The organism is Moraxella sp. I5G (assembly GCF_055193055.1).
This window is the reverse complement of the sequence record NZ_JBUXLH010000001.1, coordinates 115,344-173,014: the sequence shown is the minus strand read 5'-3', so window position 1 is coordinate 173,014 and position 57,671 is coordinate 115,344. Positions and strand designations below refer to the sequence as shown.

Here is a 57,671-nt window from a genome sequence, read left to right as displayed (position 1 = left end):
TGCATTTGCTGCGCCACACCAAGAGTGGTTTGTGGGTCTATACCAAACACTTTCCATAAAATCAGAGCAATGACAATACTACCAATGCCAATCCCGCCTGCCTTTCTAGCGCCACCACGTCTGTCTTCGATATTATCGCTTTGTCTACGACCGCGCCACTGCATAATCTTTCCATTATTTTTGTAAATGAAGCTATTATATATTAAAAATTTAATAAAACTTAAAGGTTTTTACAAGCACATAACAAAAATTGTATAAAAAGCTAAGTGGTAATACTTAGCTTTTTGCAAGAAATACGGTTATTTATCGTTTTTATTTTTGTATTTTAGACTGATAATTAAGACGTTATTTTATCAAACCCATTTGGCGCTGCTGGATTTCCCAGGTAGGTGTATTTTGATTGACCTTTGGTGGAGCTTGTTCTTTAGGATTAATGCCAATGGCTAACTTTTTATACAAAGGAAATTCATCATAGGCTTTACGTTCATTGATTGCCGCTTGTTTCTTTTTATGCCAAGCGTTATTTTGAATAATGTAAACAGTTTTACTATCTTTAGCAACCGTTTTGGCATTTTTATCCATAACAATAGCACTAATGACATACTCGCCTGCCACCAAATCATCCGTTGCAATACTTCCTTGATTACCATCAATGACCACTTTGTCATTGAGCAAAACCGCCGTGGTATAGCCTTCTTGTAAATCAGGTCTAACTTTTGTTTGAACATCAATGGACTGAGTAAAACGATGATAAGCTCGAGATTTTTCAGGTTCGGTAATTTCAATGGTATATGCAGACACTTGACTAATAAACAAACAAGACAACAATAAACCAGATAATAAATTTTGCATTAAAATTTCTCACAAATAAAAGTTATTTTACCCAAAAAATCATAAAAAATCCGCTAAAAACAAACGGCACAAGCCAAAACTTATGCCGTCTGTCTGTTTGTCAAACTTACTGCTGAATTAACAACGATAATACATTTCAAATTCTAAAGGATGCACTGCTTCATTCATACGCTGCACTTCTTGCATTTTTAAAGCAATGTAATCATCAATCATTTCTTTACTAAAAACGTCACCTTTTAACAAAAAGGCATGATCTTCTTTTAACGCATTGAGTGCAACTTCCAGATTTTCAGCAACGGTTGGAATCATCGCTTCTTCTTCTGGAGGTAAATCGTATAAGTTTTTATCGGCTGCCTCGCCTGCTTCAATTTTATTTTCAATGCCATCAATGCCCGCCATCAATAAAGCAGCAAATGCCAAATAAGGGTTGGCTGATGGGTCAGGAAAACGCACTTCAATTCTCACCGCTTTTGGGCTTGAAACGTGAGGAATGCGAATGGATGCTGAGCGATTGGATGCTGAATAAGCCAGTTTAATTGGGGCTTCAAAATGTGGTACTAAACGCTTATAACTATTGGTTGTTGGATTGGTAATCGCATTTAATGCCCGAGCATGTTTGATAACTCCACCAATAAAATACAAAGCGGTTTTAGATAAACCTGCATACTCATCGCCTGAAAAGGTATTTACCCCATCTTTAGCAATGGATAAATGAACGTGCATACCGCTGCCATTATCCCCTACCAAAGGTTTTGGCATAAATGTCGCAGTTTTACCAAACTGATTGGCAACATTTTGCACAATGTATTTAAACTGCTGCACTTCATCTGCCTTTTTAGTTAAGGTGTTAAAAGATACACCAATCTCTAATTGTCCTGACGCGACCTCATGATGATGCACTTCCACACGACCTTCACCCATCACTTCTTCAATGCGTTCACACATCACCGCACGCATATCATGATAATGGTCAATTGGTGGTACGACCGCATAAGCCCCTTTTATGGTTGGACGTTGAGCAAGGTTTCCCCATGCATAGTCATTAGCGCTAGACCAAGCCGCAGCCTCACTAATAACTTCGCTTTTTACCCCTGACATCTCCACAGACCATTTGACTTCATCAAAGACAAAAAATTCAGGTTCAGGACCTACAAACACGGTATCGCCAATACCTGTGGATTTTAGATAGGTTTCGGCACGTCGAGCAATCGAACGCGGGTCTTTAGCATAGCCTTGCATGGTATTAGGTTCAATCACATCGCAAGTTACCACAATGGTTGGCAGTTCATAAAATGGATCAAGATACGCTGAATCTGGGTCAGGGCGTAAAATCATATCGGACGCTTCCACGCCTTTCCAGCCTGCCACACTTGAAGCATCAAACATTTTGCCATCTTCTAAAGTATCTTCATCAATGCTATGTGCAGGAAACGTCAAATGCATTTCCTTGCCGTGAGTGTCTGTATAGCGAAAATCCACCCATTTTGCTCCTGATGATTCAATCAGTTCAAATAATTTATTTGTCATAAAAATTCTCAAGCTAAAACCAAAAATCTTTAAGATTTTAACAGAAAATCACGCTTTTGGGGCAAAAAATGGCTATTTATCAGATAATCTTAACAATGAATTTGCTTTGTTGTTATTTTTGTGTCAAATTTATCAAAAAGTCTAAAGTTTTTTAATAACAGCTTTGTTATAATGTGATATCTTTTTAGCCATGGGTGCATTTTGTATGAAAAAGCAATTGTTATCTACTTTACTATTATCTTCCTTAAAATCGCGTGTAACTTCAAGTACGGTACTGGGATTAATTGGTGTTTTATTGTCGCAAAATTTGCAAGCGACTACGTCTGCAACCAACTACAATCAAATCAGCTTTAGCACTGAAGTGAAAGAAGTGGTAGCCAATGACCAGATTAAAATTGCTTTAACCAAAACTACTCAGTCCAGCGATGCCAAAACCGTTGCCCAAACTTTAACTCAAACCATCAATCAAGCTAACGCCATTGCTAAAAAATACCCCAGCGTAAAAGCCAAAACAGGTCACCAAAGCGCCTATCCACGTTATAGCAATAACGGCAAGATTTTGGGCTTTACAGGCTCAATATCGCTTGAGTTAACCAGTCAAGATTTTGAGCAAGCCGGCGATTTGGTTGCTGAACTACAATCTTTAATGGTGGTAGATGACATTGAATTTAAAGTCTCAGATACCACAAAACAACAAATTGAACAAAAACTCATGACTCAAGCGGCTAAACGCTTTCAAGATGAAGCTAAAACGGTCAGTTTGGCTTTTGGAGCAAAAGATTACAAAATCGTACAAGTTTCATTAGATAGTCAAAATCAAGGTTATTATCAGCCTATGGCTGCATCGCTATCTTTAAGAAAAAGCGCTGAAATTAGCCCTCAAGAATTTGTAGGTGGCGACAGTCAATTATCTTATAAAGCCACAGGAACGATTGAACTGATTAAATAATCAAACTGGCAAACCTTAAAAATAAAGCGTTTGCCATTTATTGCATTTTAACAGATAATACAAAATCCATTCACCCAAGGAATTTTTAATGAAAATTATGATAAAAAACGCCTTATTATTCACATCATTGGCATGGGCTGGCATCAGTTTTGCGCAAACTAACGCTAAAGTTGGCACAACAACTGACGCTGATGCTGATAAACAAAGCCAAAAAGCTGATGGTGATATCAGTTATGGTGATGTACAAATTCCCGATATTAAAACTGCTCAAGCAGGCGTGGATAATAGCGCCATCAACAGTATCGAAAAAGATGGTAAACGTTACACAACCTTAAGTTTATCCAATTACGCCAAGCAGGTAAACGAAGCGGTTTGGTCGCCAAACATGCGCACCAATACCGCCATGACGGTAAAAATTCAGGCGCTACTTGATTGGAATCACGCATCGCCTGGACCGATTGATGGCGGTTGGGGAATGAATAGTAAAAAAGCCCTACTTAATTTTCAAAAAATAAAAGGATTGCCCACCACAGGCAAGATGGACCAAGCTACTTGGAACGCTTTAACAGCCAACATTCCCAACGACCAACCCGTCATCGTCTCTTATACACTAACCAAAGATGATGTTAATGGCAAATATTCAGCTCTACCTGCAGGCGCTGAAGCTCGCTCAAAATTAAAAAGCTTGCATTATGAAAACATTCAAGAAATGCTTGGAGAGCGTTTTCATATGGATGTGGCTTATTTAAAATTATTAAATAAAAATGCCAAGTATCAGGCAGGCGAGACTATTACAGTGATTAATACAGGTAATAATCATAAAGGTCGAGTAACCAATGTTGTGGTTGATCGCAATGATAAGGTTTTGTATGCTTATAATGGCAATAAATTGGTTGCTGCCTACCCTACCACCATTGGTGGCAGCGCTACATCCACACCAGGTGGAAAATATAAAATTGTCAATAAAATTAAAATGCCCCATTACAAGGCGACTGTAAATCGCGACAATGAAGCCACCAAAAAATCTTATATCCTACCACCTGGCCCAAACAGTCCTGTAGGCGTTGTTTGGATGGGGTTAAGTCGCCCAAGTTACGGCATTCACGGTTCACCTGTACCTGAAGGCATTAGTCGTCAAGCGTCTTTGGGCTGCGTGCGTTTGACCAACTGGGATGTGCTTGAGCTTTATGCCAATATTGACAATAACGCTACAGTTGAAATTAAATAAATCACAAAATTGGAGTTTTTATGAATACGCTGACTGCTTTATCGCCTATTGATGGGCGTTATGCCGCCAAGGCAGATGTTTTGCGTCCCTTTTTATCAGAATTTGGTTTGATAAAATCACGCGTTACTGTAGAAATTCGCTGGTTGCAAGCACTGGCTAAGAATCCAGCCATTACTGAATTAAAACCATTTGATGCCAAAGCTCAAGAATTTTTAAATCGAATCGCTGAAAACTTTAGTGAATATGATGCTCAAAGCATTAAGGATATTGAGCGCACCACCAATCATGATGTAAAAGCGGTAGAATATTTTATTAAAAATCGTTTACGCGAACAACCTGATTTAGCTGATAGTTTAGAGTTTATTCATTTTGCGTGTACTTCTGAAGATATTAATAATTTATCCTATGCACTGATGTTAAAAAACAGTCGTGAAGTCATCGTTCGCCAAATGAACACCTTGGTTGAAAAAATTGCCAATCTTGCTGTTGAATATGCTAGCGTTCCCATGTTATCACGTACACATGGACAAACTGCCAGTCCAACAACATTAGGTAAAGAAATGGCAAACGTTGCCTATCGTTTAGCTCGTCAAGTTAAACAAATCCGTCAGGTAGAAATTTTAGGTAAAATCAATGGCGCGGTAGGTAATTATAATGCTCATTTAAGCGCTTATCCTGATGTAGACTGGCAAGCTCACAGCGAAAAATTCATCACTGAAGACTTGGGACTGACATTTAACCCATACACCACCCAAATTGAACCACATGATTACATTGCTGAACTGTTTTATGCAATTTGTCGCTTTAATACCATTTTGTTGGATTTTAACCGTGATATTTGGCAATACATTTCCTTGGGATTTTTTAAACAAAAACTCAAAGAAGGCGAGGTTGGCAGCTCAACCATGCCGCACAAAGTCAATCCAATTGATTTTGAAAATTCAGAAGGCAATTTAGGTGTTGCTAATGCGATACTTGCTCATTTGGCAGAAAAATTGCCTGTCTCACGCATGCAAAGGGATTTATCAGATTCTACCGTGCTGCGTAATATTGGCGTGGGTCTTGCTCAAAGTGTGATTGCTTATGATGCTTGTTTAAAAGGCATTGGTAAACTTCAGATAAATCCCAACCGTTTAGCAGAAGATTTAGACAATGCTCAAGAAGTACTTGCCGAGCCAATTCAAACAGTAATGAGACGTTATCGTGTTGAAAATCCTTATGAAAAATTAAAGGCTTTAACCCGCGGCAATGCCATGACTCGTCAAATGATGCTGGATTTTATTGACGGCGGCGAATTGGATGCGGTTGATGAAGAAGATAGACAGCGCCTTCGTCAGCTAACACCAGCAACTTATATTGGCAATGCTGACAAACAGGCACTGGCAATCTTTGACTGGATTAAAAAACTTGATGATAAATAATACAGTCAAACAAACTATATCCAAATCGACTATATCACAAAAAAAGCTAAGTTTAAACTTAGCTTTTTATATTAAAACAGAATTATTTAACAAACGTTTTACAATGTTGTCAAAATGTGTTTTAATTTTTCAGTTGGATTGTTAGCACCCGTAATTGAGCGACCAATTACCAAAAAATCTGAACCATTCTGCAAAGCTTGTTTTGGCGTGCAAATGCGTTTTTGGTCATCCGCCGAATCCTCTGGCAAACGAATACCGGGCGTAACCAGTTTAAAACCTTTCCCTAAAGCTGTTTTTAAACTGGTGGCTTCTTGGGCAGAGCAAACCACACCATCTAACCCTGAATTTCTTGCCAAAGTTGCTAAACGCGCAACTTGTTCATTTAAACTTCCAAAAACACCAATTTGTGGTAAAATCTCTTGGGTCATGGAAGTTAATACAGTGACTGCGATTAAAAGAGTGTTGTAGCCTTTTGATAATAAACTATTTTTACAAAGAGCCATTGCATCACTGCCAACACTTGCGTGTACATTAACCATCCAAACTCCCATATCCGCAGCTGCCAATACAGCTTGGGTGGTAGTATTGGGAATATCGTGGAATTTTAAATCCAAAAAAATCTCAAAGCCTCGATTTTGCAAGGATTTTACAACATTTGGACCACATGTTGTAAACAGTTCCTTACCAACTTTTAGACGACATAAGGTTGGATCTAAACTGTCCGCAAGCATCAAAGCCTCATCCAAATTATGTTTGTCAATAGCAACAATAATGGGTGACTTTTGGGCTGATGGTTGTTCAGTCATATACTGTTCTCGCTGTCATGGCTGACGTTAACATTGTGAGATGCAGCCGCATCCGATTGCGGCTGTTTTTGCAATTCCAACAGTGCTTGACGCTCGTTGTAAAGTTCAGCTTTGGCTTCGTCAAGTTTTTCTCCTAAGATAGCCACTTCTTTTTTTAGACGACGGATTTCCAATTTATTTTGAAAAACTTTAAATAACAATAAAGAAACCAATATCCCAATGATGACACCAAGCGCAATGGTCAATATCAACACCAAACCCAGATTGGTGCTAGGGACTTGGGCAAAGAGCAAATTGACTTCCACTTCTCTATTGTTGGCAAGCACTAAAATCAGTGAATATCCAAAAAATATTGCCAATAAAATAATTAATATCAAAGACATCGCAAATCTCTTATTACGCTTACAATGATGACGATTGTATCAGATTGTTGGGTAATTTACCATCTCGCGCAACGCTTTTCCAGGTTTAAAATGTGGCACAGCTTTGGCTTCCACCGAAACCACTTCGCCTGTTTTTGGGTTTCTGGCTTTTCGTGCTTCGCGATGATGCAAACAAAAACTACCAAACCCTCGCACTTCAATACGTCCATCTTTGTGCAACACATCACCCATTAGATTTAAAATTTCGCGAACCGCCTCATCAACTAACTTTTCTTCTATGTTTTGGCAAGAATAAGCAACGTTACTAATCAGGTCTGATTTTTTTAGCGTGGTTTTTTGCATGGCTGACATAATTTATCCTATGAGTAAGTAAACATAAAAAATTTAACAATGATATTTTGTATAGCGATTGCATTATATCATGTTTTAGAAACATTTTTTACAAAATACCATCATTTATTAATTATAAGTTACAGGATAATCATAGCGTACATCGTCAGGCTTAAGCAATAGTTTTTGTTAAAATTTCTAATTTTTATCAAAAAATCAATTAATTAAAATCAAATTAAATAAAAATAGAATAAAAATTAGTCAAAAAATTTATGTTACCAATTGAAAACAATGTTATTAATTGGTAAATTTTTTAGTTTTTATAAACAATATTAATTGTTTTGATAGACATCAAAACGAATGACGTCGTTACTAACTTGATGATTTGGTAGCATATTTGCTAATGGTCTGGCGTAAATTGGTCGTTTAATAACCAATTTACCTTGAGAGTGTAAACAGGTTTTGGCTTGATAAAACAGCATTTGCTCTTCTTTTTCATTAGGGGCGTCTGCTAAAAGATGTAGACTTTGCATCGTCTTACTAACTTTTGCTTGGTAGCTGCCCTTTGGAAACATTGGGTCTAAATACACTACATCCGCTATTTCTTGTTGTTTTTGCATTAAACTAAACTGAGTAATGTCATCAAAAATAATGTTTATCTTATCCAATAACTTTTGCCAATTTGTATTTTGACTCATGGTGTATTTTTCAAAAAACAGTAAAAGTGCGATGATTGGATTTTTTTCAATCAGTGTTATAGAACCACAAGCACTGGCTAAAATTAATCCATCATAACCAAAACCTGCGGTACCATCGATAACAACGGAATCTTTATCAACTTTACACGCCTGCAAAATTAGCTCTGATTTTCGTCCTGCCCTTACAATTCTTTGAGTTAAAGACTGCCAATTTAAAGCGGTTTTGGTAATGGTTTTTTCGTTATGATGAACAAGATGAGGCATACCCTTTTCTAAAAGCAAAATGGGCATATCCAAATGCTCTTTTACAATTGTCTGTAAAATTTTATCACGAGGCTTTGTAATTGGTTGATGCATTAATTCCAAGTTCAGCTTGTGTTTTTGATTTAATAAAATCAGCTTATCAAAATCTGTTTTGCCTTCTTGTTCTAAAACTAGCACTTGCATCTAAATCTATCCTTGCATTTGATAGCCAAACGCCCATGCACCAAGTACTAAAATTCCAGTAATAATTCGTAAATACGCAAAAATCATAAAATTTTTTTTGCTTACCCATGAAACCATAAAACGAATACACAGCAACGCTACAATAAATGAAACAACCGTGCCAGTACCTAAAACTGCCCAATCGTTACTATTTTGTAAAATGTCTTTTTTATCAAGTAAATCCAAAAGCGCCGCTCCAACAATGACAGGAATTCCCAAAAAGAATGAAAATTCAGTCGCCGCAGTTCGAGATGCGCCAAACCATAACGCGCCAACAATGGTAGAACCTGAGCGCGATGTGCCAGGAATCAGCGCCAAACACTGACACAGCCCAATTGCAAGTGCTGTTTTAAAATCAATGGATTCAGCAGTTTGGGCGCGTATTTGTCTGGGGTGTTTTTCTACATAAATAATCATACCCGCTCCAAGTATCAGCATAGTTGATACCACAAGCGGATGAAATAACACACCTGTAATAAAATCTTTAAATAAAACCCCAACAGTCATTACAGGAATGGTTGCAATAATAAGAGCGATGCCTAGACCTCTGGGATTTTGCAAATTATCAGCCCTACCTGTCAAAAGTCTGATAAAAGCAGTCCATAATCGCCCCCAATAATCGTAAATCACCGCTAAAATTGCTCCAAGCTGGATAAAAACAATAAACAAATCTCGTTTATCTTTATCCCAAAAACTCATCAAATCTGCTGATAAAATTAAATAGCCTGTGCTAGAAATAGGTAAAAATTCAGTAATACCTTCAACAACACCCATTACAAAGGCTTTTAGCAACAAGAAAATATCCATCATTTACTCTTAAAAATCATTACATTAATTTTATTTTCCCTGTTCAGCAAGGGTTTTCCAAGCATTATTGCGAACATATACTGGCAAAGCATCTTGAGCAGGCGTGGTTTTACCTTGCTGATACAAACAATAAGCCAACTTAGCAATGTCTGATGCTGATGGTTTTACAACAAAATCGGGTAAAAATCCATCTGCTTGATAAGTGCCATCACTGATTAATAAGTCTGTTTTGGGCAAAGGTTTATCATAATCAATAAGCAATTCGGGTTGCTGATTGATTAAAACTTCTCCATCTTGCACAACAAACTCGGCAAAGAATAATTGATTTTGCCGAGCATCCATGACTGACGCCAGTGTTTTTTTATCTGTAAAAGCAGATTGATTTTGCCGATAAGCTGTATCCGCCAAAGACCAAAGGCTTGATACGCCAATGCAGGGTGCTCCATTTGCCACTGATAACGCCTGAACAACTGCCGTATTGATGCGAATCCCGCTAAATGCTCCAGGTCCACGATTAAACACCCATGCTTTTACATAGCTAATGGGTGTGTTCAATATTTTTAAGGCTTCATCCAACATTGGCAAAATAATTTCTGTTTGCCCACGGCCACCAGCAACGGTTTTTTGGTATAGAATTTGACCATCTTGTAAAGACAATGCCGCTACTGAACATTGTTCAAAAATCGTATCAAATGCAATTAACACATTCATTTCTCTTTTATTTATCAATCAAAAAAACAGGCTATCATACCACAAAGCCAAAAAAAACGCTCTCATCTTATAAGATGAAAGCGTTGATTTTATTTAAAACCAATTAAGATTAAAAGCGCTTTTTGAATTTTCCTGACAAATCATTATTTGCATTTTGCAGCTCATTCATTTTTTGGCGAATCTCATCTTGATTCATACCAAGATTGATGGTGTTTGGGTCCATGCCCATGGCGTGAATGTCAGCGGTCATCTGCTCCATATCCTTTTTTGAACCAAATAAAGGACCGCCACCTCCTGACATGCCTTTGGTAAGTCCTTGTACTGCTTTCATCATTTTAGCAATACCATCAGGACGGCTAATCATTTTCATCATTTTCGCCATTTGTTTATGCTGCTTTAACAGCGCATTGACGTTTTGAATTTGTTTGCCTGAACCTGCTGCAATACGACGTTTACGGCTTGGGGTAATTTTGTCTGGATTTTGGCGCTCAAATGGCGTCATAGAATGGATAAGGGCTTCCATTTCTTTAACTTTTTCCTCAGGTTTGGCTTGAGCAACCGCATTTTGAATATCACTACCACTCATACCAGGCATTTTATCCAAAAACCCTGCCATACCGCCCATATTTTTCATTTGTTGAAATTGGGTTAATAAGTCTTCTAAATCAAATTCACCGCCTTTTTGAATTTTTTTCGCCATTTTTTCGGCTTTTTCACGGTCAATTTTATTTTCAACTTCTTCCACCAAACTCAAAACATCACCCATGCCCAAAATGCGTTGAGCAATACGTTCTGGATGGAAAAGCTCTAGCGCTTCAAGTTTTTCGCCACGCCCTAAAAATTTAATTGGTTTACCTGTGATGGCACGCACAGATAATGCCGCCCCGCCGCGTGCATCACCATCGGTTTTGGTTAAAATAACCCCTGTTAAAGGTAAAGCATCGTTAAAAGCTTTGGCGGTATTGGCAGCATCTTGACCTGTCATAGAATCCACAACAAACAACGTCTCAGTTGGATTAACTGCTTTAGTTAACTCCTTGATTTCATTCATCATGTCTTCATCAATTGCCAAACGTCCAGCAGTATCAATAATCAAGATATCGGCAAATTTAATTTTTGCTTGTTCGATAGCGCGCTTGGCAATGTCAATTGGGTTTTCATTAACATCAGATGGCACAAACATCGCACCAACTTGCGATGCAACAAACTCAAGCTGATGAATCGCCGCAGGACGATAAACGTCAGCAGATACCAGCATTACTTTTTTCTTTTGTTTTTCTTGTAAAAATTTTGCAAGTTTACCTGCTGTGGTGGTTTTTCCCGCTCCTTGCAATCCTGCCAATAAATAAACTACAGGCGGTTTTCCGGTCATCTCTAAAGATTGATTGGCGCTGCCCATCATCTCAGTCAATTCATCATAAACAATCTTTACAAACGCTTGACCAGGAGCAAGTTCTTTTAACACTTCTTGACCAAGCGCCTGCTCTTTAACGCGCGCCACAAAATCACGTGCTACAGGCAAAGCAACATCCGCTTCTAAAAGCGCCATACGCACTTCACGTAGCGTATCTTTGATATTGTCTTCAGTTAGTTGTCCTGTGCCAGAAATAGCGCGTAAACTTCCAGAAAGTCGTTCGGTTAAAGTGTCAAACATAAAAAACCCACTAAAATAATTAAAAAATAAATATAAAATGCGTCTATTTTATGATAAATCAGTTAATTATGCCATTTGTTTTTTTAAATGGTTAAAATGATTTAGTTTGATGCGCATGTTGCATTAATAATTTATCTAAAAATCTGCATAAATTATACCAAAGTTAATATTTTTTATTTTAATTACCTTTTACCTACAATGACTTTTTGCCAAATTTCTTTGACAAAACTTCTTAATTGTTGCCATTGGCTGTCTTCAACAATGATTTTTTTATCCAACAACGCAAGTTCGTGGGTTTTTTGGCGCAATGTTAGATAAGCATCGGTTAAATCTTGACAACATTTTTCTTGCCAAAGTCCTGTTTTGGCAACTTCTTCAAAAATACGTACGTTATCAGACCAGATTGCTAAATTTGGGTATTGGTAAGCATAAGCCAATACCATAAACTGCGCCAAAAACTCAATATCTACCAAACCTCCCATATCTTGTTTTAGATGGAATTGGTGATTTTTTTCATCCGTTCCTAAATGCGACTGCATTTTTTGACGCATGGACAGCACATCCATTTGTACCTGCTGTATTTGTCGTGTCTGCACTAAAACTTCTTGACGAATACGGTTAAATTCTGTTAAAACCACTTTATCGCCTGCCACACCACGGGCGCGCACTAAAGCTTGATGTTCCCAAGACCATGCTTTTTGTTTTTGATAGGTTTCAAATGCATGAAGTGAAACTACCATCACCCCAGCATTGCCAGAAGGACGAAGACGCATGTCCAGTTCATAAGCGCGCCCGTCTCGTGTTTGGGTGGTTAAATAATTGATGATTTTTTGCACCATGCGAGACGCAAACTTCATACCACTAACAGGTTTTTCACCTGTTGTATCAGCTTTTTCATCAATATTATGCAAAAATACCACATCCAAATCAGATGCATATGACATTTCAATTCCGCCAAGTTTACCATATCCAATAATAGCAAAACCCATATTTTTATGATTGGTCGCTTTGCCATCAAGCAGTTTTGGAAAACCATATTTTTGAGTAAGTTCATCAAATGCACGAAACAGCGCCGATTGTAAAACCACTTCAGCAATGAACGTTAGGCTATCAGAAACTTTCATAATATGACGCAGTCCCAAAATATCCGCGGTGGCAACTGACAATACTTGGGTTTTTTTAAATACTCGCACCGCCGCAAGATAACTTTCATCATCAAACGCTTCAATACGTAGTAGGCTTTGACGTAAAATATCGGTTAGTTCTTGTTTGTCTGGCAAATGAAGGTAGCGTTTTTGTAAAAAATCATCCAAAAGCATTGGGTAGAGTACAAGTTCTTTGGCAATCCAAGGGCTTGCTGATAAAATGGGAATCAGCCCAAGTGTTGCCTTTGGGTTTTCGGCTATCATGACTAAATAAACAGAGCGCCGACAAATCGCTTCTAACAGTTCAAGAAGACGTGGTACGGCAACCCCAGCTTTTTCCCCATCTTTTTTTGCATAAGATACAAGTGCATGAATTAATAATGGATAGGCATTTTTTAGGCGGCTTTTAGGCTCATTATCCAAACTTAACACCAGCTTGGACTGTAAAAAAGTGGTTAAGGGTTTGGCCATTTCTTGACCAATTAGTTCATCTAAAGTTTGCAAATCTTTTTCTAAATCAATTTCATTTTTATCCAACGTTTGACGTTTATTAATCATGCGTTCAAAAGGAATGCTAACGTTTTTTCGGTGATGATTTAAAATCTGGTAAAAATCATCTATGTTGGAAAAACCAAGCGTATTAGCAATGGCTAAACGTTCTGTGTCGTCTTTGGGCAATCTTTGACTTTGTTCATCATGACGAGCCTGAATGGCATGCTCTAAACGGCGCAAAAAACGATAAGCCTTTGATAAATTTTGATATTCTTTATCATTAAAATAATCAAAATGATGCAGTTGATACAAAAAATCCAAACACGCTCTATTTTGACCAATACTGGCATGATGACCACCATAAATAAGCGCAAATGCCTGCACAATAAATTCAATATCACGAATGCCACCCATGCCTAATTTAATATTATCCAAATCTTGGCGCTGGGCTTGCTGATTCATAATCAACGTTTTCATTTCACGTAAAGCACTAAAGGCGGTATAATCAACGTAATAACGATAAACAAAGGTTTTTCTAATTTGTGAAAACGTTTCATAAAATTCATCACCGACCCAATTCACCAGTCGTGCTTTTAGCCAAGCAAAACGTTCCCAAGTGCGTCCGTGCTGACTAAAATATTTTTGCAAAGCTGGCAGTGTCATCACCAAGGGGCTGCCATCACCCCAAGGACGTAAACGCATATCCACGCGAAAAACAAAGCCAAATTCACTTACTTCACTTAGTAAACGAATCATGCCACGCCCAAGATTTATCATAAATTTTTGATTATCAATAATTTTTTTGCCATTTGTTTCACCATCTGCTAAATGTAAAAAAATCAAATCAATATCACTGGATAAATTCAGCTCCATCGCTCCAAGTTTTCCCATGGCAACAACAGCAAATTCATCGTTTAAGGTTTTGCCATTTTTTTTGATGACAGGCTCGCCATATCGTTTGCATAATGTATGATAAGTATAATCTTTACAAAATTTAATACACGAATTGGCAAAAGCTGACAACTCAAAGGTCAGCTGTTCAAGACAAATCATCTCCAAAGCATCTTGCCAAATCCATTTCAACATAAAATAAGTTCTTTTTTGTCTTAGGTATTTGGCTATATCCGCTTCAGAATTGTCAAATAAATTTTCATGATCGGTTAAATTTTGACCTTGCCAAAGTATTGAATCAAAATCAGATTGACTCAGTGGTCTGGATAAGGAAAATTCGCTTAAAAAATCACAAGCAGCAGCTGGATTTTTATCAAAAATTGATTTGGCAAATGGACTGGCAAGGGCTAATTTTTCCAGCTGTTTGGGTGTGGCGGAAAATAAATTGGGCATACAGACCCCTAAAATGATGGATGGTTTTTAGCTTATTTTAAGCTATAATAGACCAATATTATAGGTTTTGTTTTGTTTATGAAAAAATATTTACTGCTTATCACAAAAAGCCCTCATCACCCAAATACTAAAAAAGCCTTAATATTTGCCAAACAACAATTAGCTCAAGGCACACCTGTTTTGGTATTTTTTTATGCTGATGGTGCGTATATTGCCAATCGCTTAATGTGGCAAACTGCGGATGTAGAAAACATCCAAACAGCGTGGATAGAGCTTGCCAAAAAATATGGTTTAAAACTGCCCGTTTGTGTTAGCACTGCTTTGGCTCGCGGCATTACGGATGCGCAAAACGCTCAAAGACATGGGCTTTTAGGGGATAATTTGCATCCTGATTTTGAACTTGTTGGCTTGGCGGATTTAGCCATGCAGCTTGACGATGATACTCAATTGCAACAATTTTAAAGATTTTTAATCCTTTGATTTAATGTGTATGAAAATTCTTATTACCATCAAAACCGATAGTGAATTACAAAGTTATGAAGCCACTGCACTGGCATTTTTATTGGCAAGTTTTAATCATGACGTTCAGCTTTATTTAACCGATAACGTTTTTAATATATTAAATCATCCAAACAGTAGAATACATGGCATGATTCAATCTTTAGAGCTTTATGATATGCCAAAAGCATGGATACGCGATATTGATGCTGACAAACTATCTAAAAATCTTTTACCATTTTGCCACAGCGATTTTAATGCAGATTTATTAAAAGAAGATAACCAATCTTTTGATAGTTATTTAGTTTTTTAATTTATAATTGTTAGCGATAATTTATTTAGATTAATCAGCAATATGGAAAATAATTTACAAAACCATGAGTTAAAAAACCTTTCACTGGATATTGCATTAGATAGCGATGGTCATTTGGTGGATTATACGCTTTGGAATGAACAGATTGCTCAAACATTGGCAAATACTTTAAATGTGGTTTTAACCCCAGTGCATTATCAGATCTTAAATCAAGTACGCGGTTTTTTTGTTCAGTACCATCACAGTCCTGCTACGCGACCTTTGATTAAATACTTGACGCAAACTTTACCTAGTGAAGAAATTAGTAACGCTAAATTGCAAGACCTCTTTAATACAGGACTGGTCGCTCGTCATGTAAATCGCATTGCAGGACTGCCAAAACCACCAAATTGTTTATAATGTTCAAACCATCATCAATAGACAAGACAATTATAACTTATTGACTTTTTGCTTTTTGGCAAATTTTACTGCAAAATCAATTGCACAAAGTAAACTTGAACTGTTCGCCAAACCTGTTCCTGCCAAATCCAGTGCTGTGCCGTGGTCAACTGATGTACGAATGTAAGGCAAACCTAAAGTAACATTCACTGTGTCACCAAATCCATGTGATTTTAAGGGGGCAAGCCCTTGGTCGTGATACATGGCAATGATGACGTCCGTATTTTCTACATGTTGATGGGTAAACAGTGTATCAGCAGGCATTGCGAGCGAAATATCCATACCTTGATTTTGAAACGATTGCAACACTGGGTTGATAATTTCTTGTTCTTCTGTGCCTAAATGACCGTTTTCTCCTGCATGCGGGTTTAGTCCACAAACCTTAATTTTAGGATGAGTGATTCCATATTCAATCAATGACTGATGAGTGATTTGCACCGTTTTTTGTACCTCATCAGCGCTAATCGCACCAGCAACATCTCTAAGCGGTAAATGGGTTGTTACCAACGCCACCTTCATAGTTTGATTGGCAAGCATCATCACTACTTTGTTTAAACCTGACAGCTGCATAAAATATTCTGTATGCCCACTAAATAAACTGCCATCATCTAACGTTACACCCCCTTCTATCATCACTGACTTGGCGATTGGTGCAGTTACGATGGCAAAAATTTGCTGTTTTATCGCTAAATGGTGTGCTAAAAACAGCTGCTGCTCTACCATTTTGGCATTATTGGGATTAAGCACGCCTGCACATACTTTATCTAAACAAGGTGTATCAATCAACACGATGGGTTGAGTGATTTTGTCTTGCAAATCATACAATGCATCATCTACCAAAATTGTCTGAAAATTTGGTAAATGAGGTATTTTTTTTAATTGGTATAATGTCTTAGCACGTTGGCAAAACGCTCTTTTATCTGCCGTAATTATAATGGGAAATTTGAGTATATCAGCGTGATGAACTAACACATCCAGCACGATATCCATGCCAATACCCGCAGGCTCACCTGTTGTAATCAGTAATGGCTTTTGCATCACTTTCTCCTTTAACTTCATTAAGACTATTTTAAACACTTTTATGCTTTTTGACAAAGTCGTAAATTTGATAATCTACCATCAAGTTGTATGTTAAAATAACAGCCCAAAATTAGAGTAGAGAAATTTATGAACACGCCCAGTGCCACCGAAACAGACACTCAACTGAGCCAAACAGAAAATAAGCTTGGCGTACAACCGCCACATAATATTGAAATTGAGCAATCATTACTTTCATCGCTGATGAATGTTGATGAGTCTTTTGACCAAGTATCTGAATTTATCAAAGCCAGTGATTTTTATGGTGAGCGCCATAAAATTATTTTTGATACCATACATCATTTGGCTTATGTTAATCAACCATATGACATTGTCATGGTGTATGATACTTTAAAACAGCAAAACCTTTTGGATTTAATTGGCGGTGAAGAGTATTTAACGCAAATCAACCAAAGCACGTCATCGGCATTTAATTTGGTTTCTTATGCAAGAAGAATTCGCGAACTTTCGGTATATCGGCAATTGATTGCTGTGGGTAATAATTTATTAACCCTCGCTCACCAGCCTAAAAAACAAAGCCTAGAAGAGCTTTTGGATAAAATAGAATCTGATATTTTTAGCATTAATGAAAGTTATGCCAATAATGATAAACGACAAGGCGTGCAAAATGTTGTGGAAATTTTAGAATCGGTAACATCGTATTTACAAGAGATGAAAAGCAGACCTGATATGATGACAGGTCTTAGAACGCCATTTGATGAACTGAATAATAAAACCCAAGGATTGCAAAAAGGCGATTTGGTGATTGTTGCAGCGCGCCCGTCCATGGGGAAAACCACGTTTGCATTAAATTTGATTTCAGAAGCCTTAGTTGCAGGATTACCAGTTGTGATGTTTTCTATGGAAATGCCTGCTGAAGCCATTATGATGCGAATTTTATCAGCTTGGTCAGACATTCACCAAAGTTCCATACGTTCAGGTAAATTAACAGAGGCAGAGTGGCAGTCGTGTTTTGCAGCGATGGAATTTTTCCAACATACTCATTTTCATATAGATGCGCGCAATAACTTATCTCCAACCGAACTGCGTTCTACCTGCAGACGCGTTGCCAAAAACTATGATGGCACTTTAGGCATGATTGTGGTGGATTATTTGCAATTAATGAAAGTTCCGGGCATACAAAATAACCGAGTCCAAGAAATTGCTGAAATTTCTCGCAGCCTAAAAGCCCTTGCGCGGGAAATGAACTGCCCTGTTGTCGCTTTATCGCAGCTAAATCGTGGTTTGGAATCACGTACTGACAAACGCCCTGTGATGGCAGATTTGCGCGAATCTGGAGCGATTGAACAAGATGCTGATTTGATCATGTTTATTTATCGAGATGAAGTTTATAAAAAAGATAAACCCGATAATAAAGGCTTGGCAGAGATTATTATTGGCAAACAGCGTAATGGCCCGATTGGCAAAATCCCATTAAGATTTATTGGAGAATACACACGTTTTGATAATTGGCAAGAAAGCGTTCCTAACGATTTTGAAGCAGAATAGCAAATAAAAGAAGTTTTTAGTACGTAATCTAAAATATTTATCAATAACAAAGATAAGGAATACCATGCGTAGCGCAAATATTTTGATTGATAAAAATGCTCTAATACATAATTTAGAACAAATAAAAAAACAAGCGCCCAATGCTCAAGTTTTAGCTATGGTAAAATCAAACGCTTATGGGCATGGCGTAAAATGGGTTTTGGACGGTTTAAAAGATGCCGATGCTTTTGGAGTTGCAACATTTTTAGAAGCCTTGGAAATTAATGATTTATATCAAAAAAAAGTTACTGGCAAAAAGCCCATTGTACTTATTGAAGGGGTATTTAGCGAGCAAGAATGGCAAAAAGCGGTGGATTATGATTTTGGTATGGTAATTCACTGCGAGCAGCAGGTGCAGTGGGCGGAGGCTTATTTACCAAACAGCAATTCTTTTAGTCAAACCGTTTGGTTAAAGTACAATACTGGCATGAATCGCTTAGGTTTTGATAAAAAGAAACTTCCTAGCATCGCTAAACGTCTCTTCCAAAAAGGCTATCGGCTGATTTTAATCAGTCATTTTGCTTGTTCTGACGATAAAAACCATCCAATGAATGATGAGCAAATTACCGCTTTTGATAACATGCTTACTTTGTTAAAACAAACCATCGACCCTAATATTGGCGGTTCTTTATGCAATTCAGCAGGCATTATCAACTTTTCAAACCATCATTACGACTGGATTCGCCCTGGCATTGCTTTGTATGGAGCCAGCCCTTTTGCACATAAAACCGCCAAGAGTCTTGGGTTAAAACCTGTGATGACATTTTGTGCCAAAATCATGGCAGTTCATCAGCTTATGGCAGGCGAGTGTGTAGGCTATGGAGCACTTTGGCAAGCAAAAAATGATGCCAAAATCGCCATTGTCAGTATTGGTTATGGCGATGGCTATCCAAGAGTAGTTAAAAATGCTTATATCACCCTCAAACAAGACAATAAAGAGTATCAAGCCCCTATCATTGGACGCGTTGCGATGGATATGCTTATGATTGATGTCAGTCTTTTACCCGATACAATCGACGTAGGTTGTGATGCGGTGCTATGGGGGCAAGCGCCCAGCGTGGATGAGGTGGCAAATTGCGCTGATACAATTGGTTATGAATTACTTTGCCAAACCACAATTCGCCCAAATCGCTTTTTAGTCTGATTAATGACCATTAAAAGACTTTGATGGACTGGTCAAGCCAAAGTAACAATGCTATACTTGGCATTTAGTCATAGCCCACAAGGAATGAGCCATGAGTGTTCGTCACTTTTTAACTTTAATGGATTTTAGCCCAGATGAATTAAAACATCTGATTAAACGCGCCAGCCAATTACGTCAAATGCAGCATAACGGCGAAATTTACCGCCCCTTTGTTGGTCGCACACTTGCAATGATTTTTGAAAAATCCAGCACTCGCACCCGCGTGTCATTTGAGACAGGTATGGGGCAATTTGGTGGTCAAGCTCTATTTTTATCCCCTAATGATACTCAGCTTGGACGTGGTGAACCCATTGAGGATTCGGCACGTGTTATCAGTAGCATGGTAGACATCGTAATGATTCGCACGTTTGCACACGGTCGTGTTTTGGCGTTTGCCCAACATTCGTCAGTGCCGGTCATCAATGCTTTAACGGATGATTTTCATCCATGTCAATTACTTGCTGATATGCAGACCTTTTTTGAACATCGTGGAGACATTGCTGGTAAAACCGTTACTTGGATTGGCGATGGTAATAATATGTGCCATTCTTATATGGTTGCTGCCAAACAATTTGGCTTTAATCTAAAAATTTCTTGCCCCGATGGTTATTTGCCAAACATTGACCTACAAAAACAGTATGCTGACTGTATTGAATTGGTAAAAGACCCTGTCGATGCAGTTAAAGGCTCACATTTGGTGGTTACTGATGTTTGGGCAAGCATGGGGCAAGAAACCGAGCAAAAACAACGAGAAAAAGACTTTAAAAATTATCAAGTCAGTCGAGAGCTTTTAGATAAAGCAGATAGTGATGTGTTATTTATGCACTGTTTGCCTGCCCATCGTGGTGAAGAGATTAGCGTAGATTTGCTTGATGATGAACGTTCAGTAGTTTGGGATGAAGCAGAAAATCGTTTACATGCCCAAAAAGCGTTGATGGAATTTTTGTTACTCTCCCATCTAAGTTCTTAATTTTTATAAATAAAAAAAGGCTTTAGTTGTATTTAAAGCCTTTTTTCTATTTTATAATGACTGAAATTTACTTTATTGAAATAATCACTCATCAATAAAAGAAAGCCAATCTTTGTATTTATCATTGCGACCCTGTACTACATCAAAATATAAAGATTGCAATTTTTCAGTGATCTCCCCACGAGTTCCTGAACCAATCACACGGTCATCGTATTCACGAATGGGCGTAACTTCAGCGGCAGTACCCGTCATAAAAATTTCATCCGCTAAATAAAATTCATCCCGTGTAATACGACGCTCATAAACCTTAATCCCCAAATCTTGGGCAAATGTCATAATAGTTCGGCGAGTAATGCCATCTAACGCCCCGCCTGCCAAATCTGGAGTGTGTAACTCACCATTTTTAACCAAAAATAAGTTTTCCCCACTGCCTTGACAGACGTAACCTTGTGGGTCCATTAAAATTGCTTCATCATAGCCATTTCTAGTTACTTCTTGATTGGCTAAAATAGAAACTGGATAGTTACTAGCGGCTTTGGCTTTGCACATAGTAACATTTGGATGATGATGAGTGTAGCTGGATGTTTTAACGCGAATGCCGTTTTTAATACCCTCTTCACCTAAATAAGCACCCCAACTCCAAGCGGCAACCGCTGCATGAATGGTGTTATCGCGCGCTGATATGCCCAATTTTTCAGAGCCCACCCAAATTAAAGGACGGATATAAGCTGAAGACAATCCATTGCCTAAAACAACGTCCTTTTGAGCCTGCATAAGCTCATCAAAACTATATGGTACATTCAGTTGAAAAATCTTTGCTGAATTTAATAAACGCTCAGTATGTTCTTTTAGACGAAAAATTGCCGTACGGCCATCGGGTGTTTGATAGGCACGCACGCCTTCAAATACTGCCAAACCATAATGTAAACTGTGCGTTAAAACGTGAATTTTTGCGTCGGGTTGTTCAACAATTGTGCCGTCTAGCCATAATTTGCCATCTTTTGTTGCCATATTCATAAATTTTCTACCAATGACCTGTTACTATAATAAACCTATGATAAACATAAATTAAAACCAAAGATTTTAGCACCGATTTTATTTTTTGTCTAAGAATTTTCATCAAAGTAGGTTGTCTACTTTAGCGATTGCGGTTTCAGTTAAAACAAATTGTCTTACATCATTAAGCATGGTGGTATCGAAATTATGAATAAATGCAAATGATAATTTTCTTTGGGGGTCAGCAAATGCCACTGAACCATTATAACCCATATGCCCATAAGCAAGCGGTGTGTATTGCAGACTAAATAAGCGGTGAAAGCCCATACGCCAGCACATATCAGCGGGCATGACCGCATCAAAACCATCAACTCGAATCTCTCGCATTTCATGCAAGGTTTTGGTATCAATGTATTCTACATCTTGCCAAACACCATCATTAGCGTGCATGGCATATACTTTTGCTAACGCATTGGCAGTAGAAACGCCATTGGCAGCTGGAATCACCGCTTGAAGTACATCATCACGGTGATATTCCAATCCATCTTTACCATTGGGCATCAAGGCATTTTTATAATTTGCCAAATTCATCCGCGTGGTGTCAAAATACAGTTTATTGATATTTGCTGTTGTAATGGGCGTATCTTGTAACACCTCTTGCCACAATGGTGTGATGGGGTAATTAGAAAGCTGATGCAAAATTTCTGGAGTATCAGGTTTTAACAAAGGTTTTTTGCGGTGAGTGGGATTTTCGTAAAAATAACGTACAGGTTTGGCGACTTGACCTAATTTTTCTTTAGGCAACCCATAAAATAGCTCGCCTTGAATGTCTAGAGGTTTGGCTAAATATTCATCCAATGCTTGTTGCAATGATAAACCAGTTACTCGTTCAACCACATTTCCCAAAATCCATCCTGACACCAAAGCACTATAAGCGCTGGCGTAGTGATGCTTTTGCTGACCTTGAGGAACACTGGGCACCATATGGGCAACTTTATCACTCATCAATTGCCAATCTAAAAGTTCATCAACATCGCTTTTGATGCTAGAAATATCAAACAGCCCCGCAGTATGAGTTAAAATATGTTTTAAACTAATATGTTCTTTACCATATTTAGCAAAATTTGACCAGATTTGACAAATTGGTGTATGGTAATTTAATTGTTTTTTGGACACCAAAATAGCAATCAAGGTTGCCATAATGCCTTTGCCAATGGAAAAATTGACTGATAGTGTGTGTGAATTCCAAGCTTTATCCGCCAAAGCTTGACCAAACGAAGTATCCACAACCTTTTGGTTGTTATGATAAATAACCAATGAGCCGCCAGCGGGCGAGTCGCCAAACTCTAACGTTTTTAATAAATTGGGAAAATCTTGCCAAGTCACTATTTTTTCCTATGTCAAAAATTACAAAAAAATCAATCGGTTGTTAAAAAATCAATCACGCCTGCCATATGCAATTTGTCACTATCGCTGGCATAAATTGCAAATTGTATCTTATTTATTTCTTTTTTAGCAAATAAACGCACTCTGGACGGCAAAAAAATAGGGGTATAAAAATCGGTTGTTACTTGATAGGATTTTGGTAAGTCATAAAATTTCGATAAAGCACGCGCCTTTGACCACATTCCATGAGCAATGGCGCGCGGAAACCCAAACGCTTTAGCAGATAACGCATGTAAATGAATTAAATTAAAATCCCCCGAAACAAATGCATAACGTCTGCCAATATCTTCATCCACTTCAATAGTATCAATTAGCTGACCTATCGGCGCGGCAGCTGTCATGACCATATTTTGTTTTTCTTGTTTGGCTTTTTCCCGTTCTTCTTTAGTCTTTTTTTGCCGTGATAAATAAGTAGAAATGCCCTGCCAAACCACTTCATCAGATATCTTAGCCTCCATAACAAAATCAAACTGCTGACCGCGTTTATGGGGTGTTAGGTTATCCAAACGCACAGTCATACTGACAATTTCGGTATCATAAACAGGGCGATAACAAACAACCTGGTTATGCAAATGCACAAGTCCAAGCATTGCAAAAGGAAAGTTATCTTTTGCCATGATATTCATTTGTAATATTTGGGCTTGCACTGAAAAATAAGTTGCTGGCACCCGACCATCATTTGCAAAACCGCAAATTTTACGATAATCACTCAAATTTTGTTGGTCAATAACCAGTTTTTCTACCGTATAAATATCACTAGGTAAAGTTGATGCCTTATCATCATGATTGGGAATCAAGCTTTTAATCACATTTGCATATGTGCTGTGCAGTTTGGGCAATTCTTGATAAACATGAGTTTGGCAAATCTGTGCTGATTGTGTGTCTTGTTGTGTCATTATGATTTCCTATTGATTCCATATATACAAATTTATGCGCCAAGTACACTTTGCCCACAAACACGCAGTACTTGACCGTTAAATCCATCTGCATTTGGCGACATTAACCAAGCAACTGCTTCAGCAACATCGATGGCAAGTCCGCCTTGATTCATAGCATTCATACGCCTTCCCGCCTCTCTTAAAGCAAAAGGAATTTTTTGAGTCATGGTGCTTTCAATAAATCCTGGAGCAACCACATTGATACGTTTATGTCCTAATGCAAACACAGATGCAAGTGACTTTCCAAAACCGATCACACCTGCTTTAGAGGCAGCATAATTGCTTTGTCCAAAATTACCAGAAATGCCAGCAATTGACGAAATGCATACCACGCGCGCCTGGTCGCTGAATACTGACTGATTTAACATTTGCTGAGTTAGATTGACCATTGCTGATAAATTCGTATCCATCACAGCCTGCCATTGTAAAGGACTCATTTTTGCCAGTGTTTTATCGTCAGTGATTCCAGCATTATGTACCACGCCGTCTAGTGACGCCACTTCTTGGATTATTTTTTGACAAAGATTAGCGCTTGCGTTTGACTCTGTAATGTCTATGGGTAGAATATGTATTCTAGATGAATTCGTAAATGCATCTGGGCTGTGATGATTTTGTCTTATGGTGTTGATTTGATTTGCCATATGTTCTAATTGAGCTAACTTTTTGGGCAAATCCACACAATATAAATCTGCCCCTTCTCTTAATAAAACTTGGCAAATTGCTTGTCCGATATGACCTGCCGCCCCTGTAACCAAGATTTTTTTGCCATTTAAGGCGGGTTTTGGGTAAGTGTATTTTAGGTCAGCAACGTCATCATTTAAGCTATGACCATCAAGATAAAGGGTTTGTCCTGAAACGTAAGCGCACTTGTGTGATAAGAAAAATTCAAATGCATGCAGCAAATGACCCTTGCAAACCTTGCCAATAGATAAAGCATTTACACAAACGCCCAGCCTTACCTCTTTAGCAAGCGATTTGACAAAACCAATCACCGCACTTTGAGCGGCACTATAGGCTAAATTTACACCCGTATCGGCACAGGTTAAAATTAAAATTTTACCTGAAGGTTTCATGCGTTTTACCAGTGGCGAGAAAAATTGCTGCAGCTGCTGCAATTGTTTTGGGGTTTTGATACCACTGGCATCATACACCACCACTTTAAAAAACATATGTTCATCAAGCAATTTATTGTGCAGACTGTCTTGAGTGGTGACTTTACCATCAAGCACTGATAAAACTGCCAAAGCTGATTGATAAAAAATACCGTCATCTGCCGCCCCAAACGCCACTTCACCACACAAAGTTGGCTGACCTTGTTCATAACGCTCAAGGCGATCAGGCGTGGGTAATCCTAGGTTTTTTGCGACCGTTTTACCAAAACCAGATTGGGTGAGTTTGCCGTAATGATCGGTCATGAATTATCCTTAAAACACTGCAAATAAAATAAAAAACATTTGTTAGCGAAAATCTATTTTAGCATAAATTTAGTAGACAGATAATGCAAGTGTAAATTAATTTAATACAAATCACTTATCATTTGATTTTTGTTAAAATAGTGTTAAGCTAGGAAAGTTTTTGCTATTTTATACTTCATACTTATTTATTGTTATTCATTATCATTATGAAAGAGTACACACCCAAGCAAGCTATTCAAAAAGTTGCCATCATTGGCGCAAACCGCATCCCTTTTGCCAAAGCCAATACTGTTTATGCTGATGCTAGTGCTGAAGATATGCTAAGTGCAGCCTTATCTGGCTTAATTGAACGTTACAATCTAGCCAACAAAGGTATTGGGGAGGTGGTTTGTGGCACACTATTAAAACCAAATGCGCAGTTTAGCTTAACCAAAGAAGCACTATTAAATACATCACTACCTGCCGCCACACCTGCTTATGATATTTCCCAAGCCTGTGTGACAAGCATGCAAGCAGCGTTTAGTGTCGCTAATAAAATTGCTTTAGGGATGATTGATAGCGCAATTGCAGGCGGGGCGGACAGTGCATCAGACATACCCATTGGTCTGGGTAATGGCGTGCGAAAAGCGCTTTTAAGATTTACTAAAGCCAAAAACACTAAAGAACGCTTATTAGCACTTTTAACCATTAATCCTAAAGAGTTGATTCTACTACCAAATATCAAAGAACCTAGAACGAGGCTATCCATGGGCGAACACCAAGCATTAACCACGGATATCTGGCAAATTACCAGGCAAGCCCAAGATGAATTTGCGTTTTCTAGTCATCAAAAGTTAGAACAAGCCTACCAAGCGGGGTTTTTTGATACACTGATGAGTCCTTATAAAGGCATACATAAAGACAACGTGCTACGCACCGATACTTCACTTGAAAAATTAAACGCACTACCCGTAGTTTTTGGTAAAACCCAACCCAACCCAACCATGACCGCTGGCAATAGCAGTGTCTTAACGGATGGCGCTTCGGTGATGCTGTTAGCGTCCGATGATTGGGCGAAAAACAATCAATATAAACCTATGGCTTATTTAACTCATCAAATCACTCAAGCGATTGATTTTATGGGCAAGGATGGCGAAACTGAAGGTTTATTAATGGCACCCATTTATGCTGTTTCTGCTTTACTGAAAAAAACACAATTATCACTACAAGATTTTGATTTTTATGAAATTCATGAAGCATTTGCTTCTCAGGTTCTTTGCACATTGTCAGCGTGGCAATCTGATGATTTTTGCCGTCAAAAGTTGGGGTTAAATCAAGCATTGGGCAGCATACATTTAGATAAGTTAAATGTTAGTGGCGGAAGTTTAGCTACAGGGCATCCATTTTCAGCGACCGGGACACGTTTAATTGCCAATGCTGCTAAGCTTTTAGAACAAAAAGGCAGTGGTCGGGCTTTAGTGGTCTGCTGCGCTGCTAGCGGTCAAGCAGCCGCTTGCATTTTAGAACGCTAATTGTGTCATATTGCTGGATTAATTTTATTGTTAAATAAATAGGATTGTGGTATGTTGTCTTATGTAATGGTTGAACACAACCCTTCTAAAAAACCCATAGATAAAGTTGTAATTTGGCTACATGGTCTTGGTGCTAGTGGCGATGATTTTGTGCCCTGCGTGCCGCATTTGGGATTAGCTGATGATTTAGCGATTAAATTTATTTTTCCTAACGCACCAAAAATTGCAGTTACCATTAATGGCGGTTATGTGATGCCTGCCTGGTATGATATTTTACAAATGAACCTTGAGCGGGTGGTAGATATTCAACAAATTCAGGCATCCAGTCTTTTAATTGATGAGCTGGTAAAACATGAAATGGTAAATGGTATTGATAGTAAAAATATCATCATTGCCGGATTTTCTCAAGGCGGTGCGGTAGCCTACGATTATATTTTAACCAGTGATATCCAATTGGGCGGGCTTTTGGCACTATCGACCTATTTTGCCAGTAAAGATTATATCCAAAAAATCAAAACAAATTGCAATATTCCCACCTTAATTCATCACGGGCAGTTTGATGATATTGTTCCGATGACGCTTGGCATGTCAGCAAAACAGAGTTTAGAGCAACTAGGGCTTACTCCACAATTTGTGAGCTATCCTATGGCACATCAAGTTACCCTAAGTCAGCTTCAAGATATTGGCACCTGGTTTAATCAAATTTTTTCAAAAAATACTTGACTAATGATAAATATTTAGTAGAATAGCCAAGCTAGTGCGGGAATAGCTCAGTTGGTAGAGCACAACCTTGCCAAGGTTGGGGTCGCGAGTTCGAATCTCGTTTCCCGCTCCAAATTGTTTAAATCCAAATCTTTTATAGGTTTGGATTTTTTTATAAAAATTTTTCAGCTTTGCTTTAAAAAGTACACTGTGTAATTTTTTGTGATTAATTAAAAAACCCCATAAATACTGGGCGGTATTTATGGGTAAAAACAACAAGTTTTATATTAATCTTATTTAGTTTGTTTGGGGATTATCCCTGCGCTCTTTTTTGACGTACAATTTGATAATTACGTCCTAAGTACCAAATTGGCGCTGAAATAATATGCACTAAACGAGTAAATGGGAAAATCAAAACAATGGTAATGCCTAATGCAACGTGTAATTGATAAACCAAATCAATATGATCTAGATTTGACATTGCAACCATCGGGCGGAAAATTGTAATATTTTGAACCCAATTAGATAGCGCAACCATGACTGAACCATCCATATGCTTAGTAGAAGCAAAAATAGTTGCTAGACCTAAGTTTAATTGGATAAATAAAATCACCAAAACTAACTTATCAGCAAAGCTAGAAGTATGGCTAATGCGTGGGTCTGTAAAGCGACGAACCAACAACATCAAAAGCCCAATCCAGCAAATTACCCCCATGATTCCACCTGCAGCCATTGCTAAAAGCTGTTTTTGTGAAGAAGAAATAAAATGCTCATAGACAGCATGTGGTGTCATCATACCTACAAAATGTCCGCACAAAATACCAATAATGCCGATATGGAACATGTTACTGGCGATACGCATGCCTTTATCGTTAAGCATTTGGCTTGAACCTGTTTTCCATGAATACTGTGACAAGTCAAATCTTGCCCAAGTACCAATCAAACATACCGCTAGTGCAATGTAAGGATAAATCCCAAAAATAAACACCTGTAGCCAATTTAAATGTGCAAGACTATCTGTACTTGTGGTTAAAGCGGTTAAAATCATGCGAGTACTCCCCCAGAATGTTTACTGGTGCTATTTGTCTGTGTACTTGTTTGTGTGTCTGTATTAAATCCAACCCAATGCACAGGAACATCGGTATTTTGGTTTGCTTGTCTTGCCAATGTTTCGGCAATGCGCTGATTGGTTTGATTGGAAGGACAACGTTCTTCTTGTTCTGCTGCCATAAAGTCTACCATCTCTTCTTCCCATTCTTTATCAATGGCTTCAAAAGTGGTATCGTCTTCAGGGTTTTTGCCCATTTTGGCAAGTTCATCATCAATCAGTGTCAAGGACTTACCAGCTATTTGCAATAACGCCTTAAACAAGCTGGCATAACTACTATTTTTTTGAATCAATCTTGCACCCAAAAGCGCAATAATATGGCTAACCTCAGCAATCTCCATACGAATGGCAATATCATCATCCGTTTTGGTGGCTTGATAAGATAAAAACTCAAGATACATTGGCAAATAATCAGGCAATTCCTTGACATTAATCTCAAAGCCTGCCTTTTCATATTGTGCCATCAAATCCACCATCGCCTGACCACGGTCACGACTTTCGCCGTGAACGTGTTCAAAAAGCCATAATGAAAGCGCGCGACCTCTTTCAAATAGACTGTCATAGCGGGCTTGGGCTTCAATATCACCAAGGTTTTCTAACTCATTGGTTAATGTGATGATTTCTTGGCGTACTTCAGGGCTGATTAATACTGACTTGCCTACAATACTTCTGCACTCATCCAAGACGCCTGCAAAAAATAACTCATCACGGGGATAATCCATCAATATGCTGATGACTTTTAATAAAGTGAAATCAAGCACTTAAGCCTCCCATGTTTGAACGGTTTCAATCATTTCACGACGATTAGCCTTGATTTGTCCAAACATATTAACATCATTACCGCCTGAACAGCCAGAACCAAAACTAAATCCACAACCGTTTTTCTCAGCAAATACATCACTTAATGCTTCTTCGCGGTGACTGCTTGGAATGACAAAGCGGTCTTCATAATTAGCAATTGCCAGATAACGATACATTTCTTCTGCTTGTTTTTTGGTCAAACCAACAGCATCAAGCACTTCTTGAGCATCTTTTTTATCAACCAGTTGTAGACGTTTATAAGAACGCATTGCAAGTAAACGTTTTAGAGCAAGACGAACAGGCTGTTCATCACCTGCGGTTAATAAATTCGCTAAATATTTTAAAGGAATACGCAGACTGTCTACATCTGGAATCAGCCCGTCCATACCTACCTGTCCAGCTTCGGCAGCATTTTGGATGGGTGATAGTGGCGGTACATACCAAACCATTGGCAAAGTACGATACTCAGGATGCAAAGGCAGAGCTAATTTCCAATCCATCGCCATTTTATAAACAGGGGACTTTTGAGCTGCTTCAATGACACCCATTGGCACACCGTCTTTTAATGCTTGCTCAATAACTTTGGGGTCGTTGGGGTCTAAAAACACATCAAGTTGAGCTTGATATAAGTCTTTTTCGTTGGGGGTGCTAGCCGCTTCTTTAATCTTGTCAGCATCGTAAAGCAAAACACCCAAATAACGAATACGTCCCACGCATGTTTCAGAACAGATGGTTGGCATGCCACTTTCAATACGTGGATAACAGAAAATACATTTTTCAGATTTTCCAGATTTCCAGTTGTAATAAATCTTTTTGTAAGGACAACCAGAAATACACATACGCCAACCACGACATTTTTCTTGGTCAATCAATACAATACCATCTTCTTCACGTTTATAAATTGCGCCACTTGGGCAAGATGCAACACAAGTTGGGTTTAAGCAATGTTCACATAGACGTGGTAAATACATCATAAATGTATTTTCGTATTGACCATAAATGTCAGCTTGAATATTGTCAAAGTTTTTATCTTTGCGACGTTTGGCAAATTCAGAACCTAAGATTTCTTCCCAGTTAGGTCCCCATTCAATTTTTTGAATGCGCTTACCTGTGATTAAAGAACGTGGACGAGCAATTGGTTGATGCTCGCTGATAGGCGCAGTTTGTAAATGCTGATAATCAAAATCAAACGGCTCATAGTAATCATCTAAAGTTGGTAAATCAGGGTTGGCAAAAATATTTGCTAATACACGGAATTTACCGCCAATTTTAGGGTTGATAGAGCCGTCAGCATTACGAATCCAACCACCCTTCCACTTCTCTTGATTTTCCCATTCTTTAGGAAAACCAATACCAGGCTTGGATTCTACGTTGTTAAACCACGCATATTCCATACCTTCACGACTGGTCCAGACATTTTTACAGGTAACAGAGCAGGTATGACAGCCGATACATTTGTCAAGATTTAATACCATGCCAACTTGCGAACGAATTTTCATCAAAAATTCCTTATTGTTATGGTTGCCTAGTTTATCGGGTAAATTTTTTTTATGATAAACATCGGTAAACTCTGAATTTATGGGTATTGTACCCCCTAAAGTAGTTTATAAAAATCACACTAAAGGGGGCTTTCTTATTACTTTATCAATCTAAAGTAGTAGGCAAGGGGCGAGGTAAGCTGTCATCAGGTTTACCTTCCAACCAATCAACATTTGCCATTTTGCGCACCACCACAAACTCATCACGGTTACAGCCAACAGTACCGTAATAGTTAAAGCTGTATGAGAATTGAGCATAACCACCAATCATATGAGTTGGTTTTAAAATTGCACGCGTTACTGAGTTATGGATACCACCACGAGTACCAGACATTTCAGAGCCAGGGATGTTCACCAATTTTTCTTGGGCGTGATACATCATGGTCATGCCTTCTTTTACCCTTTGTGATACCACTGCACGTGCAGTAATAGAACCGTTGTGGTTAAAGACTTCAATCCAATCGTTATCTTCAATGCCAGCTTTAGCGGCATCAATTTCACTCATCCAAACAATCGGACCGCCACGAGATAACGTCAGCATTAGTAAGTTTTCAGAATAAGTACTGTGAATCCCCCATTTTTGGTGTGGTGTTAGGAAGTTTAGTACGATTTCTTTATTGCCATTTGGTTTGGCGCCTTTGAACAAATCAGTGGTTTTGGTATCAATTGGTGGGCGATACTGTTGCATTTGCTCACCAAACGCCAAAATCCATGGATGTTCTATATAAAATTGCTGACGACCTGTTAGTGTACGCCATGGAATTAGCTCATGAACGTTTGTATAACCTGCGTTGTAGCTAACTTTTTCAGACTCCAAACCAGACCAAGTTGGGCTTGAGATGATTTTTCTAGGTTGGGCAACAATATCGTTAAAACGAATTTTTTCATGCTCACTAGATTTTGCCAAATGCGTGTGGTCGCGACCTGTTTTTTTAGATAATCCTGCCCATGCTTTAACTGCCACATGACCGTTGGTTTCAGGAGCAAGCATTAATACGGTTTCAATAGCATTAACCACAGTATTCATGCTAGGACGGTTTTTAGCAGAAGTTTCTTCATTAACCAGGTAGTTTAAATCACCCAACTGACTAACTTCTTCTTTGGTATCCCAATCAATACCCTTAGAGTTATTGCCAAGTTTATCCATCAAAGGACCAAGGGAAGTATACTTGGCGTACGTATTTGGATAATCACGTTCTACCACTTTAAAATTCGGACAATTTTTACCAGGAACAGGTCTTTGACCCATAGTTTTCCAGTCAGTACCACCAAAAGGTTGAGCCAATTCGTCGGCACTATCATGTTGCATAGGTAGTGTTACAACGTCAGTTTCAGTACCTAAATGCCCAATTGATAATTCTGAGAATTTTTTAGCAATTGCTTTATAGATTTCCCAGTCAGTTTTAGATTCCCAAGAAGGGTCAACTGCCGCAGTAAATGGATGAATAAATGGGTGCATGTCTGACGTATTAATATCTTCTTTTTCGTACCAAGTTGCGGTAGGAAGAACGATATCAGAATACAAACACGTACTAGACATACGAAAATCTAACGTGGTTACTAGGTCAATTTTGCCAGTTGGAGCATCTTCTACCCAGTCAATTTCGGTAGGCCTAAAGCCATTTTGTACGGTTTCTTCACCCAGCAAGCCATTTTTTGTGCCAAGTAAATATTTCAGCATGTACTCATGACCTTTACCTGACGAACCTAAAAGATTGGAGCGCCAAATAAACATATTTCTTGGGAAGTTTTGGGGGTTATCAGGTTGCTCAGCAGCAAATCGCAACGAACCGTTTGCTAAAGATTCCACCACATAATCTTGGATGCTCATATTGGCGGCTTTTGCATCAGCAGCAATGGTTAGAGGATTACGGTTTAGCTGCGGCGCAGAAGGTAACCAACCTGCACGTTCAGCGCGAATATTGTAGTCTAGCATATGCTCAGGGAATTTGGATTTATCAGCATGAGCTGACAAAATCTCATGAGCAGATACAGATTCATGTCGCCATTGGCTAGAATGATTATAGAAGAAGCTAGTGCCATTCATATGGCGAGGTGGTCTATGCCAATCTAAACCGAAGGCAACTGGAGCCCAGCCCGATTGTGGTCGTAACTTTTCCTGACCAACGTAATGAGCCCAACCACCACCAGATTTACCAATACAGCCACATAGCATAAGCATATTGATAACACCACGGTAGTTCATATCCATATGATACCAGTGGTTCATACCAGCACCAATGATAACCATGGATTTTCCGTGAGTTTTATGAGCATTTTCAGCGAATTCACGAGCAATCTGAATGACTTTTTCGCGAGATACGCCAGTGATTTTTTCTTGCCATGCAGGCGTGCCAGCAACGCTTGCGTTATTGTAATCATCGGTAACGTTTTGACCGCCATGACCATTATCAACACCAAGGTTGGCAAGCATCAAGTCAAAAACTGTAACCACTTTGGCTTGCTCGCCATTAGCAAGTGTCAAAGTTTTGCAAGGCACAGTCTTATATTGGATAGAATCGCCAGGCATTGCAGTGAAATAAGGGTGTTCATCGCCACCAAAATAATCAAAACCAACGTCAGCCGTTTCGCCACTGCCTTTTAAGGATAATGTTAAATCAACATCACTATTATGTGTACCCTCTTTGGTTTCTAGATTCCAGCGGCCTTGTTCGCCCCAACGATAGCCGATTGAACCATAAGGAGAAACCAGTTCGCCATTTTTATTAATAGCAATGGTCTTCCATTCTGGATTATTTTCTTGACCTAAGTTATCAACTAAATCGGAGGCGCGTAAAAAACGTCCTGTCTTGGTGTTTTTGCCTTCACCTTCCAACATAACCAGCATTGGTAAGTCGGTATAGCGTTTCGCATAATCTAGAAAATAATCGCTAGGCTGTTTTAGATAGAATTCTTTAATAATAACATGACAAAATGCTTGAGCAAGAGCCGCATCTGTACCTTGTTTTGGATTTAACCATAAATCACACAGTTTGGCAATTTCAGCATAATCTGGCGTAATAGCAACTGTTTTTGTGCCTTTATAACGCACTTCAGTGAAAAAGTGAGCGTCTGGCGTACGTGTTTGTGGTACGTTTGAACCCCAAGCAATGATATAGTCTGAATTATACCAATCAGCAGATTCAGCAACGTCAGTTTGTTCACCCCAAATCATTGGCGATGCTGGTGGTAAGTCACAGTACCAGTCATAAAAAGAAAGACACGCTCCACCAATTAGTGATAAATAACGAGCTCCAGAGGCGTAGCTCAACATACTCATCGCAGGAATGGGCGAGAAGCCAATAATACGGTCAGGTCCAAAATTTTTAGCAGTATAAATGTTGGCAGCAGCGATGATTTCTGTACACTCATTCCAACTTGAGCGCACAAAACCACCTAAACCACGCTTTGATTTGTATTCTTTAGCCTTGGCAGGATCAGTAACAATGCTTGCCCATGCTTCTACTGGGTCTTTGTATTTTGCACGAGCTTCACGCCATAGTTTTAGTAAAGGTTTTCTAACTTTTGGATATTTTAGACGGTTTGCTGAATACATGTACCAACTATAACTTGCACCGCGCGGGCAGCCACGTGGCTCGTGGTTTGGTAAATCGGGGCGTGTACGTGGGTAATCAGTTTGTTGAGTTTCCCAAGTAACCAGACCATTTTTAACATAAATCTTCCAAGAGCAAGAACCCGTACAGTTTACTCCGTGAGTTGAACGAACTACCTTGTCAAACTGCCAACGGTTGCGATAAATATTCTCCCAATCGCGATTTTCATCACGCACCTCACCGTGACCATCAGCATAGTAGCCCGTTTTTTTCTTAAAAAATCTAAATTGTTCAAGTAGATGACTCATAAATCTCCCCCTATGGGTAGTGTTGGCTAAAGTCTATTTAAAAACACCGAATAGACCTTAATTGGCTAATTTAACCCTTACTATAGAAAATTATAAAAAAAATCGCCATTAACTTGACGGTTAGGTGAATAATACTTAAGGGGTAGAGATGAATTAAATAAATATATCGATAATTTACTTACAATTTTTTATTTAAAATAAAAATCTACTGCCAATTCATCTTTTTTGTCAAAATTATCAAACCAAGTAATCAATTTAATAGTCAAAACATAAAACCCTTAACCTAAAAGTTAAGGGTTTTGATGGTTATTTAAAAAAACTAGCAAGGATATTCAGCGTTTTTACGGCTATAATACCACCAAGTTAAAACAATACAGATTGCGTAAAAGACAATTAATGTGATAAATGTACCATTGACGCCCAGACCTGAACCAAACATTTTTGGAATAAAAAATCCGCCATAAGCTGCAAAACCGCCAGAAAAACCAACAACTGCAGCAGATTCTTTACGAGCCTCATTAATTAAATCAGGAGTTTGTTTACGCTCGTGCATGGTGCGAAAAATTACAGGAATCATACGGAAAGTTGAGCCATTACCAATACCTGTAGTAATAAATAAAACCATAAAACAAGCAAAATATCCTGTAAAGTTTCCTTCTTTTAGAAAATACATCACCGCAAGTACTGCAAAAGTCATAATGATATAATTCCAAAATGTTACTTTTGCACCACTGATTTTATCTGATAACCAGCCGCCCACTGGACGGAATAATGCACCTACCAAAGGTCCTAAAAAAGCAACTTTTAACGGGTCAACATCAGGGAAAGATTGTTTGATAACCATTGGAAATGCGGCACTAAATCCAATAAATGAACCAAACGTTGCCAAATATAAAATACACATAATCCAATTATGCTGGCGTCTAAAAATAATGGCTTGGTCTTTAAAAGATGCTTTTGCACCTGCCAAATCATTCATGCCAAACCAAGCTAATACCGTCATAATAGCAATTGGAATCACCCAAACAAAACCTGCATTTTGTAGATATATCGTTTTGCCACTACTGGTTGTTTGAGCATCGCCGCCAAAAGCACCGAACAATGAAAAACCAATAACAAAAGGCACAACAAACTGCATGGTAGAGACGCCTAAATTACCAAGCCCCGCATTTAATCCAAGCGCCATACCTTGTTTTGATTTTGGATAAAAAAACGAAATGTTTGACATTGATGATGAAAAGTTTGCACCTCCAAATCCACAAAGTAAAGCAATGGTAGCAAATACGCCAAAAGGTGTTTCGGGGTTTTGGAGTGCAAAGCCCAACCAAATTGTTGGAATTAATAACGATGCGGTTGAAATAGTTGTCCAACGTCTACCGCCAAAAATTGGCACCATGAACGAATAAAAAATCCGCATGGTCGCTCCTGATAATGCAGGCAGAGCCAAAAGCCATGATAATTGCGATTTATCAAATTTAAAGCCGATCTCGGGCATTCTTACGACAATGACCGACCAAATTACCCAAACTGAAAACGCTAAAAGCAATGCAGGAATAGAGATAAACAAGTTTCTTGTAGCAACTTGTTTTCCACCATTTTCCCAAAACTGCTCATCTTCAGGTCGCCAATCATGAATGACTGTTCCACCTTTTAATTCATTTTTCATAAACCCTCCAAATAATTTATTGAATTATTTGAACTTAATTTAACCAAATAATTTAATTACTATATTATTTCTAACTGTAATTAAATTTATTTTAGGTGTTTTTAATGATTTATTCGCCTATCCTAATGACTAATTCAATAAAATATAGATGCTACTTTAGTAGTATAAATAAACTTTATTTAAATCAATAATTCAGCGATAAAATAAAAGTGCCAATTAAATTGACACTTTTACAAAGATTAAGGTTATTTATTTTTAGATTTTAGCATGGCCTGATGCCCTTGTTCCATCTTTGGTTTTACTTCAGAGATATAAATCCAAATCAAAGAAACCCAAACCACCCCAAACATAATCATAAATGCTGATGAACGAACACCTGTAATGTCTACCGCCGCTCCAAACATGATTGGTAAAATAAACCCACCAAGTCCACCGGCTAGACCAACTACACCAGACACCGCACCCATATTGTGTTTGTATTCATCAGATAAGTATTTAAATACAGATGCTTTACCTACCGCAAAAGTAATCCCCAAAAGGAAGATTAATACAGTAAAGATGGTGGAATTTAGACCTAAATGGAAGGATTTTTCACCACCAATGGTTTGCACCACAAGACTGGTTTGAGGATAAGACAATATAAACAGTAGTAAAAATGATGACCAAAGCACCCACCAAGTTACTGTATGGGCTGAATATTTATCAGAAAGCCATCCACCAAGCGCTCGTAGCACCCCACCTGGTAATGAGAAGCACGCTGCTAAAAATGCTGCTGATTGTAAAGTAAACCCATATTCACCAACATAATACTTGGTCATCCATAGGGCTAGCGCCACATAACCACCAAAAACAATGGAGTAGTATTGTGAATACCGCCAAACATTAGGGTCTTTTAATACTGCAAGCTGACTGGCAATGCTACTTGTGCTGGCTGTTCTATGTTCTTTATTGTCATAACTAAAAAACCAAAAACCAATCGCTGTAATTAGCATGATAATTGCGTAAACTTTGGGTAAAAAACGCCAACCTTCAGCGGCATAAGCTGCCATGCCAGTGCCAGCTGTAATGATAGATGGGCCGATAATTTTAGTTAGGGCAGAACCTGCATTCCCTGCGCCAAAAACACCCATTGCAAAGCCTTGTCTTTCTGGCTTAAACCATTTGGCAACATAAGCAATTCCCACTGAAAACGAACCGCCCGCTAAGCCAACAAATAAGCCTAATACTAAAAACTGCCAATATTCACTGGCGTAGCTCATCAAATAAATTGGAACAACGGTTATCATCATTAAGGTAAAAAATACAATTCGCCCACCAAACTTATCAGTCATCATACCCAATGGCAAACGCACCAAAGAGCCCGTTAATACAGGCGTTGCTGCTAAAAGCCCAAATTGGGTTTCACTTAGATTGAGTGTTTTTTGAACAGGAATGCCCAGAACTGCAAACATCATCCAAACCATAAAACACACAGTAAAGGCGACGGTTGATGAAGCAAGCACCAGATTTTGCTTCATGGTTTCACTTGCCATAAATACTCCTAATCTGTTGATTTTGTTAAAATTTATTTGTTTTGTATGAATTCTTATACAAACTAAAGTTTGTAAATTTTGAGTGAAATCAATTAAAATCATACAATTTTTATCTATCATAGACAACCTAAAAAATATATATATTGATTTAAATCAATTTTTTAATAAGTAGAACGCGCTATCAAACCCATTTATACAACTTTAGTAGTATCGTTTATTTTGTTAAACTTTGTAAAAATAGCTAATGTTTTCATAAGGTTAATCAATTTTTTAGACTGTTTGTAATTTGTAATTTGATGATAATTTGCACAATTAACCTTTTATAATTTTTTGGGAGTATATCCATGTCGCCTAACCATAATTTCTTCATTGGACAGTGGTTTACCCCATTTAAAATTGGGCATTCGCTGCCAGCTCGGGCATGGACAGTTATTATTTTAATCTCACTTGTGGTACTTTCTTCATCGATTGCCAGCATCCACCTATCAAAAGTTTCTGAGGCTGACGCTAAAGCTATTAATCAGGCAGGTTCTATTCGTATGGCAACATACCGAATCAATTATCAGTTAAGCCAATTTCAATTGCGTCAAACCAATGGTAATGACAAAAATAGTGAATTTGTTGAACCATTAATTGATGATATGCAAAAAAGATTTATGGAATTAAAGTTTTATCAAAATAAAATAAACAATTCTGATGAAAAAATTGATAAAATTTTATTAATACTAGAAACCCAATGGAATGGTCAATTATTACCCTTATTAAAAGACAAAAATTCTGACAAATTTTATCAACATTCTTTGGAATTTTTACATGAAGTCAATGAGCTAGTAACCGCCATCCAAAATCGTAATGAAATGCGTCAAATTCGCCAGCAACGCATTAGTTTTATTTCTTTATTTTTTATTGTGGTGATTATGATTTTTGGAATGCGAGAGCTTAATTATAACGCGCTTATCCCATTAAAAAGATTAACCATAGCTGCAAGAAACTTTAAAGAAGGAAAGCGTTTTGATATTCAAAACATTCAAAATAATACGCAAGGCTATCAAGAATTAAATGAGTTGTCTGAAGCTTTTTTTCAGATGTTAAATGTAATTAATAATCATCAAAATCATTTAGAAAATGAAGTTAAGCAAAAAACCCACCATTTAACCCAATCCAATCAAGCGTTATATGCGTTATATGATTTTGCTCAAAAAATTGCTACTGAGCATTTAAATACTCAAGAATTGCACAAATTAATTAAAGATTTTGTAAAACTATTACCTAATAGCGAAATATCCTTATGCATTCATGGAGAAAATTATGAGAGTAATACCATTATTTCCTTATCGGATAGAAGCCATTACGAATTTTGCATGGCGGATGATTGCGAAAGCTGTAATCTAAAATCTAATATTAAAACTCGTGTTATTCCCATTCAAAGCCAAAATAGTAAATGGGGTGAATTATTAATTAAAGAAGCAGATGTTTCAACAGAAAATACAGAATATTCAATAAATAATAGCAATAATAATTCTGCAAACATTCCATTAATTAATATTGATAATGACCATTCTTTATCAAAAGATGACTTATTAATTACATTGGCTAATTTAATTGCTTTGGCATTTGCATCAGAGCAAAGACAAAAACAACGTCAAGAACTTATTTTAAGTGAAGAAAGAAACACCTTTGCAAGAGAATTGCATGATTCTATTGCTCAATCTTTATCTTATTTAAAAATACAAGCCAGTATGTTAAAAACATTAAATGACAATGAAAAAGTTTTTTTATCAACTTATTTTGATAAAGACAATTTAGATAAAAATTCATTAACATTGGATTTGCAAGCAAAAACAGAATTTTATCAAATTCATGCCAAACAAGATAAAGTATTAGAAGATTTAAAAGAGGGTTTAAATCATGCTTACAGTCAATTACGAGAATTATTAAATACTTTTCGTATTAAAATTAATGGCGGTGATTTTCATGAATTGATGCAACAAGCAATTACTGAATTTAGTCAAAAAGGTCATTTTACCAGCAATTTTGATAATCAAGTTTTAACATTGAATTTAAGCGCTGCTGAACAAGTGGATTTATTGCAAATTACTCGTGAAGCTTTATCCAATGTATACAAACACGCTAAAGCAAGTCACGCCAATGTTGTGCTATACCAAGATGCCATCAGCTATGATGTGGTGCTACTCATTCAAGATAATGGCGTTGGTATCAGTCAAAGTGATAAGAATAAATATGGGCATTATGGATTAAGTACAATGGCAGAACGTGCGGCAAGCCTTGGGGGAAGTATTGATACGCGAAGTGTAAAACCTCATGGTACAGAGGTTATGGTGCGGTTTTTGCCACAGTTTTTTTTGAAACACACCAAAGAAGTTCGCCCCCTCCCAACATTAAATGATTGGAGTCGTGAAGAAATTGAAAGCATCACCAAACAGCTTGACAACGAACTTACCAAAACCTTTGGCAAAACATCAGCTTAATCCGTCAACACATCATGTTTATCGATGAAGGTTGTCTGATTATTTGTCTATTTTATAACCATTTTATTGGGTAATGATTACAAAATCACTTATAATAAACAAAGAGTCTATTCATTATTAAAATTAAATTATTTTTAGGGCACATACCATGAGTCAAAAAATTTTTACCAATCAAAATCCCGCTCGCCTTTTGCTGGTGGATGATCATCCCATGTTAAGACGCGGACTTGCTGATTTATTGGGTTTTGAAATTGATTTATTTGTTGCAGGACAAGCCAGTAACGGTCGAGAAGCTTTAGATTTTTTGGCAAATAACGATGTGGATTTGATTATTTTAGATCATAATATGCCAATTATGAACGGTGTGGAAACGCTAAAAAGAATTCGTGAATTGGGAATTGTTGGCAAAGTACTGTTATTTACAGTATCGGATAATTTAAAAGACGTGCAAGACGCTTTAGAATTAGGTGTTGATGGCTATCTGCTAAAAGATATGGAACCTGAAGAAATCATTGCCAACATTCGACGAATCTTGTGTGGTGAATTGGTAATTAGTCCGTCTCTTGCCCCTGTGCTTGCCCAAGCCATGAGAAAACCTGCAAATGCTGAAAGCATGTTAGATTTAACAGACAGAGAACTTCAAGTGCTGCATATGATTGCTGAAGGTTTAAGTAATAAAATGATTGGTAATAAGCTTGGCATTGCTGAATCAACCGTTAAAGTCCATGTAAAACACATTTTAGGTAAAATTGGCTTAAGAACCCGAGTAGAAGCGGCAGTTTGGGCGGTTAATCATTTAAAAAAATAGCAAAAGCCTTGTTATCCAAGCTGCATCGCAATCATTGGCTGACAATATCTAAAAGCCCTTGTACATCACAAATAATATAATGATGCTTGTCTTGTTTAACAATCAATCCAAGCTCAATAAAGTCTTTTAGAGTGCGAGATAAGGTTTCAGGTCGCAATCCAATTTGGCTAGCTAGTTGTTTTTGGCTGCATTGAAAACAAAATGGTACACCGTGATTATAATGAGTTAAAAGATAATATCCAAGTTTGGATTTTGCTTGCACAAATGCCAATAAATCACTACTGATTAAATGATGATACAGACGTTTGCTGATACATTCACAAAACCAAGTAATCAACCCACCCAGCTCAAATTGTTCAATGCTCTTAAAATAAGCCTGTACTGATAAACTGGCAACAATGGATTTTTCTTTGGCGGTTGCAGTCAGCTGATGAATTCCACCCTGCTTGATTAATAGCGCCGAATGTTTACTAGCAATGTCTGGTTTTTTATCAGATTTTATAATAGGTGGTATGTTTTTTGGTGCAAAATGTTGCCAATCCCAAAGTACACTTTCATTGATTAAGGATAAAGTTTGATAATTGGCGATTAAACACTCCTGACCACTTGGTAGCTGACGATGGCAAACCGCTTCGCCTGCCAATAAAAAGTACAAATTGGCAACAACATCATGCTGTAAAAAAATAATTTCATCTTTGGCGTATTCATGTAGCACAACTTGTGACAACAAATGGTCTTTTGCTTCTTGTCCATGTTTTGATTTTGGAAGCAAAGCAAACAAAGGATGATTTTCTAAAGCGGTTAGGTAGTACTTACGATTGCGTTCATTCATTTTATTAGCCATCAAATGAATATAAATGAGATAATGATAACCAGTACCAAACGTTATCCATATTCTCCTAAAGCACAAACAGTAAAAAACCGACTACCCAAAAGGAGTATTCGGTTTTTTTATAAATTGATATAGATTGACTATTTTTAGTAATCGCGTCTAACGTAGATAACCCCACCAGTTCTAGCGTTGATTTTCACATCGTATCTTCCACTGGGCGAATTTAGTTCAACATCGTAAACTGGACCACGACCATCATCGTTGCTATCAAAATCGATACTGCGTACTGAGCTGCCTTTGATACGAGAACGAGCAATTTGTGCAGCCCTTTGACGAGAAATATAAGTTGTATGAGTTTTTGCTCTATGTCTGGTTTGATAGCTTTGTGTACGTCTTGGGCGATAATCATCATCATCCCAATCATCCCAATCGTCGTCCGCTAACGCACTTGGTGCATAAACGATGGCTGATGATAAGGCAAAAATAGCAAAGATTTTCTTCAAATTGATGGTCATTACAGACTCCTCTAGTTGAACTAATTTAGGTGTATTATAACATCTAAAAATTAGCCAAAACTTAGCAAATTAAATCAAGATGAATTTTTATTCAAATCATAAATTGTCTTGGTTAATCGCTGAATCTCCAATCTATCATGGCTCACATACAGCATTGGAATGGATAAATTTTGTACAATATGTTCAAAAAAAGGTAAGATTTCGCTTTTTAATTCGCTGTCTAATGCTGATAAAGGCTCATCCATCAACAACAAATTAGGTGAATACAAAATTGCCCGACCCAAAGCCACTCTTTGCTTTTCACCACCAGATAATTTAATGGGTAGGCGATTAAGTAGCGGTTTCAATTTTAGTAAGGTAACAATTTCATCAAAATTAAAGGTTTGTTCGCTGGGTTTTAAGCGGTCATAACCAAAACGTAAGTTTTGATCAACCGTTTTATGGGGAAACAACTGAGCGTCTTGAAACACCAATCCAACACGGCGTTTTTGAGTGGATAAATTGATGTTTTGATGACTATCAAACCACGTTTGACCATTGATGCGGATGTGTCCAATTTTTGGACGATGGATACCTGCAATGGCGTGTAAAATACTAGTTTTACCAAGCCCAGACGCACCAAAAATTCCAACAGTTGATTCTTGATATTGTAAAAAAACTTCTAGCTTTTTTTTGCCTAAAGATAGTGTAAATTGACAATCAAACATATTTGACATTCTCTTTAGATAAATTTTTGTTTTTGTTTACGAGTATACCACTGAGCAAACCAAAGCGCTGAAAACGCTACGCCTAAAGACAAAAATAATAGCTTGTAAAGTTGCTCTTCCCCATCCACTTGTTGAAGCAAACTATACATTGCTAAAGGCAGTGTATTGGTTTCACCTGCAACATTACCTACAAAGGTGATTGTGGCTCCAAATTCGCCTAAACTTCGACAAAAACTTAAAATTGCCCCCACCAAGATACCCGACCACGCCAGCGGTAAAGTAATGCCAAAAAAAGTTTGAAAATTTGATGCGCCTAAGGTTTTTGCAGCGATTTCAAGGCGTTTATCCACCATTTCAATTGCTACGCGCACTGATTGTACCATCAATGGAAAGCCCATCACAGCAGAGGCTAAAACCGCTCCTTTCCAATTAAAAGCAAATTCTAGCCCAATTGCAGACAAATATTGACCAATCAAACCTTGATTGCCAAACAATACCAAAAGCATGTAGCCTGGTATCACTGGCGGTAGAACCAGAGGTAAAAAAATCAGCGTTTCAAAAAATGACTTCCCCCAAAATTCTTTGCGTGCCAATACCCAACCTACCAAAATGGCAGGCGAGATATTGACCAACAAACAGCAAATTGCTACCTTGTAAGATAACTTGATAATATCAATTTCATCAGGGGTTAACGTAAAAAAATCCATTTTTCAGCCAATATCTTTAAGTTGATTACTGCAATACACTAAAGCCGTGTTTTTTATAAACCGCTTTTGCTTCATTGCTTTGCAGATACTCATAAAAACGTTTTGAATTCGCATCTGTATTTATCATTCCGATAGGATATACAATTGGATTATGTGTTGCTAAAGGAAATGTACCCACTACTTTAACATTTTTGGATGCAGCAGCATCAGTAGCATAAACAATACCAAGCTGACATTCGCCACGACTTACAAAATTCAGTGCAGCGCGCACATCTTCAGTTTCGACAAGACGCTTGGAAATGCTTGACCACCAGTTTAAGTTATTTAAGGCTTGTTTGGCGTATTTGCCAACAGGAACGCTGTTGGTATTACCTGTGCATAATTTTCCAGTAAAAGCAGCATCAATATTGAAATTTTTATCAAATTTAATGCTGGTTTTGATAGGATTTTTAACAGGAGTGATTAAAACCAAACGGTTTCCCAATAAATTTTTACGGTGAGTAGTGCTAACTTTACCTTTATTTTCTAAATAATCCATCCAAGCCAAATCTGCTGAAATAAATACATCGGCCGAAGCGCCCTGCTCAATTTGACGAGCTAACGTTGATGATGCAGCATAAGAAGTTTTTACTTTTGCATTATGTTTTTTTTCATATTTTGCTTTTAGCTCATTGATAGCATCCGTCATACTAGCAGCAGCATAGATGGTTTCAGCAGCTACCGAGTAAGAAATGCTTGCTAGTACAAGCACCAATGTGGTTTGATAAAAAACAGATTTAACAGACATAATCTTACCTTTACATTTAACAAATACACTAAAATACTTCAGTAAGGATTCTAACACTTTCTAATCATTTAAGTATACTTCTTTGGGGGTATTTTTATTAAATCCTAATAGGCATGACTTAACATAATGATTATGTTAATTTAAATCAATACATTGTTTTTATAGAAGTAATGACTATGATTAGCGATTTATTAAAAAATAATGCCAAATGGGCTGAAGAATTAAGTCATGATAATCCTGACTATTTCCCAAACCTAGCACGCCAACAATCGCCAAAATATCTTTGGATTGGATGCTCAGATAGCCGAGTTCCCGCCAATGAAGTTGTTGGGCTAAAACCTGGAGAGCTGTTTGTTCATCGTAATGTCGCTAATATGGTCGTTGCAACGGATATGAATTTATTGTCCGTTTTGCAATACGCTGTTGATGTGTTAAAAATTGAGCATATTATTGTTTGTGGCCATTATGGATGTGGCGGCATTCGGGCGGCATTGCAACATACTGAATATGGACTGATTGATAATTGGTTGCGTTCTTTAAAAGGGCTTCGCTATCAGTATCGGGATATGTTTGAAGGATTGAATTTTGAAGAACAAGTTAATCTACTTGCTGAAATGAATGTTCGGCGTCAAGTTACCAACATTTCACACACTACCATTGTTCAAAATGCTTGGTTTCGTGGTGAAAAAGTTGCCGTTCATGGCTGGATTTATGATTTAAAAGATGGTTTGATTCAAGATTTAGGTATAAGTATCAATCAAGCTAAGCAGCTAGAAGATACTTTTTTATATACACCCTAAATCTGAATCAATCATTTAAATAATTCAATCATTCAATTCCAGAAACATCCACCGGGGTATTGACAGATGCTTTTTTGGCATTATCTGCTCTTTTAGTTTTTAGATTTTCTAGATAAGCATCATCAATATTGCCAGCAACGTATTTACCATCAAATACCGAACAATCAAAACTGTCTACACGACTGTATTTGGTGTTATTAACCGCGTGGATTAAGTCATCCAAATCTTGAAAAATCAAACGGTCAGCACCAATAATTTGACGAACTTCATCAACGGTACGACCTGATGAGATAAGTTCACTTTTAACCGGCATATCAATGCCATAAACATTTGGATAAATAACAGGCGGTGCAACGGATGCAAAAAAGACATTTTTTGCCCCTGCATCTCTTGCCATTTGGATAATTTCATAACAAGTTGTTCCTCGAACAATCGAGTCATCAACCAAAAGCACGTTACGATTTTTAAATTCTAATGGAATTGCATTTAATTTTTGACGAACTGATTTTTTACGCAATGATTGACCGGGCATAATGAAAGTGCGTCCAATATAGCGATTTTTATTAAAACCTTCGCGATATTTCACATTTAAATGCAGTGCCAATTCAAGAGCTGAGTTTCTAGAAGTATCAGGGATTGGAACAACCACATCAATCCCGTGATTCTCGCCCCACTCTTTTAAGATATGTTTGGCAAGTTTTTCACCCATACGCATGCGAGCTTTATGCACCGAAATATTATCAATGATAGAATCAGGGCGAGCAAAATATACGTATTCAAAAATACATGGTGTGTGTTTAGCAGCGGCGACGCATTGTTTGGTATAAAGCTGATAATCCAAATCAATAAAAATAGCTTCCCCGGGAGCAACGTCTCTAACCACCTCAAAACCCAAAGCAGTCAACGCCACAGATTCTGAGGCAACCATATATTCCACACCTTTTTCGGTTTTACGCTGACCATATACCAAAGGACGAATACCATTTGGGTCTCTAAATGCCAAAATGCCATGTCCAGCAATCATTGCAACCACAGCATACGCCCCTTGGCAACGCTCATAAACGGCTTTTAGAGCATGAAAAATATCATCAGGAGTTAAATTGGGCTGGTCAAATTCTTGAAGTTCATGTGCAAAAATATTTAACAAAACTTCTGAATCTGAATCCGTATTTAAATGACGACGATCAATTTCATAGAGTTCTTTTGCCAAAACTTCAGCATTGGTTAAATTGCCATTATGCGCTAAAGTGATTCCATAAGGTGAATTAACATAAAAAGGCTGAGCCTCTGCTATACTTGATGTGCCAGCTGTTGGATAACGCACATGACCAATTCCAAAATTTCCCACCAAACGCATCATATGTTTATCCAAAAACACATCGCGCACCATGCCATTATCTTTACGTAGATAAACTCGATTATCTTTTAAAGTGGCAATACCTGCTGCATCTTGTCCACGATGCTGAAGCATGGTCAAGCCATCATAAAGCATCTGATTTACAGGTTCATAAGCACAAATACCAATTACACCACACATAGACCTACCCCAAATACAAGGAATGTTTTAAAGACTAAATTACAATATTACAATTTGGATTCATTGACAGCATCTATCAAGATTTCTTTAGCGACAGGAGTAAAAAATAAAAGTTTTTCAGCAATATAAGACTGCTGCCATAAATTAAATTTATTAAAAATAGGTGAAAAAATAGTTAAGAAAATCAATATCTTAAATAAATTTTTACTAGCACCTAAAATCGCTCCAAGACTTTTATCTACTATAGTTAATTTAAAAAAGGCTAAAATTTTTAATAAAAACCAAACAATGATATGCCCAACCATCAAGACAAGCATGCTAATGGCACAAAACGCCAAAGCAAGCTGCCCAAGATGACTATCAGCAATTCCACGAAACAAAGGAGCAAGCACAGAAGCAAATTTAAATCCTAAAAACCAAGCACAAATCCAAGCAATCAAAGATAAGATGGTTTTTACAGCGCCCAAACAAAAACCACGCCATGCCCCAAAAAGAATAAATAGGATAACAATACTATCAAATAAATTCATCAATACTGTCTTTTATTATGAATTATTATTGACATTTTCTTTATCCAAAAAACTAGCAATCGATTGTATGCAGTTTTCAACCAAGGAAGGTCCACGATAAATCAAACCCGAATAAACTTGCACTGCGGTGGCACCTGCTTTGATTTTTTTAACCGCTAAATCTCCATTATCAATACCACCAACCCCAATAATATCAACTCTACCTTCTAGACGTTGAGCAAATTTGGATAAAATTACCGTGCTGTGATGACTAAGTGGTCTACCAGAAAGTCCACCCACTTCATCACCATATTTATCATCTTCTACACCAACTCTAGATAATGTAGTATTTGTGGCTATCAAACCATCGATATCAAAGTCAAGTAAGTTTTTAGCAATTTCATCAATTTGCTCATCTTCTAAATCTGGTGCAATTTTTAAAGCAAGTGGGACATAAAAACCATAATTATTCGCTAAACGCGCATGACAATTTCTGATACCATCTAATAATTTGGCAAGTGCCGAGCCACTCTGTAGATCGCGTAAATTTTTAGTATTTGGGCTAGAGATATTGATTGTAATATAGCTGGCATAAGGATAAACACGTTCTAAACAATAAACGTAATCATCTAAAGCATTTTCCACAGGTGTTATGGCATTTTTGCCAATATTGATTCCTAAAACACCTTTATATTTTGCTCTTTTAACATTTTCAATTAGTTTATCAACGCCATCATTGTTAAAACCCATGCGGTTGATGATTGCCCCGGCTTCAGGCAGACGAAATAAACGCGGTTTTTCGTTACCTAGTTGGGGTTTAGGGGTTACTGTACCAATCTCCAAAAACCCAAAGCCAAGTTCAGATAATGCATCAATATATTCACCATTTTTATCCAAGCCAGCGGCTAAACCAACGGGATTAGAAAGATAAATACCCATACAATTGGTAATCATTTCTTGTCTAGGATATACAAAGCCAAGCAAATGGGCATTATGAACCTTTTTTAAAATTTCCAAGGTCAATTCATGGGCTTCTTCAGGGTCTTTTTTAAATAAAAACGGACGAATAAGGTTATAAGACATGAAAAATTTCCGCGTCGTTAAATTTAAATCAAAATTATATCATAAATTAGTATCAAAACCTAAATAGACAATTTGATTTTATCAGTCATTGAAAATAATGACTCTAAGGCTGAACTGGTATAAAACCCGTTATTTTGGTTGCTAGACCATTAGCAAAAACGGATGTTTTTAACACTTGGCATTCAGCCAATTCAAAATTTTCTGGATGAAGTTCTGTTAATATACCAACCAACTTTGCGATAATGGGCATATGACACACAATGACAATACAACGTTCTGGGAAATTTTCATGGTCAAAAATTTGTCCAAATTCACGTTCTATTAGATTGGCAATATCCAAAACAGCTGCTTTAGGGTCATCATCAGGTGTGATACTATCTAAAAAGGTAAGTTTTGTATTGTGGTTCTGAGTTGTTAAATTTCTTTGTAAAATTTCGGCAGTTTGTTTGGCTCTAATATATGGACTGCTGATAATTAAATCAGGTGCAAAATTAGCTAGAACATAATCGGCGGTTTGTTTAGCTTGTTTTTGTCCAAAATCAGTTAAGGCGCGATCAGCATCATCAGCACAGTAAGGGGCAGCTTGCCCATGTCGGATAAATAATAATTGCATGATAATTTCTCAAATAGTAGCTTAATCAAAAGATCGGTTATTCTAATTATTGTTCTTTATGCCAATGGTCTTTTGGGTTTTGGCATCTTGACTGGCTCTTAAGACTTCTGAAAATTCTTTAGAAAGTTGCTCATTGCTAGCATCATGTGGCATCACAAATTCTACGTCACTGCGAAATCCCGTTTCCATGAGATTGATTGCAACACCAAGTGGTGCTTTATTTTCATACAAAACCATATATAAAGCATGAGTAATTGGCATATAAATCCCAAGTTTGCTTGCTTGTTCATGTACTTGTTTAATGGTGTTAACTCCTTCAGCAGTTTGCCCAAGTTTGGCAATAGCATCTTCTAAAGGCATACCTTTGCCCAACATATTGCCAATTTGATAATTACGGCTAAGAACCGAGTTGCACGTTGCGTATAAATCACCTACGCCAGACAATCCTAAAAAAGTCAAAGGGTTGGCTCCAACCGCCACACCAAAACGGCTCATTTCTGCCAAGGCTCGTGTTAAAAGCATAGCTTTGGTATTTTCGCCAACTTGATAAGCATTCGCCATGCCCATCGCAACCGCATAAATGTTTTTCAGGGCGCCGCCAAGCTCAACACCTTTAACGTCATCAGACGCAAATACACGAAAAAACGCACTATGTAGCGCGTTTTGCACACACAAACGCAAAGATTCTGATTCGCTAGCAATAACAGTTGCTGTTGGCATATTATCCATAATTTCAGCAGCTAAATTTGGACCACTTAAAACTCCAAAATTCACTTGCGGCAGCTCTTCTTGAATAATTTCACTCATTAAACAAAATGATTCTTTTTCAATGCCTTTGGTTAAGGAGATAACAGCTTGATGAGTAATGTAAGGAGCAATGGATTTTAAGGTTTCACGTACTGCAGAACTTGGAACAACCACAAAAATTAAATCTTGACCTTTTACTGAATTTGCTAAATCATGACTGAATTTTATTCTTTCATCAAGTTTATGGTTTGGCAAATATTTTTTATTAATATGAGTTTTTTGCATCGCTTTGGCCGTACGTTTATCCCGAACCCATTGTGTTACTTGACAACCGTTTTTTGTTGCAATATTTGCCATGGCTGTACCAAAACTACCACCACCCAAAATTGCAATACGTAAAGGCAAAGGGATATTTTTGACAGTTGCATTGATTTTTGTATTATCAACATCAGTCTTTTTTATTTTTTTTGCTCTGACAAGTTGGGCAATATTTGCCAAAATACCTTTGTTACCGTCTTTATCTTCTAAATTATTTTCAAAAGTTTCTAACTGCTCTTCTAGTATATGTTTTGCCTCATCAATTTTATTACTAGCGGCATCCACCATTTTTTGAACTTTAAGACTTTTTGGCAATTTCATAACTCAACCTTTATTCGTTCATTTGTTAATATAAACTCAATATTTAATAACTTATTTAATGGTACTTATAATTTGATTTATATATTCTTGGTTAATTTTTTCTCTATTTGGTAAGACAATATCACTAGAACCAATATAAATAAATCCACAAATGATATTATCATCTGATACCTTAAAAAATTCTTTCACTAGTTTTTCATTAGCCAAATCACCAGTTCGCCAAATGCTCTTATAGCCCATTGATTCTAAGGTCAGTAGTATATTTTGAATTGCTGCGCCGACGCTTAACAACTGTTCAAATTCTGGGACTTTATCATGTTGTTTAAAATTTGTCGCAACTGTAATAATCATTGGCGCGCGTTTTGGCATATTTGATAATTTTTTTTCTGCAATTTCATCAAGTGTCTTGTTTTCTTTTATAGCTTTTTCTTTGCCCGCTTTTAATAAAACATCCCCAAATTTATCTAAATTATCTTCAGTTAAAATAGATATTTGATAAGGAACAAGTTTTTTATGGTCTGGAGCAGTTAAAGCGGTTTCTAAAATAATTGATAATTCTTCTTTATTTGGTATTGGTTTGTTTAAATTTCCAATACTTCTTCTTGATTGTATTAGACGAACAATAGAATTCATGACTTATCTCGCTTTTAAAGTTTATTTTTATTTTAACCAAGTTCAATTAATAATATTTTTAATTTAGTCTAATTTGTGTTCCTGGGATAAATATTCTTCTGATTGCATTTCAAGAAGCCTAGAGCGAGTACGCTCTATTTCAAAGGCTAATTTTTCACCTTGATAAATGTCTAAAATGGATTGTTCTGCTCGCATCAGTAATTTTACCTTCCTATCATAAAATTCATCAACCAAATAAATAAAGCGTCGAACAGGGTCCATAAGATTGTCATTTAAATCAGGTGTATTATCAATTAAAACGGTATTAAAATTATTAGCAATCTCAATAAAATCTGCAGCTGATCTAGGCTGTAAACACAATTCTCGAAAATCAACAAGTAAAATAGTTTCCGTGCGTTTTTTAATAACAACTTCACGTCCACCAACTGTAATTGGGTCAGTAAAAACACTTTGATTGGCAGATAGTGCTTCAAAACGCTCATTGAGCCAATTATTAGTTTCTTGAGATAAAGGTGATATGTATAATTTTGCTTGTTTTAATAGCCTTAATCGATAATCAATACCAGCATCAATATTCATAACTACTGTATTTTTTTCTACTTGAGCAATAGCAGGTAAAAATCGATCTCTATGAATGCCATTTTTATACAGTCCTGATGGCTCGATATTGGATGTTGCAACCAATGTAATGCCTTTTTTAAATAGCATAGTAAATAAATCACCCAAAATCATTGCATCAGATACATTAGAAACAAAAAATTCATCAAAACAAATAACGATTGCTTCGTTGTAAATAATATCTGCAACTTTTTCTAAAGGATTACTCTGCCCACGCAGCGCGACCAATTCTTTTTGGACTCGCTGCATAAAGTGATGAAAATGCAGCCTCATTTTTCTTTCTATTGGTAGACTTTCATAAAACATATCCATCAACCAAGTTTTTCCACGACCCACCCCACCCCACATATATAAACCTTTAGGTGGTGAATTTGTTTTTTGTTTGAACAAACTAGCAAAGAATCCTTGATTTTTTGAATTATTAAATTGAATAATTTGATGGTATAAATTATCTAAATATTTAATTGCATTTTCTTGAACTTCATCGTGTTTAAATTCACCACCAGAAAGTGCGGTTTGATATTTTTCTAATGGACTTTTTTCATTTATTTTCATAAGTTTTTACCTTTAAATGATGACTAAAGATTAATTAAAATTTAAGTTAGGAGTTACTTTTATAAATATCTTCTAAAACATTTTTTAAGTCTTCTTGTTTTCCATTAAAAAAATGGGTTGCCCCTTCTATTTTAATTGATTTTAAACCAAATAATTCAGAAAATTTTTCTATATTATTTGGGTTAATAAATTCATCTTTATTTCCATAAATAACAAATGTATTTTCCCTATTAAATTTTAATCCTTCCGGGTTATTTTTTTCAATAGATGGAGCAACTAAAATTGTTTTTTCTAATTGAATGTTTTTATAATTATTTAATTTATTTTCTAGCATCTCATTACTTAGTAAACAAGCAATAAACCCGCCAAATGAAAAACCAGAGATGTGTAAATATGCTGCATTTGTTTGATTGATAGCCCAATTTAATACACAAAGCGCATCAATAAACTCTCCTTGACCATACTCAATATTGCCACTTGATTTTCCAACACCACGATAATTAAAACGCACAACGTTGATATTTTTATCACGGTAGAAACGATACAGGTTTGTAACTACCTTACTTAGCATATTTCCGCCTACTTTGGGATTTGGATGGCAAATAATTGCAAGATGTTTACTATTTTTCCAAGTGTAGTTTACTTCTAAAACAGCATCTTTGGCAATGTGTTTTGCTGGAATCAATATTGTTGGTTTTTGGATCTTCATTAGTTTAATTTTGACTTTTTAAGATTGTATAAAGAAAAATTTGTTTATTATATCATTTTTATTTGGTTTGTTGATTTTTTGTTTAATGTTACTTTTTGTTAATAAGATTTAAATTAATTTGACAAATTTTTACAAATAAAAATTTTTCTTTATCTTACTTTTATTATAATTTCTAGTAGTTTTCTTTTCTTTTGGAGAAAAAGGATTATGTTAAATAAATTTTTGGTTATAATGGGCATTGTTGCATCGATTTTTACTTTATCGGGCTGCCAAAATACGCCTATATCGCCAGTAATTCCTAAAGCAGACAGTACTTTTGAGACTACAGGCTTAGGTTCAACCAAGGTTAAGGCGCAACATGCTGCTATGCAGAGTGCCCAGAAACAGTGTGGGCACAAAACGCCAGTTGTGATTAGTGACAAGACAACTTATAATGGCGTGGTTGATGAAAAACTTGGACGAGTGATTGACCAAGGGGCAGCGGTACTAGGTACAATCATTGGAGTTGGTAAACCAAGCTTAAGTCGCGACGATGATTATGAATTTTTTATTAAATTTAATTGTCAATAATTCCACAATCCCCTATTCTTTCAAATTCTTTTAACCCTGTATATCTTTTGGTTTCAGTGTTAATTGATTTTTCCAAAGCTGATTTAGTACTGTATATTTTCACTTGTTTTTTTGCACGAGTAATTGCAGTATAAATCAGCTCTTTAGATAGGATTCTTTGATTATCATCATTAAATGTAATGGCAACTGTATCAAATTCCGAGCCTTGTGATTTATGTATAGTAATGGCATAACTACTTTCAACAATATCATCATCAAACATATGTATTGGAAATATTTTTAAGGATTTTTCGTAAAAATATACAGCCAGTTGATTACTTTTTCTTCCATTTTGTAGGCAAATTCCAATATCGCCATTAAATAAACCCAAATCATATCTGTTTTTTAATACCATCACTGGCCTTCCATGATACCAAGAAAATCTGGAAAATTCTGGTGATAACTCTAAATAATCTCTATGAGCAATTTTAATATAATGATTTATTGAGTGGTCTCCACAAATAAAAGAGTGAGAAGCGGTTAAAATACGATACTGATTTAGTGATTTATTTAGTAAAGTTAAATAATTTTTTTGTTGTTCTTCATCCATTTGAAAAAATGTATTTTTTATTTGTTTGGTTAAATAAAAATAACTATTTTCTCCATCATAATAAGGTTTGAGCAAATCATCATAAAAGCTTTTATCATTATCAGAATTTATATCCTTAAAAAACAAATCACTGCTGGTACTTATAATATTTTGAAAAAAATCAATATCAATAAATTCTTTTTGGTTAATCAAGTGAGCTAATTTTCCTATTCCAGATTCATTATTAAATCTCTTACTTTGTATTAGATTTGTTTGATTGTTCTTTAAAATATCTAATTTACATAAATCAAATAATACAGAACCGGCATCAACAGCCGATAATTGATGAGTATCACCCAATAAAATAATTTTTGATTTTGGTTTAATTGCCATTAATAAATTTTTGGCAAGTTCAATGCCAAGCATAGATGCTTCATCAATAATAATGATTTCATAAGATAAAGGATTATTTTTATGGTAGTAAGGCATACCGTTATTGCCAATACCAAGCAATCTATGAATTGTCATTGGTTCTGGCAAGGAGATATCATTTTCTTTAATTGCATTCTGCAAAGATTCTTTCATTCTCTGACCAGCTTTTCCTGTCGGCGCAACAAGTGCCAAATGAATATTTGGATTTTTATCATAAATCATTCTAACCATTTGAGCAATTGTAAATGTTTTACCTGTTCCAGGTCCGCCAGTAATAATAGAAATTGAATGATTGCAAATATTTTCGATAGCCTCTATCTGTTCTTTATTTAATTCTTCAGTTAAACTTCTTTCTATATCATTGAATGTACTTTCTGATTGACATAAATTTTTTATTTCATTAAATAATAGTTTTTCTGCATGATAGATACGATTTAACCATATAATAGCTTTATTTTCTTTTTCTTTGTAATTAACAATAATTACCCGATCATTTTTTTGACAATTTACCGAAAAAAAACAATTATTTTTTAATCTATCAATAAAATTTTTTAATGAATCTTTTAAAATATAAAAACTTAAATAATAAAATCTTAATAAAGATAAATAAATAATATAATATTCATCTATTATATTTTTTATTTCCGTACTATTTTTTTTATCACTATCTTTGTTTATCTTATTATAAAGACTATTCTTAAAATTAAATTCCAAGTCTTTCATAATAATATTTATTTTTTCTTGATTTTTTCTTGATTTGTAAAGTTCATCTGAAAATTCTAATATGCTTGAATAAGATATGACATTATCAAAATAAGATAATGTAATCGTTATGATTTCCTCTAGCCAATTAGAATTTGAAATTAATAATACAGTATGACCTTCGTTTAAATATCTAGTTAATAAAAAATAAAACAAATGAAAAATATTATTATCAATTTCATGAATATAATTATTTTCAAATATTAGATTACTATGAATATTAATATTATTATTAATACGTTTTACAATATATTGACTAATTGATAATTCTTCGATATTCATTATAAATCCTATTTTTTACTAACAAATAAGCCATCTAATTGATAAATTAAATCTATTGGAACATCCCAATTAATACGACCAGAATCATGAAACTCTTTATCTACCCCACGTAAAAATACAAACTCTATTGCTCCTAAATATTTTTTTTCATTACCTTGGTAATCTTTTATTCTTAATTTTAATAATTTATGTAGTGCTAACTGATAAATACAAGCCTGAAGCCAGTATCCTTGAGTATTCATAATATATGATAAATTTTTATGATGATAATCAGATAAATATTCACTTACAAAATTTGATTTATAGTCAACAATATAAAACTTACCTTGATACTCATAAACTAAATCAATCTCCCCTTTTAAATATTTATAAATAAAATCACTATTTTCATCATTAATAAAAATATTCTTTCCACTATTGTTTAGAATACAATTTAATTTTTGAATACTAAAATTATCATTTATTCCCAATAAAAAACTCATTTCTTTAATACATTTTCTTTCATCCACATCATAAATACTGATATTAGATGATTTCATAGGAGTGTGATAGATTTGAATTAGCCACTCAATTAATTGCTGGTGATTTTCCTGATAATCTTTATCGTATTCTTTAGCAATGTTTTGCTTTTTGATATATTGACTGATTTTATTACTAATATCATCCTTATTATGAATATTTATCTCTTGTAGTAATTTATGTAAAAAAGTACCTACATATTTTCCTTTTTCAAAATTTAATCGGATATCATTTGGTTTATATGCTATATTTGTATTTTCTATATTTTTATTTTTTTTAATATATTCAATTACCTCGTTTTCGTCATCACTGATTTTTAATTGATTAATTAATGCCGATGCACTGGTATTGACTGTACCAGAAAAAATATCTTTTGTAAAAATATTTTTCCAATGATGATATGTAATTTTTTCTTGATTTGTTTTTTTATTCTGATAAATTTCTGAAATAAAATCTTGACATTTATTTAAATGAATCTGACCAATTTGGCTAGTAAGACGACTTGGAATATTTAATTGTTCTTGCTGATTAGATTCAAGCCAAGAATATAAAGGACAGCCATCCATTTTATTTTTTTTGATATTTTGATTAGCGATAATGAAAGTTTGCTCTGAAGCACGAGTTAGTGCAACGTAACTTAGTCTTCGTAATTCATCAATATCTTCATGACGATTTTTTTCTATATACCTTTCATTTGCAGAAATACATCTTTGTATTGTATAGTCCTCTTTATGAATATAAGTATAAAACAATTGCTTATTGTTAATAATAGAATCATCTAAACCGAATATATAAACGATTGGAAATTCCAAACCTTTAGAACGGTGAATAGTCATTAAATTTATACCGACTTCGCTTGGTAGTGGCAATTGTTT

The 57,671-nt window shown here is 36.4% G+C and carries 52 protein-coding genes and 1 tRNA gene (2 of these 53 cut by a window edge); 16 read left to right on the top strand and 37 right to left on the bottom strand.

From position 1 onward, the window contains the following. The 3 genes from ypfJ to glnA form a co-directional block, all read right to left on the bottom strand. A protein-coding gene (gene ypfJ / locus ACZBKJ_RS00685; RefSeq protein ID WP_463198967.1) for a KPN_02809 family neutral zinc metallopeptidase crosses the window boundary here: on the bottom strand, positions 1–164 show its 5' portion. It extends 739 nt beyond the left edge of the window; 164 of the gene's 903 nt are visible here — the first part of the coding sequence; it begins with the start codon at positions 162–164; the stop codon falls past the left edge of the window. Between the two features lie 181 nt (positions 165–345). Beyond that, positions 346–852, bottom strand: a complete 507-nt coding sequence (locus ACZBKJ_RS00680; RefSeq protein WP_463198965.1) for a hypothetical protein — start codon at positions 850–852, stop codon at positions 346–348. A 117-nt stretch (positions 853–969) separates the two neighbouring features. Continuing rightward, positions 970–2,379, bottom strand: a complete 1,410-nt coding sequence (gene glnA, locus ACZBKJ_RS00675) for a type I glutamate--ammonia ligase (protein WP_463198964.1) — start codon at positions 2,377–2,379, stop codon at positions 970–972. A 205-nt stretch (positions 2,380–2,584) separates the two neighbouring features. On the opposite strand from glnA, the gene ACZBKJ_RS00670 reads away from it, so the two are divergent. From ACZBKJ_RS00670 to purB, 3 genes are all read left to right on the top strand, one after another. Beyond that, positions 2,585–3,328: an SIMPL domain-containing protein gene (locus ACZBKJ_RS00670; RefSeq protein WP_463198963.1), complete on the top strand. Its 744-nt coding sequence runs from the start codon at positions 2,585–2,587 to the stop codon at positions 3,326–3,328. A gap of 97 nt (positions 3,329–3,425) precedes the next feature. Continuing rightward, a complete protein-coding gene (locus ACZBKJ_RS00665) occupies positions 3,426–4,556 on the top strand; it encodes a L,D-transpeptidase family protein (RefSeq protein WP_463199049.1) in 1,131 nt (376 codons plus the stop codon). Between the two features lie 20 nt (positions 4,557–4,576). Then, positions 4,577–5,977, top strand: coding sequence for an adenylosuccinate lyase (purB, locus tag ACZBKJ_RS00660; protein WP_463198962.1), 1,401 nt, complete (start codon positions 4,577–4,579; stop codon positions 5,975–5,977). A 98-nt stretch (positions 5,978–6,075) separates the two neighbouring features. Here purB and pyrF read toward each other — a convergent pair whose 3' ends face one another. The 8 genes from pyrF to glnE all read right to left on the bottom strand — a co-directional run bounded on the left by pyrF (position 6,076) and on the right by glnE (position 14,833). Next, positions 6,076–6,783 (bottom strand): orotidine-5'-phosphate decarboxylase, encoded by a 708-nt coding sequence (gene pyrF / locus ACZBKJ_RS00655; protein WP_463198961.1) that lies wholly within the window; start codon positions 6,781–6,783, stop codon positions 6,076–6,078. Continuing rightward, positions 6,780–7,166 (bottom strand): lipopolysaccharide assembly protein LapA domain-containing protein, encoded by a 387-nt coding sequence (locus ACZBKJ_RS00650; protein ID WP_463198960.1) that lies wholly within the window; start codon positions 7,164–7,166, stop codon positions 6,780–6,782. The genes pyrF and ACZBKJ_RS00650 overlap by 4 nt, the downstream gene beginning before the upstream one ends. Positions 7,167–7,205: 39 nt before the next feature. Beyond that, a complete protein-coding gene (locus ACZBKJ_RS00645) occupies positions 7,206–7,508 on the bottom strand; it encodes an HU family DNA-binding protein (RefSeq protein WP_463199048.1) in 303 nt (100 codons plus the stop codon). Positions 7,509–7,828: 320 nt separating this feature from the next. Beyond that, the gene (locus ACZBKJ_RS00640) at positions 7,829–8,641 is read right to left on the bottom strand and encodes a class I SAM-dependent methyltransferase (protein WP_463198959.1); all 813 of its coding nucleotides are present in this window, start codon (positions 8,639–8,641) and stop codon (positions 7,829–7,831) included. Positions 8,642–8,647: 6 nt separating this feature from the next. Further along, a complete protein-coding gene (locus tag ACZBKJ_RS00635) occupies positions 8,648–9,487 on the bottom strand; it encodes an undecaprenyl-diphosphate phosphatase (protein ID WP_463199047.1) in 840 nt (279 codons plus the stop codon). A 30-nt stretch (positions 9,488–9,517) separates the two neighbouring features. Then, positions 9,518–10,198 (bottom strand): tRNA (adenosine(37)-N6)-threonylcarbamoyltransferase complex dimerization subunit type 1 TsaB, encoded by a 681-nt coding sequence (gene tsaB / locus ACZBKJ_RS00630; protein ID WP_463198958.1) that lies wholly within the window; start codon positions 10,196–10,198, stop codon positions 9,518–9,520. 109 nt (positions 10,199–10,307) lie between these two features. Beyond that, positions 10,308–11,852, bottom strand: coding sequence for a signal recognition particle protein (gene ffh / locus ACZBKJ_RS00625; protein ID WP_463198957.1), 1,545 nt, complete (start codon positions 11,850–11,852; stop codon positions 10,308–10,310). A gap of 182 nt (positions 11,853–12,034) precedes the next feature. Beyond that, a complete protein-coding gene (gene glnE / locus ACZBKJ_RS00620; protein WP_463198956.1) occupies positions 12,035–14,833 on the bottom strand; it encodes a bifunctional [glutamate--ammonia ligase]-adenylyl-L-tyrosine phosphorylase/[glutamate--ammonia-ligase] adenylyltransferase in 2,799 nt (932 codons plus the stop codon). 78 nt (positions 14,834–14,911) lie between these two features. Between glnE and tusD the strand changes: the two genes are divergently transcribed. From tusD to ACZBKJ_RS00605, 3 genes are read left to right on the top strand one after another with little or no spacing between them, the layout of a single operon-like run. Further along, positions 14,912–15,295 carry a sulfurtransferase complex subunit TusD gene (gene tusD / locus ACZBKJ_RS00615; RefSeq protein ID WP_463198955.1) on the top strand — a complete coding sequence of 128 codons (384 nt, stop codon included), beginning with the start codon at positions 14,912–14,914 and terminating at the stop codon, positions 15,293–15,295. Positions 15,296–15,323: 28 nt separating this feature from the next. Continuing rightward, the gene (locus ACZBKJ_RS00610) at positions 15,324–15,644 is read left to right on the top strand and encodes a hypothetical protein (protein ID WP_463198954.1); all 321 of its coding nucleotides are present in this window, start codon (positions 15,324–15,326) and stop codon (positions 15,642–15,644) included. Positions 15,645–15,686: 42 nt separating this feature from the next. Further along, a complete protein-coding gene (locus tag ACZBKJ_RS00605) occupies positions 15,687–16,043 on the top strand; it encodes a TusE/DsrC/DsvC family sulfur relay protein (RefSeq protein WP_463198953.1) in 357 nt (118 codons plus the stop codon). A gap of 30 nt (positions 16,044–16,073) precedes the next feature. Here the strand turns inward: ACZBKJ_RS00605 and pdxA are convergent, their stop codons facing one another. Next, a complete protein-coding gene (gene pdxA, locus ACZBKJ_RS00600) occupies positions 16,074–17,120 on the bottom strand; it encodes a 4-hydroxythreonine-4-phosphate dehydrogenase PdxA (RefSeq protein WP_463198952.1) in 1,047 nt (348 codons plus the stop codon). A 129-nt stretch (positions 17,121–17,249) separates the two neighbouring features. Between pdxA and dnaB the strand changes: the two genes are divergently transcribed. The 3 genes from dnaB to argF all read left to right on the top strand — a co-directional run bounded on the left by dnaB (position 17,250) and on the right by argF (position 20,860). Beyond that, positions 17,250–18,668 carry a replicative DNA helicase gene (gene dnaB / locus ACZBKJ_RS00595; protein WP_463198950.1) on the top strand — a complete coding sequence of 473 codons (1,419 nt, stop codon included), beginning with the start codon at positions 17,250–17,252 and terminating at the stop codon, positions 18,666–18,668. 64 nt (positions 18,669–18,732) lie between these two features. Further along, on the top strand, positions 18,733–19,851 hold the full coding sequence (gene alr / locus ACZBKJ_RS00590) for an alanine racemase (RefSeq protein ID WP_463198949.1): 1,119 nt from the start codon (positions 18,733–18,735) through the stop codon (positions 19,849–19,851). A 91-nt stretch (positions 19,852–19,942) separates the two neighbouring features. Next, positions 19,943–20,860 (top strand): ornithine carbamoyltransferase, encoded by a 918-nt coding sequence (gene argF, locus ACZBKJ_RS00585; protein WP_463198948.1) that lies wholly within the window; start codon positions 19,943–19,945, stop codon positions 20,858–20,860. Between the two features lie 84 nt (positions 20,861–20,944). On the opposite strand, the gene ACZBKJ_RS00580 is transcribed toward argF, so the two are convergent. The 4 genes from ACZBKJ_RS00580 to ACZBKJ_RS00565 form a co-directional block, all read right to left on the bottom strand. Next, entirely contained in the window at positions 20,945–21,877 is a 933-nt protein-coding gene (locus tag ACZBKJ_RS00580; protein ID WP_463198947.1) for a branched-chain amino acid transaminase, read from the bottom strand. A gap of 102 nt (positions 21,878–21,979) precedes the next feature. Next, positions 21,980–23,242, bottom strand: a complete 1,263-nt coding sequence (locus tag ACZBKJ_RS00575) for a serine hydrolase domain-containing protein (RefSeq protein WP_463198946.1) — start codon at positions 23,240–23,242, stop codon at positions 21,980–21,982. A 32-nt stretch (positions 23,243–23,274) separates the two neighbouring features. Continuing rightward, complete coding sequence (locus ACZBKJ_RS00570; protein ID WP_463198945.1) at positions 23,275–24,198, bottom strand: MaoC family dehydratase; 924 nt, start codon at positions 24,196–24,198, stop codon at positions 23,275–23,277. Between the two features lie 32 nt (positions 24,199–24,230). After that, positions 24,231–25,655: a 3-oxoacyl-ACP reductase gene (locus ACZBKJ_RS00565; RefSeq protein WP_463198944.1), complete on the bottom strand. Its 1,425-nt coding sequence runs from the start codon at positions 25,653–25,655 to the stop codon at positions 24,231–24,233. 206 nt (positions 25,656–25,861) lie between these two features. Here ACZBKJ_RS00565 and ACZBKJ_RS00560 point away from each other — a divergent pair, with 206 nt between their 5' ends. From ACZBKJ_RS00560 to ACZBKJ_RS00550, 3 genes are all read left to right on the top strand, one after another. Next, a complete protein-coding gene (locus tag ACZBKJ_RS00560; protein WP_463198942.1) occupies positions 25,862–27,166 on the top strand; it encodes an acetyl-CoA C-acetyltransferase in 1,305 nt (434 codons plus the stop codon). Between the two features lie 51 nt (positions 27,167–27,217). After that, positions 27,218–27,889, top strand: a complete 672-nt coding sequence (locus ACZBKJ_RS00555; RefSeq protein WP_463198941.1) for an alpha/beta hydrolase — start codon at positions 27,218–27,220, stop codon at positions 27,887–27,889. A gap of 36 nt (positions 27,890–27,925) precedes the next feature. Continuing rightward, positions 27,926–28,001, top strand: a tRNA-Gly gene (locus tag ACZBKJ_RS00550). Between the two features lie 180 nt (positions 28,002–28,181). Here the strand turns inward: ACZBKJ_RS00550 and narI are convergent. From narI to ACZBKJ_RS00520, 6 genes are all read right to left on the bottom strand, one after another. After that, positions 28,182–28,916 (bottom strand): respiratory nitrate reductase subunit gamma, encoded by a 735-nt coding sequence (narI, locus tag ACZBKJ_RS00545; protein WP_463198940.1) that lies wholly within the window; start codon positions 28,914–28,916, stop codon positions 28,182–28,184. Then, the gene (gene narJ, locus ACZBKJ_RS00540; RefSeq protein WP_463199046.1) at positions 28,913–29,698 is read right to left on the bottom strand and encodes a nitrate reductase molybdenum cofactor assembly chaperone; all 786 of its coding nucleotides are present in this window, start codon (positions 29,696–29,698) and stop codon (positions 28,913–28,915) included. Before narJ ends, narI begins: the two co-directional genes overlap by 4 nt. Before the next feature lie 39 nt (positions 29,699–29,737). Beyond that, positions 29,738–31,276 (bottom strand): nitrate reductase subunit beta, encoded by a 1,539-nt coding sequence (gene narH / locus ACZBKJ_RS00535; protein ID WP_463198939.1) that lies wholly within the window; start codon positions 31,274–31,276, stop codon positions 29,738–29,740. A gap of 145 nt (positions 31,277–31,421) precedes the next feature. Next, the gene (locus ACZBKJ_RS00530; protein ID WP_463198938.1) at positions 31,422–35,177 is read right to left on the bottom strand and encodes a nitrate reductase subunit alpha; all 3,756 of its coding nucleotides are present in this window, start codon (positions 35,175–35,177) and stop codon (positions 31,422–31,424) included. Positions 35,178–35,496: 319 nt separating this feature from the next. Then, positions 35,497–36,843 (bottom strand): NarK family nitrate/nitrite MFS transporter, encoded by a 1,347-nt coding sequence (locus tag ACZBKJ_RS00525; protein ID WP_463198937.1) that lies wholly within the window; start codon positions 36,841–36,843, stop codon positions 35,497–35,499. Between the two features lie 245 nt (positions 36,844–37,088). Then, complete coding sequence (locus ACZBKJ_RS00520) at positions 37,089–38,360, bottom strand: MFS transporter (RefSeq protein ID WP_463199045.1); 1,272 nt, start codon at positions 38,358–38,360, stop codon at positions 37,089–37,091. 359 nt (positions 38,361–38,719) lie between these two features. On the opposite strand from ACZBKJ_RS00520, the gene ACZBKJ_RS00515 reads away from it, so the two are divergent. Continuing rightward, complete coding sequence (locus ACZBKJ_RS00515; RefSeq protein ID WP_463198936.1) at positions 38,720–40,864, top strand: histidine kinase; 2,145 nt, start codon at positions 38,720–38,722, stop codon at positions 40,862–40,864. A gap of 148 nt (positions 40,865–41,012) precedes the next feature. Then, a complete protein-coding gene (narL, locus tag ACZBKJ_RS00510) occupies positions 41,013–41,672 on the top strand; it encodes a two-component system response regulator NarL (RefSeq protein WP_463198935.1) in 660 nt (219 codons plus the stop codon). 31 nt (positions 41,673–41,703) lie between these two features. Here narL and ACZBKJ_RS00505 read toward each other — a convergent pair whose 3' ends face one another. The 5 genes from ACZBKJ_RS00505 to modA form a co-directional block, all read right to left on the bottom strand. Next, positions 41,704–42,504 (bottom strand): Crp/Fnr family transcriptional regulator, encoded by an 801-nt coding sequence (locus ACZBKJ_RS00505; RefSeq protein ID WP_463198934.1) that lies wholly within the window; start codon positions 42,502–42,504, stop codon positions 41,704–41,706. A 146-nt stretch (positions 42,505–42,650) separates the two neighbouring features. Beyond that, positions 42,651–43,019: a PepSY domain-containing protein gene (locus ACZBKJ_RS00500; RefSeq protein ID WP_463198933.1), complete on the bottom strand. Its 369-nt coding sequence runs from the start codon at positions 43,017–43,019 to the stop codon at positions 42,651–42,653. A 74-nt stretch (positions 43,020–43,093) separates the two neighbouring features. Next, complete coding sequence (locus tag ACZBKJ_RS00495) at positions 43,094–43,726, bottom strand: ATP-binding cassette domain-containing protein (RefSeq protein WP_463198932.1); 633 nt, start codon at positions 43,724–43,726, stop codon at positions 43,094–43,096. A 14-nt stretch (positions 43,727–43,740) separates the two neighbouring features. Further along, positions 43,741–44,433 (bottom strand): molybdate ABC transporter permease subunit, encoded by a 693-nt coding sequence (gene modB, locus ACZBKJ_RS00490; RefSeq protein WP_463198931.1) that lies wholly within the window; start codon positions 44,431–44,433, stop codon positions 43,741–43,743. 25 nt (positions 44,434–44,458) lie between these two features. Next, the gene (gene modA, locus ACZBKJ_RS00485; RefSeq protein ID WP_463198930.1) at positions 44,459–45,220 is read right to left on the bottom strand and encodes a molybdate ABC transporter substrate-binding protein; all 762 of its coding nucleotides are present in this window, start codon (positions 45,218–45,220) and stop codon (positions 44,459–44,461) included. Between the two features lie 176 nt (positions 45,221–45,396). Between modA and can the strand changes: the two genes are divergently transcribed. After that, positions 45,397–46,020, top strand: coding sequence for a carbonate dehydratase (gene can / locus ACZBKJ_RS00480; protein ID WP_463198929.1), 624 nt, complete (start codon positions 45,397–45,399; stop codon positions 46,018–46,020). 28 nt (positions 46,021–46,048) lie between these two features. Here can and purF read toward each other — a convergent pair whose 3' ends face one another. The 8 genes from purF to ACZBKJ_RS00440 form a co-directional block, all read right to left on the bottom strand. Beyond that, complete coding sequence (gene purF, locus ACZBKJ_RS00475) at positions 46,049–47,557, bottom strand: amidophosphoribosyltransferase (protein WP_463198928.1); 1,509 nt, start codon at positions 47,555–47,557, stop codon at positions 46,049–46,051. A gap of 47 nt (positions 47,558–47,604) precedes the next feature. After that, positions 47,605–48,087 (bottom strand): CvpA family protein, encoded by a 483-nt coding sequence (locus ACZBKJ_RS00470; protein ID WP_463198927.1) that lies wholly within the window; start codon positions 48,085–48,087, stop codon positions 47,605–47,607. A 15-nt stretch (positions 48,088–48,102) separates the two neighbouring features. Continuing rightward, a complete protein-coding gene (locus ACZBKJ_RS00465) occupies positions 48,103–49,149 on the bottom strand; it encodes a quinone-dependent dihydroorotate dehydrogenase (RefSeq protein WP_463198926.1) in 1,047 nt (348 codons plus the stop codon). 103 nt (positions 49,150–49,252) lie between these two features. Next, positions 49,253–49,762, bottom strand: coding sequence for a SixA phosphatase family protein (locus tag ACZBKJ_RS00460; protein WP_463198925.1), 510 nt, complete (start codon positions 49,760–49,762; stop codon positions 49,253–49,255). Positions 49,763–49,804: 42 nt separating this feature from the next. After that, positions 49,805–51,148, bottom strand: coding sequence for an NAD(P)H-dependent glycerol-3-phosphate dehydrogenase (locus tag ACZBKJ_RS00455; protein WP_463198924.1), 1,344 nt, complete (start codon positions 51,146–51,148; stop codon positions 49,805–49,807). Between the two features lie 51 nt (positions 51,149–51,199). Continuing rightward, positions 51,200–51,781 carry a nitroreductase family protein gene (locus ACZBKJ_RS00450; RefSeq protein WP_463198923.1) on the bottom strand — a complete coding sequence of 194 codons (582 nt, stop codon included), beginning with the start codon at positions 51,779–51,781 and terminating at the stop codon, positions 51,200–51,202. A 63-nt stretch (positions 51,782–51,844) separates the two neighbouring features. Continuing rightward, a complete protein-coding gene (gene zapE / locus ACZBKJ_RS00445; protein WP_463198922.1) occupies positions 51,845–52,954 on the bottom strand; it encodes a cell division protein ZapE in 1,110 nt (369 codons plus the stop codon). A gap of 46 nt (positions 52,955–53,000) precedes the next feature. Further along, entirely contained in the window at positions 53,001–53,663 is a 663-nt protein-coding gene (locus ACZBKJ_RS00440; protein ID WP_463198921.1) for an alpha/beta hydrolase, read from the bottom strand. Positions 53,664–53,870: 207 nt separating this feature from the next. Here ACZBKJ_RS00440 and ACZBKJ_RS00435 point away from each other — a divergent pair, with 207 nt between their 5' ends. After that, positions 53,871–54,233, top strand: a complete 363-nt coding sequence (locus ACZBKJ_RS00435) for a hypothetical protein (protein ID WP_463198920.1) — start codon at positions 53,871–53,873, stop codon at positions 54,231–54,233. Here the strand turns inward: ACZBKJ_RS00435 and recD are convergent. Further along, positions 54,220–56,277: an exodeoxyribonuclease V subunit alpha gene (gene recD / locus ACZBKJ_RS00430; RefSeq protein WP_463198919.1), complete on the bottom strand. Its 2,058-nt coding sequence runs from the start codon at positions 56,275–56,277 to the stop codon at positions 54,220–54,222. The two genes, ACZBKJ_RS00435 and recD, sit on opposite strands and share 14 nt — an antisense overlap. 8 nt (positions 56,278–56,285) lie before the next feature. Continuing rightward, on the bottom strand, positions 56,286–57,671 hold the final stretch of the coding sequence (locus tag ACZBKJ_RS00425) for a UvrD-helicase domain-containing protein (RefSeq protein WP_463198918.1). Its footprint extends 2,469 nt past the window's final position; 1,386 of the gene's 3,855 nt are visible here — the last part of the coding sequence; the start codon falls outside the window, past its right edge; the stop codon is at positions 56,286–56,288.

Excerpts from the sequence above, each read along its gene's own strand:
- ACZBKJ_RS00450 (WP_463198923.1), bottom strand. The coding sequence starts at position 51,781 with ATGAATTCTATTGTTCGTCTAATACAATCAAGAAGAAGTATTGGAAAT.
- ACZBKJ_RS00515 (WP_463198936.1), top strand. The coding sequence starts at position 38,720 with ATGTCGCCTAACCATAATTTCTTCATTGGACAGTGGTTTACCCCATTT.
- ACZBKJ_RS00435 (WP_463198920.1), top strand. The coding sequence starts at position 53,871 with ATGTTAAATAAATTTTTGGTTATAATGGGCATTGTTGCATCGATTTTT.
- glnA (WP_463198964.1), bottom strand. The coding sequence starts at position 2,379 with ATGACAAATAAATTATTTGAACTGATTGAATCATCAGGAGCAAAATGG.
- ACZBKJ_RS00520 (WP_463199045.1), bottom strand. The coding sequence starts at position 38,360 with ATGAAGCAAAATCTGGTGCTTGCTTCATCAACCGTCGCCTTTACTGTG.
- narI (WP_463198940.1), bottom strand. The coding sequence starts at position 28,916 with ATGATTTTAACCGCTTTAACCACAAGTACAGATAGTCTTGCACATTTA.
- ACZBKJ_RS00440 (WP_463198921.1), bottom strand. The coding sequence starts at position 53,663 with ATGAAGATCCAAAAACCAACAATATTGATTCCAGCAAAACACATTGCC.
- ACZBKJ_RS00650 (WP_463198960.1), bottom strand. The coding sequence starts at position 7,166 with ATGTCTTTGATATTAATTATTTTATTGGCAATATTTTTTGGATATTCA.
- ACZBKJ_RS00640 (WP_463198959.1), bottom strand. The coding sequence starts at position 8,641 with ATGCAAGTGCTAGTTTTAGAACAAGAAGGCAAAACAGATTTTGATAAG.
- modB (WP_463198931.1), bottom strand. The coding sequence starts at position 44,433 with ATGGATTTTTTTACGTTAACCCCTGATGAAATTGATATTATCAAGTTA.
- argF (WP_463198948.1), top strand. The coding sequence starts at position 19,943 with ATGAGTGTTCGTCACTTTTTAACTTTAATGGATTTTAGCCCAGATGAA.
- ACZBKJ_RS00470 (WP_463198927.1), bottom strand. The coding sequence starts at position 48,087 with ATGAATTTATTTGATAGTATTGTTATCCTATTTATTCTTTTTGGGGCA.
- ACZBKJ_RS00635 (WP_463199047.1), bottom strand. The coding sequence starts at position 9,487 with ATGGATATTTTCTTGTTGCTAAAAGCCTTTGTAATGGGTGTTGTTGAA.
- pdxA (WP_463198952.1), bottom strand. The coding sequence starts at position 17,120 with ATGCAAAAGCCATTACTGATTACAACAGGTGAGCCTGCGGGTATTGGC.
- ACZBKJ_RS00560 (WP_463198942.1), top strand. The coding sequence starts at position 25,862 with ATGAAAGAGTACACACCCAAGCAAGCTATTCAAAAAGTTGCCATCATT.
- narL (WP_463198935.1), top strand. The coding sequence starts at position 41,013 with ATGAGTCAAAAAATTTTTACCAATCAAAATCCCGCTCGCCTTTTGCTG.
- ffh (WP_463198957.1), bottom strand. The coding sequence starts at position 11,852 with ATGTTTGACACTTTAACCGAACGACTTTCTGGAAGTTTACGCGCTATT.
- purF (WP_463198928.1), bottom strand. The coding sequence starts at position 47,557 with ATGTGTGGTGTAATTGGTATTTGTGCTTATGAACCTGTAAATCAGATG.
- dnaB (WP_463198950.1), top strand. The coding sequence starts at position 17,250 with ATGAACACGCCCAGTGCCACCGAAACAGACACTCAACTGAGCCAAACA.
- recD (WP_463198919.1), bottom strand. The coding sequence starts at position 56,277 with ATGAATATCGAAGAATTATCAATTAGTCAATATATTGTAAAACGTATT.
- tsaB (WP_463198958.1), bottom strand. The coding sequence starts at position 10,198 with ATGAATGTGTTAATTGCATTTGATACGATTTTTGAACAATGTTCAGTA.
- ACZBKJ_RS00500 (WP_463198933.1), bottom strand. The coding sequence starts at position 43,019 with ATGACCATCAATTTGAAGAAAATCTTTGCTATTTTTGCCTTATCATCA.
- ACZBKJ_RS00505 (WP_463198934.1), bottom strand. The coding sequence starts at position 42,504 with ATGAATGAACGCAATCGTAAGTACTACCTAACCGCTTTAGAAAATCAT.
- ACZBKJ_RS00670 (WP_463198963.1), top strand. The coding sequence starts at position 2,585 with ATGAAAAAGCAATTGTTATCTACTTTACTATTATCTTCCTTAAAATCG.
- ACZBKJ_RS00645 (WP_463199048.1), bottom strand. The coding sequence starts at position 7,508 with ATGCAAAAAACCACGCTAAAAAAATCAGACCTGATTAGTAACGTTGCT.
- tusD (WP_463198955.1), top strand. The coding sequence starts at position 14,912 with ATGAAAAAATATTTACTGCTTATCACAAAAAGCCCTCATCACCCAAAT.
- ACZBKJ_RS00495 (WP_463198932.1), bottom strand. The coding sequence starts at position 43,726 with ATGTTTGATTGTCAATTTACACTATCTTTAGGCAAAAAAAAGCTAGAA.
- purB (WP_463198962.1), top strand. The coding sequence starts at position 4,577 with ATGAATACGCTGACTGCTTTATCGCCTATTGATGGGCGTTATGCCGCC.
- zapE (WP_463198922.1), bottom strand. The coding sequence starts at position 52,954 with ATGAAAATAAATGAAAAAAGTCCATTAGAAAAATATCAAACCGCACTT.
- ACZBKJ_RS00565 (WP_463198944.1), bottom strand. The coding sequence starts at position 25,655 with ATGACCGATCATTACGGCAAACTCACCCAATCTGGTTTTGGTAAAACG.
- ACZBKJ_RS00570 (WP_463198945.1), bottom strand. The coding sequence starts at position 24,198 with ATGACACAACAAGACACACAATCAGCACAGATTTGCCAAACTCATGTT.
- glnE (WP_463198956.1), bottom strand. The coding sequence starts at position 14,833 with ATGCCCAATTTATTTTCCGCCACACCCAAACAGCTGGAAAAATTAGCC.
- ACZBKJ_RS00610 (WP_463198954.1), top strand. The coding sequence starts at position 15,324 with ATGAAAATTCTTATTACCATCAAAACCGATAGTGAATTACAAAGTTAT.
- narJ (WP_463199046.1), bottom strand. The coding sequence starts at position 29,698 with ATGGATTATCCCCGTGATGAGTTATTTTTTGCAGGCGTCTTGGATGAG.
- ACZBKJ_RS00680 (WP_463198965.1), bottom strand. The coding sequence starts at position 852 with ATGCAAAATTTATTATCTGGTTTATTGTTGTCTTGTTTGTTTATTAGT.
- ACZBKJ_RS00460 (WP_463198925.1), bottom strand. The coding sequence starts at position 49,762 with ATGCAATTATTATTTATCCGACATGGGCAAGCTGCCCCTTACTGTGCT.
- narH (WP_463198939.1), bottom strand. The coding sequence starts at position 31,276 with ATGAAAATTCGTTCGCAAGTTGGCATGGTATTAAATCTTGACAAATGT.
- alr (WP_463198949.1), top strand. The coding sequence starts at position 18,733 with ATGCGTAGCGCAAATATTTTGATTGATAAAAATGCTCTAATACATAAT.
- ACZBKJ_RS00525 (WP_463198937.1), bottom strand. The coding sequence starts at position 36,843 with ATGAAAAATGAATTAAAAGGTGGAACAGTCATTCATGATTGGCGACCT.
- modA (WP_463198930.1), bottom strand. The coding sequence starts at position 45,220 with ATGTCTGTTAAATCTGTTTTTTATCAAACCACATTGGTGCTTGTACTA.
- ACZBKJ_RS00530 (WP_463198938.1), bottom strand. The coding sequence starts at position 35,177 with ATGAGTCATCTACTTGAACAATTTAGATTTTTTAAGAAAAAAACGGGC.
- can (WP_463198929.1), top strand. The coding sequence starts at position 45,397 with ATGATTAGCGATTTATTAAAAAATAATGCCAAATGGGCTGAAGAATTA.
- ACZBKJ_RS00455 (WP_463198924.1), bottom strand. The coding sequence starts at position 51,148 with ATGAAATTGCCAAAAAGTCTTAAAGTTCAAAAAATGGTGGATGCCGCT.
- ACZBKJ_RS00555 (WP_463198941.1), top strand. The coding sequence starts at position 27,218 with ATGTTGTCTTATGTAATGGTTGAACACAACCCTTCTAAAAAACCCATA.
- pyrF (WP_463198961.1), bottom strand. The coding sequence starts at position 6,783 with ATGACTGAACAACCATCAGCCCAAAAGTCACCCATTATTGTTGCTATT.
- ACZBKJ_RS00465 (WP_463198926.1), bottom strand. The coding sequence starts at position 49,149 with ATGTCTTATAACCTTATTCGTCCGTTTTTATTTAAAAAAGACCCTGAA.
- ACZBKJ_RS00580 (WP_463198947.1), bottom strand. The coding sequence starts at position 21,877 with ATGAATATGGCAACAAAAGATGGCAAATTATGGCTAGACGGCACAATT.
- ACZBKJ_RS00605 (WP_463198953.1), top strand. The coding sequence starts at position 15,687 with ATGGAAAATAATTTACAAAACCATGAGTTAAAAAACCTTTCACTGGAT.
- ACZBKJ_RS00665 (WP_463199049.1), top strand. The coding sequence starts at position 3,426 with ATGATAAAAAACGCCTTATTATTCACATCATTGGCATGGGCTGGCATC.